The sequence below is a fragment of the Cupriavidus sp. IDO genome (assembly GCF_000812465.1).
Taxonomy (GTDB): Bacteria; Pseudomonadota; Gammaproteobacteria; order Burkholderiales; family Burkholderiaceae; genus Cupriavidus.
The window spans coordinates 1-44,658 of sequence record NZ_JWMA01000177.1; the positions used below are offsets into that span (position 1 = coordinate 1).

The 44,658-nt window shown below is 60.8% G+C and carries 41 protein-coding genes and 6 pseudogenes; 14 read left to right on the forward strand and 33 right to left on the reverse strand.

Annotation, left to right across the window (positions count from 1 at the left end):
- Positions 1-27 precede the first annotated feature (27 nt).
- Entirely contained in the window at positions 28-435 is a 408-nt protein-coding gene (locus tag RM96_RS31850; RefSeq protein ID WP_039015738.1) for a hypothetical protein, read from the reverse strand.
- A gap of 420 nt (positions 436-855) precedes the next feature.
- Between RM96_RS31850 and RM96_RS31855 the strand changes: the two genes are divergently transcribed.
- Positions 856-2,106, forward strand: a complete 1,251-nt coding sequence (locus RM96_RS31855) for a cyanophycinase (protein ID WP_039015739.1) — start codon at positions 856-858, stop codon at positions 2,104-2,106.
- A gap of 431 nt (positions 2,107-2,537) precedes the next feature.
- Here RM96_RS31855 and RM96_RS31860 read toward each other — a convergent pair.
- Positions 2,538-3,195 (reverse strand): annotated as a pseudogene (locus RM96_RS31860) (DsbA family oxidoreductase).
- A gap of 408 nt (positions 3,196-3,603) precedes the next feature.
- On the opposite strand from RM96_RS31860, the gene RM96_RS31865 reads away from it, so the two are divergent.
- Positions 3,604-5,592 (forward strand): thioredoxin domain-containing protein, encoded by a 1,989-nt coding sequence (locus tag RM96_RS31865; RefSeq protein ID WP_052279868.1) that lies wholly within the window; start codon positions 3,604-3,606, stop codon positions 5,590-5,592.
- A 256-nt stretch (positions 5,593-5,848) separates the two neighbouring features.
- Here RM96_RS31865 and RM96_RS40745 read toward each other — a convergent pair whose 3' ends face one another.
- From RM96_RS40745 to RM96_RS41025, 10 genes and pseudogenes are all read right to left on the reverse strand, one after another.
- Positions 5,849-6,259, reverse strand: a complete 411-nt coding sequence (locus RM96_RS40745) for an aminotransferase class I/II-fold pyridoxal phosphate-dependent enzyme (protein WP_443112292.1) — start codon at positions 6,257-6,259, stop codon at positions 5,849-5,851.
- A 281-nt stretch (positions 6,260-6,540) separates the two neighbouring features.
- Positions 6,541-8,043 carry an L-piperidine-6-carboxylate dehydrogenase gene (gene amaB / locus RM96_RS31875; protein WP_039015741.1) on the reverse strand — a complete coding sequence of 501 codons (1,503 nt, stop codon included), beginning with the start codon at positions 8,041-8,043 and terminating at the stop codon, positions 6,541-6,543.
- A gap of 30 nt (positions 8,044-8,073) precedes the next feature.
- Entirely contained in the window at positions 8,074-9,150 is a 1,077-nt protein-coding gene (locus RM96_RS31880) for a saccharopine dehydrogenase family protein (protein WP_039015742.1), read from the reverse strand.
- Positions 9,151-9,311: 161 nt separating this feature from the next.
- Entirely contained in the window at positions 9,312-9,776 is a 465-nt protein-coding gene (locus RM96_RS31885; protein WP_039015743.1) for an Lrp/AsnC family transcriptional regulator, read from the reverse strand.
- Between the two features lie 431 nt (positions 9,777-10,207).
- The gene (locus tag RM96_RS31890) at positions 10,208-10,957 is read right to left on the reverse strand and encodes an amino acid ABC transporter ATP-binding protein (protein WP_039015744.1); all 750 of its coding nucleotides are present in this window, start codon (positions 10,955-10,957) and stop codon (positions 10,208-10,210) included.
- A 3-nt stretch (positions 10,958-10,960) separates the two neighbouring features.
- Positions 10,961-11,653, reverse strand: coding sequence for an amino acid ABC transporter permease (locus RM96_RS31895; protein WP_039015745.1), 693 nt, complete (start codon positions 11,651-11,653; stop codon positions 10,961-10,963).
- Positions 11,654-11,655: 2 nt separating this feature from the next.
- Entirely contained in the window at positions 11,656-12,351 is a 696-nt protein-coding gene (locus RM96_RS31900; protein WP_039015746.1) for an amino acid ABC transporter permease, read from the reverse strand.
- A gap of 54 nt (positions 12,352-12,405) precedes the next feature.
- Positions 12,406-13,257 (reverse strand): ABC transporter substrate-binding protein, encoded by an 852-nt coding sequence (locus RM96_RS31905; protein ID WP_039015747.1) that lies wholly within the window; start codon positions 13,255-13,257, stop codon positions 12,406-12,408.
- A gap of 97 nt (positions 13,258-13,354) precedes the next feature.
- Positions 13,355-13,863 (reverse strand): annotated as a pseudogene (locus RM96_RS41020) (aminotransferase class I/II-fold pyridoxal phosphate-dependent enzyme).
- Between the two features lie 611 nt (positions 13,864-14,474).
- Positions 14,475-14,663 carry a putative Ig domain-containing protein gene (locus RM96_RS41025; RefSeq protein WP_443112293.1) on the reverse strand — a complete coding sequence of 63 codons (189 nt, stop codon included), beginning with the start codon at positions 14,661-14,663 and terminating at the stop codon, positions 14,475-14,477.
- Here RM96_RS41025 and RM96_RS39605 point away from each other — a divergent pair.
- On the forward strand, positions 14,596-14,868 hold the full coding sequence (locus RM96_RS39605) for a hypothetical protein (protein WP_193752564.1): 273 nt from the start codon (positions 14,596-14,598) through the stop codon (positions 14,866-14,868). The genes RM96_RS41025 and RM96_RS39605 overlap by 68 nt on opposite strands.
- Before the next feature lie 485 nt (positions 14,869-15,353).
- On the opposite strand, the pseudogene trbL reads toward RM96_RS39605, so the two are convergent.
- The 10 genes and pseudogenes from trbL to RM96_RS31955 form a co-directional block, all read right to left on the reverse strand.
- Positions 15,354-16,127 (reverse strand): annotated as a pseudogene (gene trbL / locus RM96_RS31910) (P-type conjugative transfer protein TrbL); the annotation flags it as partial.
- Positions 16,128-16,187: 60 nt separating this feature from the next.
- Complete coding sequence (gene trbJ / locus RM96_RS31915) at positions 16,188-16,925, reverse strand: P-type conjugative transfer protein TrbJ (RefSeq protein ID WP_039015748.1); 738 nt, start codon at positions 16,923-16,925, stop codon at positions 16,188-16,190.
- Positions 16,922-19,372 (reverse strand): conjugal transfer protein TrbE, encoded by a 2,451-nt coding sequence (gene trbE / locus RM96_RS31920; protein ID WP_039015749.1) that lies wholly within the window; start codon positions 19,370-19,372, stop codon positions 16,922-16,924. Before trbE ends, trbJ begins: the two co-directional genes overlap by 4 nt.
- 16 nt (positions 19,373-19,388) lie before the next feature.
- The gene (locus RM96_RS31925; RefSeq protein ID WP_039015750.1) at positions 19,389-19,673 is read right to left on the reverse strand and encodes a VirB3 family type IV secretion system protein; all 285 of its coding nucleotides are present in this window, start codon (positions 19,671-19,673) and stop codon (positions 19,389-19,391) included.
- On the reverse strand, positions 19,670-20,047 hold the full coding sequence (locus RM96_RS31930) for a TrbC/VirB2 family protein (protein ID WP_039015751.1): 378 nt from the start codon (positions 20,045-20,047) through the stop codon (positions 19,670-19,672). Before RM96_RS31930 ends, RM96_RS31925 begins: the two co-directional genes overlap by 4 nt.
- On the reverse strand, positions 20,044-21,030 hold the full coding sequence (trbB, locus tag RM96_RS31935) for a P-type conjugative transfer ATPase TrbB (protein WP_238587489.1): 987 nt from the start codon (positions 21,028-21,030) through the stop codon (positions 20,044-20,046). The genes RM96_RS31930 and trbB overlap by 4 nt, the downstream gene beginning before the upstream one ends.
- Before the next feature lie 50 nt (positions 21,031-21,080).
- Positions 21,081-21,545, reverse strand: coding sequence for a CopG family transcriptional regulator (locus RM96_RS31940; protein WP_039015753.1), 465 nt, complete (start codon positions 21,543-21,545; stop codon positions 21,081-21,083).
- A complete protein-coding gene (locus RM96_RS31945; RefSeq protein ID WP_039015771.1) occupies positions 21,542-23,545 on the reverse strand; it encodes a conjugal transfer protein TraG in 2,004 nt (667 codons plus the stop codon). Before RM96_RS31945 ends, RM96_RS31940 begins: the two co-directional genes overlap by 4 nt.
- 232 nt (positions 23,546-23,777) lie before the next feature.
- Complete coding sequence (locus RM96_RS31950; protein ID WP_039015754.1) at positions 23,778-24,026, reverse strand: EexN family lipoprotein; 249 nt, start codon at positions 24,024-24,026, stop codon at positions 23,778-23,780.
- A complete protein-coding gene (locus tag RM96_RS31955) occupies positions 24,023-24,967 on the reverse strand; it encodes a LysR family transcriptional regulator (RefSeq protein ID WP_052279870.1) in 945 nt (314 codons plus the stop codon). The genes RM96_RS31950 and RM96_RS31955 overlap by 4 nt, the downstream gene beginning before the upstream one ends.
- 775 nt (positions 24,968-25,742) lie before the next feature.
- On the opposite strand from RM96_RS31955, the gene RM96_RS39610 reads away from it, so the two are divergent.
- The 10 genes from RM96_RS39610 (at position 25,743) to RM96_RS31995 (ending at position 36,670) form a co-directional block, all read left to right on the forward strand.
- The gene (locus RM96_RS39610) at positions 25,743-26,204 is read left to right on the forward strand and encodes a hypothetical protein (protein ID WP_193752563.1); all 462 of its coding nucleotides are present in this window, start codon (positions 25,743-25,745) and stop codon (positions 26,202-26,204) included.
- Between the two features lie 805 nt (positions 26,205-27,009).
- Positions 27,010-27,132 (forward strand): hypothetical protein, encoded by a 123-nt coding sequence (locus RM96_RS40645; protein WP_274520257.1) that lies wholly within the window; start codon positions 27,010-27,012, stop codon positions 27,130-27,132.
- A 469-nt stretch (positions 27,133-27,601) separates the two neighbouring features.
- A complete protein-coding gene (locus RM96_RS31965) occupies positions 27,602-28,780 on the forward strand; it encodes an efflux RND transporter periplasmic adaptor subunit (RefSeq protein WP_039015756.1) in 1,179 nt (392 codons plus the stop codon).
- 2 nt (positions 28,781-28,782) lie between these two features.
- Complete coding sequence (locus RM96_RS31970) at positions 28,783-30,777, forward strand: MacB family efflux pump subunit (protein WP_039015757.1); 1,995 nt, start codon at positions 28,783-28,785, stop codon at positions 30,775-30,777.
- A 9-nt stretch (positions 30,778-30,786) separates the two neighbouring features.
- Positions 30,787-32,223, forward strand: coding sequence for an efflux transporter outer membrane subunit (locus RM96_RS31975; RefSeq protein ID WP_152624256.1), 1,437 nt, complete (start codon positions 30,787-30,789; stop codon positions 32,221-32,223).
- Between the two features lie 149 nt (positions 32,224-32,372).
- A complete protein-coding gene (locus tag RM96_RS40415; protein ID WP_238587488.1) occupies positions 32,373-32,774 on the forward strand; it encodes a hypothetical protein in 402 nt (133 codons plus the stop codon).
- Between the two features lie 320 nt (positions 32,775-33,094).
- On the forward strand, positions 33,095-33,712 hold the full coding sequence (locus RM96_RS31985) for a YdcF family protein (protein WP_082016813.1): 618 nt from the start codon (positions 33,095-33,097) through the stop codon (positions 33,710-33,712).
- 106 nt (positions 33,713-33,818) lie between these two features.
- On the forward strand, positions 33,819-34,592 hold the full coding sequence (locus RM96_RS38165) for a phytanoyl-CoA dioxygenase family protein (protein WP_082016816.1): 774 nt from the start codon (positions 33,819-33,821) through the stop codon (positions 34,590-34,592).
- A gap of 6 nt (positions 34,593-34,598) precedes the next feature.
- A complete protein-coding gene (locus RM96_RS36635; protein ID WP_063926031.1) occupies positions 34,599-35,831 on the forward strand; it encodes a methyltransferase domain-containing protein in 1,233 nt (410 codons plus the stop codon).
- A complete protein-coding gene (locus RM96_RS31995; protein ID WP_052279871.1) occupies positions 35,828-36,670 on the forward strand; it encodes a hypothetical protein in 843 nt (280 codons plus the stop codon). The genes RM96_RS36635 and RM96_RS31995 overlap by 4 nt, the downstream gene beginning before the upstream one ends.
- Positions 36,671-36,816: 146 nt before the next feature.
- Here RM96_RS31995 and RM96_RS32000 read toward each other — a convergent pair.
- From RM96_RS32000 to RM96_RS32035, 8 genes and pseudogenes are all read right to left on the reverse strand, one after another.
- Positions 36,817-38,209, reverse strand: a pseudogene (locus RM96_RS32000) (DUF3363 domain-containing protein); the annotation flags it as partial.
- Between the two features lie 157 nt (positions 38,210-38,366).
- Positions 38,367-38,945, reverse strand: coding sequence for a S26 family signal peptidase (locus RM96_RS32005; protein ID WP_039015760.1), 579 nt, complete (start codon positions 38,943-38,945; stop codon positions 38,367-38,369).
- Positions 38,942-39,475 carry a DUF2840 domain-containing protein gene (locus RM96_RS32010; protein WP_039015761.1) on the reverse strand — a complete coding sequence of 178 codons (534 nt, stop codon included), beginning with the start codon at positions 39,473-39,475 and terminating at the stop codon, positions 38,942-38,944. The genes RM96_RS32005 and RM96_RS32010 overlap by 4 nt, the downstream gene beginning before the upstream one ends.
- Positions 39,472-39,723, reverse strand: a complete 252-nt coding sequence (locus RM96_RS32015; protein ID WP_039015762.1) for a hypothetical protein — start codon at positions 39,721-39,723, stop codon at positions 39,472-39,474. The genes RM96_RS32010 and RM96_RS32015 overlap by 4 nt, the downstream gene beginning before the upstream one ends.
- Complete coding sequence (locus RM96_RS32020) at positions 39,720-40,244, reverse strand: AAA family ATPase (RefSeq protein ID WP_039015763.1); 525 nt, start codon at positions 40,242-40,244, stop codon at positions 39,720-39,722. Before RM96_RS32020 ends, RM96_RS32015 begins: the two co-directional genes overlap by 4 nt.
- Positions 40,245-40,491: 247 nt before the next feature.
- Entirely contained in the window at positions 40,492-41,343 is an 852-nt protein-coding gene (locus RM96_RS32025; protein ID WP_039015764.1) for a replication initiator protein A, read from the reverse strand.
- Between the two features lie 26 nt (positions 41,344-41,369).
- Positions 41,370-41,651: a helix-turn-helix domain-containing protein gene (locus RM96_RS32030; protein WP_039015765.1), complete on the reverse strand. Its 282-nt coding sequence runs from the start codon at positions 41,649-41,651 to the stop codon at positions 41,370-41,372.
- A 125-nt stretch (positions 41,652-41,776) separates the two neighbouring features.
- The gene (locus RM96_RS32035; RefSeq protein WP_039015766.1) at positions 41,777-42,529 is read right to left on the reverse strand and encodes a DUF7011 domain-containing protein; all 753 of its coding nucleotides are present in this window, start codon (positions 42,527-42,529) and stop codon (positions 41,777-41,779) included.
- Positions 42,530-43,012: 483 nt separating this feature from the next.
- Here RM96_RS32035 and RM96_RS32040 point away from each other — a divergent pair, with 483 nt between their 5' ends.
- Entirely contained in the window at positions 43,013-43,207 is a 195-nt protein-coding gene (locus RM96_RS32040; RefSeq protein WP_039015767.1) for a hypothetical protein, read from the forward strand.
- A 119-nt stretch (positions 43,208-43,326) separates the two neighbouring features.
- Here RM96_RS32040 and RM96_RS38175 read toward each other — a convergent pair.
- The 3 genes and pseudogenes from RM96_RS38175 to RM96_RS32050 form a co-directional block, all read right to left on the reverse strand.
- Positions 43,327-43,464: pseudogene (locus tag RM96_RS38175) on the reverse strand (DUF3158 family protein); the annotation flags it as partial.
- Between the two features lie 210 nt (positions 43,465-43,674).
- The gene (locus tag RM96_RS32045; RefSeq protein ID WP_039015768.1) at positions 43,675-44,367 is read right to left on the reverse strand and encodes a helix-turn-helix domain-containing protein; all 693 of its coding nucleotides are present in this window, start codon (positions 44,365-44,367) and stop codon (positions 43,675-43,677) included.
- A 15-nt stretch (positions 44,368-44,382) separates the two neighbouring features.
- Positions 44,383-44,658, reverse strand: a pseudogene (locus tag RM96_RS32050) (MFS transporter); the annotation flags it as partial.

Below are 44,658 nucleotides of genomic sequence, written 5' to 3' on the forward strand. Positions count from 1 at the left end.
CGTACCCATCCCCTTGGTTCCGGTTGTTCAGACGACCAAGGTTAACAGCTTGCCGGAAAGGTTAACAGCCCCCTCTGGGTCTTTTTGAAACGGTCTCTTAGTCGCCGGCAACGGGGCCGCACTTACGACGTCATACGCGCCGGGCGGAAGGTTGCCCACGTTGAGGGTCGGATTGCGTGCATTGCGGCAGGCTGGCAATGGCTCACCCATAGGGCCGAGTACCGTGCGCCAATAGCGCGCATTGCGGCCGACCACAACCACCGCCCCGCGCTCGACCGCCGCGCGAACTAGATCGACCTGCCCTGCCATTGACGGCAATCGCAGGCGGTCATCGAATGCCGCCGATGCCCACGGGTGAATCTGCACCAGCGCGACCCGCTGCACGCCAAACTCGGCGACGAGGTCTCGTACTTTCGGCACGCACCAACTGCGCATTCCCGGCGTCGCCTCATGAGCAGCGAAGAGAACGGCCAGCCGTCGCGTGCGAACGTATGGCCGGCCGCGCTGCTGGTCTCATCAAACCCCGGATTTGAGAGAAGGAGGATGACGCGGGCGGTCCGGGGGTCACCGTCGAACGAATGTGGACCTATCTCGGTCCCCGTCGCCCGCGACCAACGCATGGTCACTCTTGTTTGCGATCAATGTTAAAAGTCTGTGACAGCGTAAGCGCTGCACCCACGCTTCAGTTCATCGACGCTTCAGTTTGACCATTACCCGACCAGACTATAGACTTCCGAACTGCGTTTGGTGCGTGCACAAGAAACGGGGCTTACGCTTAAGTCGGCATCGCTGGGACAGGGCCGTCCACGGTGTGCGGCGAGCTTGGGCTCGCTAACGAACACCAGGGGGAGTGCCATGGGACTTCTTGCTAAATTCGCATGCAGGGCTGGTTTGCGCCGCGCAGCCGCCTCTGTTGGGCTTGTCATAGCCTTTGGGGCCTTGCCCTCGACTTTTTCTCTTGCCCAAAGCACCTCAACTTCCCCCGCCCCTACCCCTCCCTACAGTTATTTCGTCACCGGTGCGCAGTATTTCATGGCCCCGTCCCCAACGCCGGTGCAAGCGCTTCCTGCACCTCGCCCACAGGCCTTGCAGCCCGTGGTTCTGATGGGTGGGGGGCCCGACGTTGACGAGGCATACCGGTGGATGATTCAGCAGGCAGGCATCACAAGATCTACCGGCGGGCGGTTTGTCGTGATTCGAGCCAGTGGCACGGATGCCTACGACCCCTATTTCTATTACAGCGATAAGCAAAACTCCACCAATGTCCCTGCGGTGGATGGCTTTGTCGGCGGTGCCTATCTTGGGCTAACTTCGGCTGAAACCCTCATCATTTCCAGCGTTGAGGGTGCCAATGACCCATTTGTTAATGCCGTGGTCGGCTCAGCAAACGCTTTGTGGATCGCAGGCGGTGACCAAAGTAATTACATCAAGCTTTGGAAAGGCACCAAACTCGAGGCGACGATCGCGTCGCTCCTGGAAAACCAAATCCCCGTAGGTGGCACCAGCGCAGGAGCCAATGTGCTCAGCGAGTTCATTTTTTCCGCCCTGAACGGAACGGTCACGTCGGCACAGGCATTGAGCGACCCATACAACAACCTCATGACCTTCGATCCGACCCCTTTTTCGGGATCTAGTTTCTTGAACATTCCTGCTTTACAGAATACTTTTGTTGACCCGCATTTCGACTCTCGGGATCGCATGGGTCGACTAGTCACGTTCGTCTCCAGAACCATCGCCCCGGGGTCTAACAACACAGGCTGCCCCCAGGGGATTCTGAAGCCTTCAAATGCCAGGGGTATTGGTATCGATGTCGAAACTGCACTCGAAATCCAAAAGGTTTCAGGGCGTTACCTCGCGCAGCGGGTAACCAATCTTTCAACGAATTCAAGCAGCGCCATCCACTTCCTGAGGCCGCTGACACTGCCCAGCGTCTGCGCACCTGGCACGCCATTGACAATGCCTGACGTCTTTATCGAGAAGCTGGGCGACTCGAACATCGTTTTCGACATAACTAACTGGTGGAACGGCGGCAACGATCTCAGGCTTCCCAGCTACACAGTTCGTGAAGATGCCGGTGTCGAGAGTCCGAAGAAAATCCCATATTGAGATGAGATTCCAACTCGGCGTAATCGGCGACCAGATTTCGCGCTTCCGGCGTCTGGCCTTCAATTTGTAGCTCAGAGCGCGTGGCAGGAACAGAACATCATTACGATCAATCAGCCGACATTCACTAGTTGACTGACCCTAACCGGAGCCAGTCTTTCATTTCTCTATGTCTCTACGGACGGATGTCGCTTCATCGGCCGACTCGGCCATCCTTCCCTGCATCGGTGGACGTCCGTACCGGCCGATGATCGGTCCGCGCCGCCAACAGGCGAATGACCGCTGTACCTCAGGAAGAGACGTAAGGCCGGCCGAGTGTTGAAGGGCCATAAAGGGTCGGGAAGAGACGGTTGCCAATAGTCGGCGATGGCTGCCTGCTGGCCAGTCTTTAGCCCTCCATCCCACCGTCGCATCGCGCAGGTAACGGGCTTTGCCTAGCCCCTCGTCGATGGCTGCGCTTCGGCAAGAATTTCCCGGATGGCTTGCTCAAAGGCTTCCACAGGCTGTCCGCCAGTGACGAGATAGCGGTTGTTGAAGATGACGGACGGGACCGACTGGATACCCATGCCATGGTACTCCCGCTCTTCTGCACGAACCTCGGCATAGTCATCGCTTTCCAACACCTTGCGCGCCGCCACTACATCTAACCCTGCCAATTCCGCAGCTTCGACAAGCACGTCGCGCTTGCCAGGATCTTTGCCGTCCATATGGTAGGCGCGCAGCAGCGCCAACTTGAGCATTAGCTGCCTGCCCTTGATGCTAGCCCAATGCAGCAGCCGATGGGCATCAAACGTGTTGTAGACGCGCGCGCGTGCGCCGAAGACAAAGCCCACGCTCGCGCCACGCTCACGAATCATGGCCTGGCTCTCGGCAATCTGTGCCGGCGTGCGCCCGTACTTCTTCCCAAGGTAGTCGACGATGGGCCTCTCCCTCCGTTCCCATTTGCGGATTCAGCTCAAAAGGGTGGACGATAATCCGGGCGTCCACAGCATCGCCAAGACGCGTTAGCGCCAACCGTAGTGAAGACAATCCGATCGCGCACCATGGACATGCGATATCGGAGACAAAATCGATTCTAAGCGGTTGAGTCATGGCTCTCCTGGCGGGTCAGAGTGGCCGTCGGCACTCGTATGAGTGGAGCAGTCGGCGACGGGGTAGCCCGAATTGCCAACCTATGCAGGAATGCACTGCAGGCATGTCGGGCTTAAGAGGCGACTGCGAGGTCTGTCGCGTGATTCTGCTCCGGAAGCGCATCGCGCAAGTCCGGGCAGATAGGGTTGACCGGCAAGCTGTCGTTTAGGCACGCATCTTCTTTCCTTAAGGTTCAGGTTTGTCGTGTAGGCGCACAGATTTCGCTATGTTTGTCGTTTAACCACGCTCGTGTCGCTTTAGCCACTCGCCGGTCGGCAGGTAATAAAGATTGGCCCTTTGGGCGCCTGCGCTTGCAGGGCGCCTTGTTCTGCGCCACAGTTGCCCTACCGGACCAAGCTGGAGACTGTGATGGGAAACCGGCTCGCCTCAGAAGCGTCGCCTTACCTCCGACAACACACAGAGAATCCAGTCGACTGGTATCCCTGGTGCGAAGAGGCCTTTCGCCGCGCGCGCGACGACGACAAACCGGTTCTGCTTTCCGTCGGCTACGCCGCCTGCCATTGGTGCCATGTCATGGCGCACGAATCGTTCGAGAATCCCCGGATCGCCGACCTGATGAACGAGCGCTTTGTCTGCATCAAGGTCGATCGGCAGGAGCGTCCCGACCTCGACGACATTTACCAGAAAGTCCCCCAGATGATGGGACAGGGTGGCGGCTGGCCGCTGACGGTGTTCCTGACGCCGCAAGGAGAACCGTTCTTCGGTGGCACCTACTTTCCGCCGGATGACCGCTATGGCCGCCCCGGGTTCGAGCGTGTGCTGCTGAGCCTGAGCGAAGCCTGGACACATCGCCGCCAGGAGCTGCGTGACACCATCGGGCAATTTCAGCATGGGTTCCGGCAGCTCGACGAAGCGGACCTGGGCCATGAAGCCGCCGAGGTCGAGGACCTGCCCGCACAGGCAGCCCGTGCCCTCGCGCGAAATACTGATCCGACCCACGGTGGGTTGGGCGGAGCACCCAAGTTTCCCAACGCAAGCGCCTATGACCTCGTGCTGCGCATCTATCAACGAACGGGTGAACCCGCACTGCTTGAAGCGCTGGAGCGCACGCTCGACGGCATGGCGGCCGGCGGCATCCATGACCAGCTCGGCGGTGGGTTCGCCCGCTACAGTGTCGACGAACGTTGGGCCGTGCCCCACTTCGAAAAGATGCTTTACGACAACGGCCAGCTCGTCTCACTGTACGCGGACGCCTATCGCCTGACCGGCAAGCAAGCCTGGCGCCGTGTATTCGACGGAACTATCGCGTACATTCTGCGGGACATGACGCACCCCGATGGCTGCTTTTATGCTGGCGAAGATGCCGATAGCGAAGGCGAGGAAGGCCGCTTTTATGTCTGGACACCGGCCGAGGTGAAGGCTGTCCTGGGCGAATCCGAGGGCGCCCTGGCGTGTCGCGCCTACGGCGTGACCGACAGCGGGAACTTTGAACCCGGCAGATCAGTGCTCCACCGTGCGGTCATGCTGCCCCCCTTGGAGGAGGCGCGACGCGAAGGCTGGCGCGAGCTGCTATTTGCAGTACGCGCCCAACGCGTGCGCCCCGGCCGTGACGACAATATTCTCACCGGCTGGAACGGCCTCATGATCCAGGGACTCTGTGCGGCTTACCAGGCGACGGGCAACCCCGTGCACCTCGCCGCCGCAAGGCGTGCCGCCAACTTTATCCAGGACAGACTCACCATGCCGGACGGCGGCGTGTACCGCTCCTGGAAAGACGGCACCGTCAAGGTGCCAGGGTTCCTTGAAGACTATGCCTTCCTGGCCAATGCTCTGATCGACCTCTATGAATCCTGCTTCGACAGGCGATACCTTGATCGCGCAGTCGAACTCGTGGCGCTCATCCTCGATAAGTTCTGGGAAGACGGGCTGTATTTCACGTCCCACGATGGCGAGCCATTGGTGCACAGGCCTCGCGCGCCGTACGACAACGCCTGGCCGTCGGGCATTTCAGCCACCGTGTTCTCCTTCTCGCGCTTGCATGAACTCACCGGGCAAGATCGCTACCACGACCTCGCCGAGCACGAATTCCAGCGATACCGGGCTGCTGCCACCGCGGCCCCGGCCGGCTTCGTGCACCTCCTGGCCGCCAGAGACTTCACGCAGCGCGGCCCGTTCGGGATCATCCTTGCCGGCGATAAGTCGGATGCCGCCGCCCTTGTGGAAAGCGTTCACCGCTTGTACCTCCCGGCACGCGTCCTGGCATTTGCCGAAGACGTTCCGATCGGCCAGGGGCTGCACCCAGTCAACGGCCGGCCGGCGGCCTATGTGTGCCGGCATCGCACCTGTGCCGCACCTGTAACCAGCAGCCAGGCGCTCCTTGAACGCTGCGTGGCGTAACTGTCACGATGCTATTCGACCATTGTCCGTGACCCCTGAGGGTCCGCAAAGGCCGCCGAATTGCAGCGAGCTATTTGTGCAAGCCTAGACTTCCGCTCCTCGCCGATTGCGTTGAATTACTCGGTGGACTCTGTGTGTCGGTCATGCGGGCAGACCGACTGTTCTCGGCTGCGAATTGCCGTTCGAACTATCCTGCACCCACCCATGACTAATCGTGCTGACCCTCCGGTTTTGGGTGCCAATCCGGCCGTTCGCCCTAATCCTTTCGCACGTCCAAGGGTCGGGAAGCGACGATCGCCCCCTCGGCCAGAAACAGCCAGGCGCACCGTATAGAGAAGCTTCGGACGGTCCGCCGCCGGGCTTTCACGCAGCATTGACGCCAGCCTGTCGACGTCCGTGCCGTAGCATCAACGGGCACCTGGACGGTCCTCGCCTTTGCGAGCTTGAGTGCCTGGAGCGTTGCGGGATAAGCCGGCGTCTCCACGTACGCGACGTCGCCGGCGTCCATGAAGATGCGAACCAGGATGTCGAAGGCTTGCTGAGACCCGGTTGTCACAAGCACACGCTCAGGCGGACAGGTGACGTCGCGCGACAGCATTAGTGCCGACAATACCTCGCAGTTCGGCAAAGCCCTCAGTCGAACCGTACTGGAGCACGCCCCCCGCATGCAACGCAGGCTCGGCTGCCGCCTACAATCCTTCGATGTCGAAGAGACCAGGAGATGGGTGTCCCCCGGCAAAGGAGATCATCCCGGGGCGACTCAGGTATGGGAACAGCTCGCGAATCGGCGAGCCGGCTGGATCAGCAAAGCCATGTGAGAAAGGGATGGGCAGCGCCATCGGAGCATAGTTGGGCGATCGTACTCAGGAACCTGGCGCCGGCGGCAAACTGCTGCATGGATGCAACTCAGACTGAGCAAGTTCCTGACACCGTCCGGGTATCGCCAGGTCAGATTCCGAATTCAATGCCCTGGGCAAGCGGGAGATCGTTCCCAAAGTTGATCGTGTTCGTCGCACGGCGCATATAAGCCTTCCACGAATCACTTCCGGACTCTCGCCCGCCGCCTGTCTCCTTCTCACCACCGAAGGCGCCACCAATCTCCGCGCCGCTGGGGCCAATGTTCACATTTGCGATACCGCAATCGCTTCCGGAGGCGGAGAGAAACTCCTCCATCTCGCGCATGTCCGTGGTGAAGATGCTGGACGATAGTCCCTGAGGCACGGCGTTGTTCAGGGCGATCGCTTCGTCGAGCGTTTCATAGCGCAGCACATACAGGATCGGTGCGAATGTCTCATGGTAGACAATGCCGGTTTGCCTGGGCATCTCGACAATAGTCGGCTGAACGTAGTATGCATCAGTGATTTCCTCGAAGACGCGCTCCCCGCCGAAGACTTTTCCACCATCCTCGACTGCCGCAGCCAATGCCTTGTTCATCGCAAAATATGCCTGCTTGTCAATCAGCGGTCCGATCATCGATGCAGAATCGAGCGGATTTCCAATACGCACCTGCCGATAGACCTTCTTCACTTCGTCGACGACCTTGTCATAAATCGACGCGTGCACGATCAGTCGACGCAAAGTCGTACATCGCTGACCGGCCGTGCCCATGGCTGCGAACGCGACGGCTCGCACGACTAGGCTGAGATCCGCCGACGGACAGACGATGCCGGCATTGTTACCACCAAGTTCCAGGATCGTGCGCGCGAATCGCTCGGAAGCGACCTTGGCAATTTCCCGACCCATGCGCGTGCTGCCGGTGGCACTGATCAGCGGAATGCGCGGATCGCGTACCAAGCGCTCGCCAAGCTCGCGTCTGCCTTGAACCAACTGGCTGAGGTGTGTCGGCGCTGCCCCGAACTTCGCACAGACCTTGTCAAAGATCACCTGGACAGCAGCGGCGGACAAAGGCGTCTTTTCCGATGGTTTCCAGATGACAGCATTACCGCAAACAAGTGCCAGTGCGGCATTCCATGCCCATACAGCAACCGGGAAGTTGAATGCCGTCACCACGAGACAGGGCCCCACCGGATGCCAGGCCTCCATCATCCGGTGATTCGGTCGTTCGGAAGCAATCGTCAAGCCGTACAGTTGCCGCGACAATCCGACGGCGAAGTCGCAGATGTCGATCATCTCCTGCACTTCCCCGAGCCCTTCCTGCAGAATCTTGCCTGTCTCGAGGCTTACCAGCCGACCCAGCGCGTCCTTGCGTGCACGCAATTCCTCGCCTAACAGCCGGACAAGCTCCCCGCGCCGAGGCGCCGGAACCTTGCGCCACACCTCGAACGCCCGGACGCTGTCCGCGATCACAGCCTCGGCATCGCCTGCGGTCGCGACGTCCAGGCTGGCCAGCAATCGGCCGTCAATGGGGGAATGCACCTTCATGGAGCCATCTTGCCTGGAGATGGCTTCCAGGCCGTTGTCCATGAGAATCTGCTTAGCGTCGATGTTCATCCTGCCTCTCCTCAGCCCCGTGGGGGTCCTTCACTCGGCTGACCCGTAGACTTTGCCGAACCGGTTGTCCAGGAAATCGTGAAGGCAAATGGCTTCCTGGCGAATGAAGCCCTTGCCTGGGAGCTTCCCCTGACGAAAGAGATCAACTGCGGTACAGACGCCCGAAGCGGTTGTGCTCTGGATCGCGCTCTCGTAGAGACCGTTCTCGTGGGTTGCGAAGATCTTGCGCGAAAAGACCTCCTGCACAAGCTTGCCGTCGCGCAGCCCGCTTACCGTCACGAAAACCAGCACCACGTCCTGCCTCGTCGTCGGAACGCTCTTGCGCAGGATCGACTTCAGCAGCTCCTGGTCGCGCTTCAATCCGAGGTCATGCAGAAGAAATTTCATGCGCTGCTGGTGACCGGGGTAGCGAACCGATTTGTAGTCAAGATTGCGGATCTTGCCTTCGAGCGTCTCACAAAGCGTGCCAAGGCCTCCCGAAGTGTTGAAGGCCTCATACTCGACGCCATCCAGCGAGAAATGCTCGATGCCTTCCAGGGGTTCGACAGAGATTCGCTCCCCTTCGCGCAATGCCTCACAGGGATGGCAATACTCATTCACGAGGCCGTCGACGCTCCAGGTCAGGTTGTACTTGAGTTCGTTCGTCGGAAATTCGGGCAGCGCACCCACCCGCATCTTCACGTCGTGGACGACATCGAACGACCGAGCCAGCGAGTTCGCAGCGATTCCGATGAACCCCGGAGCGAGCCCGCACTGGGGCATGAATGCAACGTTTGCACCTGCTGCAAGTTGCGAGATGGCCTTGGTGGCCTGTACATCTTCTGTAAGATCGAAGTAATTCGTTTCGGCGTTCCTGGCAGCGTGAGCCGCCTTTGTCGCCATGTGGTAGGGAAGTGCATTGATCACCAGATCGGCCGGCGCCAGCAGTTTCTCCAGTGCGCCTTGATCGTTGGAATCGACGACAACGCGCTCGACGTTGAGGTGCCCCACCGACTTCAGCGCAGATGCTTCGCGATCCGCGACCGTCACAGCGTAGTCGCCACTGTTCGATAGGAGCCGCGCGATAGTCTGACCAATATGACCCGAACCCAACAGAACCGTCTGCATTTTTTCTTCCCTGAAGAATGAACTAAAGTGAGACCATTCTAGGGAAGCTGCGAGTCCAAATAAATTGACAAATCGTCATAAAGTATCGCCATTGCAGACAATATGACGACCGAAGAAGTCAATCTGTAGCGCTCATATTCTAATTGGCTTCGCGCCAACACTCAGGCCGCGTCCGGCATGTCTCCGCGATTGATCTTTCGGGCCAGAACAATGGATGTAGTCGTCTTGATGACACCGTCCATCTCGCCAATTTCATCAAGGATGCGATCGAGTTGATCTGGCGTGGTAACACGCAGCCAGGCGACATAGTCAAACTCCCCACTTACAGCGCACAGCATGTGCACCTCCGGCATACGGGCAAATCGCTTTACAACATCGCGCCCAGACTTTGGTTGCAGCGTGATTCCTACATAGGCATGCAGGCTCGGGTCGACCACATCCTGGCCAAGCTTAATGGTGTAGCCAGCAATTACACCGCTCTTTTCCAACCGCTCGATTCTGGCAATTACCGTTGTCCTCGCAAGATCAAGGCGGCGTGAAATCTCCGACACGGGCGCACGTGCGTCCATTTGCAGCAAAGAAATCAGATGACGGTCGATGTCATCCAGTAAATCCATTCGAATCATGGCGACTCCCAGCTAATCTGAGCCCAGACTATATAAATTCGTTGAAACGGCCAACGACTTCGACGAAGACTTCAGGGTCAGGGACGACTCGGGGGGCGGTCACAACACTTCTCGAAGATTCGAGAACAGATGACCGCGCAAGTGAAGGTGAGCGGGGCTGCGCGAGTGTCCAGGCGGGTTCGATGCGGATGCGCAGCCTGCTGAAGCCTGAAAACAGGCGTGGGTAGGCTGGGAATGTCGCTAGGATCCGGTCCCGCCTTGCAGCGCTGCGTCGTGCTCGCACGGTACGACGCGCATTTATGCCAACGCCGGTGCGACGCCCGCCCTGCCTTGCGGGTGACAGCGAGCTTGCCGGCTGGCTGCGGGGGTTCTTGGCCGAGCCAGGTGACTTCTCTGCCTGGCTCAAAAGCAGGGACCAGCAGTCCGCGCCATCAAGCGGTGACAGCGGATTCCCAGGGGGAGCGGATGTCGGACAGGAATCGCTGCGCCCGCGGATGTTCCGGTCTGTGGAAGAATCGCTCGGGCTTGGCGCGTTCAAGCACCTTGCCCTGATCCATGAAGATCACGCGATCGGCCACTTCGCGCGCGAAGCCCATTTCATGCGTGACACAGACCATGGTCATCCCGTCGCGTGCCAGCCCCTTCATCACCTGCAGTACTTCATTGACCATCTCCGGGTCCAGTGCAGAGGTCGGTTCGTCGAACAGCATGACAGGCGGCTTCATGGCGAGGGCCCGGGCGATCGCCACGCGCTGCTGCTGGCCGCCCGACAACTGCCCCGGGTAGGCTTGCGCCTTGTGCGGCAGCCCGACGCGATCCAGCAGACTCATCGCGAGCTCCTTTGCCTCCTGTCGCGGCATCTGCTTGAGCCGCACCGGCGCGAGCGTGCAGTTATCCAGCACCGTCAGGTGCGGAAACAGGTTGAACTGCTGGAACACGAAGCCGATGCCGCTGCGCAGCACATTGACGTCCACGCTGCGCGCGTGAACGTCCTGGCCGTTCACGACGATGCTGCCCTTCTGGATGGCTTCCAGACGGTTCAGCGTCCGGATCAGCGTCGACTTGCCGGAGCCCGACGGCCCGCACACAACCACGACTTCGCCTTTCGCGACCGTTTCGTTGATATCCACCAGCGCCTGATAGTCACCATACCACTTGCTGACATTTTCAATGGTAATCATGATTCACACCTTCATCGGGGCATGCGAAGCGAGCCGGCGCTCGAGCAGATAGGCAAAACGGGTCAGCCCGAAGCACATTACAAAGTAGCTGAGTGCGAGCAGCAGGTAGACCTGGGCCGCCTGCGCGAGCATCTGCGTGCTGATCTGCCCCGAAATGAACGAGGCTTCCGGCAGGCTGATGATGTAGCCCAGCGACGTCTCCTTGATCGTCGAAACGAGTTGGTTCACCAGCGAGGGCAGCATGTTGCGCAGCGCCTGCGGAAGAATGACCAGGGTCATTGCCTGGATATGTGACAAGCCGAGGGAGCGCGCACTTTCCATCTGGCCGCGCGGCAGCCCCTGAATCCCCGCGCGTACGATCTCGGCCAGGTAGGCACCATCGAAGATCACCAGTGCGGTCAGCATGGTGGTGAACTGGGCCGTGCGATGCCCCGTCACGGCCGGCAACAGGAAGTACGCCCAGAACACCACCATCAGCAAGGGCGTTCCCCGCACGACGTAGACCAGGACGGTGGCTGGCCAGCGCAACACACCGAGCGAGCTGACCCGGCACAGTCCCAACAGGATCCCGACGGGCAAGGCCAGCACCAGTCCGGCCGAGGCCAGCAGGAACGTCAGCGCCAGGCCGCCAAGCGGACCATTCGGATATTGGCCGACGAGAAAGTAGACGCCAAACGTCTGGATGACATCAAGCATGGTTATGCGCTCCTGACCGGATACCGGCGCTGATACCACACGGAGAACAAGGTGATCGTCATGGAGATGGTGACGTACGCCAGCGTGGCAAACGCGAACGATTCGAAGCCCCGGAAGGTGGCACTCTCCACCTGCTGCGCCTGGTACATCAGTTCCGCCACGCCGATCACCATGGCGATGCTCGAGTTCTTCCAGAGATTCAGAGTCTGGCTCACCAGCGGCGGCACGGTAATGCGCAAGGACTGCGGCAGCACGACCAGTCGCATCGCAGCCAGGAAGCTGAAGCCCAGCGCACGGCCGGCTTCCAACTGCTCCTTGGCGATCGAGCGGATGCCGCTGCGAATGTCCTCGGCCATGTAGGCCACCGTGTACAGCACCAGGGCGATTAGCGCGCTGACGGCTTCATAGTTATGCTCGTACAGCCAGCTCCTGACCGCGAAGGGCAGCAATTGCGGCGCACCGAAGTACCAGAACAGCATATGCGCAAGCAGCGGCACATTGCGGATGCCTTCCACGTAAGCTTGCCCAAGGGCCCGTACGGGTGCCAGGGGCGCCAGGCGCAGGAGGGCCACCACGATGGCGAGCGGCAGGGAGATCACGAACGTGAGTGCCGAGAGCTTCAGCGACATCACGAATCCGCTGACCAGCCACTCGTGATACTGCCCGGAGAGCAGCATCGACAGATTGAAATTGGGCATGGCGTGCGGCTGCCCGGTGTAACCGGGCAGCACTTCGGGAACGTCGGCAGGGACTCAGTCGATCTTGTCGGTGGAGATCTTGAACGAGCGCGGCGGGAAGTTCATCTTCGTCGTCGGCCCGAACCATTTGTTATACAGCTTCTGTGCGTCGCCATCGGCTTCCATGCCAACCAGCACCTTGTTGACCTGGGCACGGAATGCGGGCTCGTTCTTCCTGAGACCCAGCGCGAGGTGCTCGGAGGAGAGGTACTGCGGCACCAGCGTGTAGTCCTTGGCAGCCGGGCCGAGCTTGGTGAAGTTGCTCACCAGCGAGGTTTCGTCGTTGATATAGGCGACACCCTTGCCCTGTTCGAGCGCCAGCAGCGCCTGCGGGCTATTGTCGAACGAGACGACCGAGGCATTCTTGATCCTGGCGGCGATGTTGGTTTCCATCGTCGAGCCCTTGACGGTCAGCAGCTTTTTGCCATCAAGCTGCGCAAGCGTCGTGATGTCGCTGTCCTTCCTCACCATGGCCTTCTGCCCGGTGATGAAGGTCGACAGCGAGAAGTCGATCTGGGACTCGCGCTCCTTGTTGTGCGTGAGCGATGCCGCGAGCAGGTCGACATGCCCCTGCTGCAGTTCCGGGATGCGCGCGGCCACGGCGATCTGCTTGAGCACCGGCTTGACGCCGATGCTCCTGGCAACCGCATTGCACAGATCGACGTCGTAGCCGACGATCTCACGGCTGGCCGGGTCTTTGATAAAGCTGAACGGTTCATCCGTACCGAGCACGCCGCACACCAGTTCGCCCTTGGCCTTGATATCCGTGACCTGGTCCGCATGGGCCTGTACCGCCGTCAGCGCAAGCACCGACAACGCCGCCACGCGGGCAAATCGAACCACATCCTTCTTGTCGTCTACTTTCATGTCTCCTCCTTGGAAAAATAGTTACGGCAAATCTGGCAATATTTAATTTGCCTCGCTGCATGTTGAATAACAGGATTAATCCCGTCATTCCAACAATTCAAACGGTTCGATCAGCACAGTCTCCACTTCCGTGTGTTGGACTCGCTGTTGCCGAATGGTACGGCTTGAAGAACAGCGGAGTGGCCCTGGTGTTGTCGACGACGACGACCGCGCCATGCCGATGCGCCGCATTGGCAATGGCTCGAATGTCCTGGACCTCAAACGTGTTCGATCCCGGCGACTCCGCGTACACGAGAGTCGTATTGGGCCGGAACATCGCGGCATATCCGCTCCCAGCATGGGATCGTAGAATGAAGCGGAGACATTGAAACGCGCGAGCACCGTTTCGATGTAATGACGCGTGGGACCATAGACGCTGTCGCTGACCAGAATGTGGTCGCCGGCCTTGGCGAACGCGATGATTGCACTGGTGCAGGCGGCCAGGCCGGAAGAGACCAACAATGAGCGGTATCCGCCTTCGAGTTGCGCCAAGGCATTTTGCAATGCGAAGGTGGTCTGCGTGCCCTTTCGGCCATACCACAGGACATCGCTTTCGGCGTCCGACATGGCTCCCCCCCCCGCGCTTCCATGTCGTCGAGATTGCGGAACGTCACGGTCGACGCGTGAAAGACCGGCGGGTTGACTTCACCGCCGAACTCTTCCGGATCAAACATGCCGTGTGAGAGGAAAGTTTCAGGGGACATGTGCATAACTGTTATTTGATCCTTTCTCCGATGTGCCGGATACATCTCGGCAGGAAACGAGAAGTGCGGGCAAGGCGCAAGCGCGGTTTGCCATTTCTGACCAGCGCCCGTGTTGCATTCATTCGCGGGCTGAGATCATAAGGTCAATGCCCCCGCTACCAAATAGCGCTCCTATTTCCTTGGCGGCGAAAGGTATCACTTGAGCGGAGGGAGGGATTTAACAATGCGGGACATTTAGTTTTCAATTCGGGACACTAAGGGAAAATCCCCGGCCGCGAACCTAAGTGCATATATTGCCGGTTTTGCAGGAATCGCAGCCTGAAATATAAGTGCTTGTGCGACTTTGCGGAATTTTGCTTCAAAACGCCCATGAAAGGCCGCATGAATTTCCATGTTATTTTATAGGCACATTGTTTCTATAACCTCTCTGGAATGGCCGTGGGTGCCTAAAAACTAATTATGCTGTTTAGGTCACTACCGATCATAGGTTCTTGACCTCGAACTCAAGTCAGATGGAGGCGCTCCCCGCACCATTAATGCAGGTGATCGTGTAGACCGCGTCGTTGGTAACGGCGCGATGGGCGTACCGGAGATCGTGCCAATCGCCGAGTCCATCGTCAGCCCAGCAGGAAGCACAGGCGACACGCTGCATTCCGTGATCATTCCGCCGCCGCTGGTAAACGTGTCGGGCACGATTTCATTGACCACCGTCTACACCACTGTCGCATCGTGTTCGGTCAACCCGGCGGGCGGCGCCAACGTCGTGCTCCCCGTTCGCCAGCAGCACCGGAATGTCCATTGCCACACTTTTTCTCGGCATGGCCATGGCTCCTCCCCAAATAGTCAAGATCCAAGTCAAGGAGAGTGACAGGTCGCCCGACGGCCGAAATGTCGCCCAGCGACTGGCGGGCCTCGACGGCCATTGCGGCGACGGCGGGCTCGGCCAGCCGGCGCGGCGATTGGGAAATCACAGCACCAGCCGAACGCCGCTGAAGTGTGCATCCTGTCGACTCACTTGATGGCCGTATTACTTGTGATCGACGTTGGAGCAGTGTTGGGCCGAACGGCAGAGTCACGGGTCGGTAGCCGCCCCTGAACAGCAGCCGGCAACTCCCTTCAAGCGCGGACTCGCGAAAATGCGGTCGTAATGGCGTTGAAGGCGGCAACGAACTCATGGGTCAAGCCAAGATCGTGAAGGACGGATGCAAGGTAAACGACCTCCCGGTCGTACTTCAATTGCCGCTTCTGCCCAAGGAACTCGGCGAACCACCAAGCCCGGTGGACGTGGTTCAGCATCGTTTTCGAGTGCACGCTCTCGACAAGTGATGCGGCCTTTCGAGACAATTCCGAATTGCCCGGCCCAAAGATCCCGAGCGCCAGCATGGCGAGCGAGGCCAGCACGATGACCAACGCGTTGTCGATGGAAGGCTCGTTGGGCGCAAGCTGGAACTGCGCGAACAAGCCGGTGCCAATGCCCACGATGACGGCGAGCACCAGCACCTTGACGCCACAGGACACCACGTTGCCAAGCACCTTCTCGGCGAGGAACGCTGTCTTGTTCCAGAGCGCAAACGGCACCAGCACGAAGCCTGCGAGCGTGGTCAGCTTGAACTCGATCAGCGTGATGAAGAGCTGGACCGCGAGGACGAAAAAGCAGAGGATTACTGCCAGCCAGGCGAGGAGCATCACGACGATGGGCGTGATGTTGGAGAGGACTTCCGGAAAGCCGGCCAGCTTACTAAGCTGCCCCAGAATAGGCGCACCGGCGTCAATACCGGTCTTGGCCAGTCGCCCTGGATGCAGAAGAGTCTCCATGCTGAGCGAGCTGGTCGAAGTCAAGCCCAATCCCGCGAACGAACGGAAGACGATGCCAGCCAACCAGTTGAAGTTGCCGATGATGTAGGCAAAGGCACCGACGTACAGCACCTTGCGGATGAGCTTCGTCATCACGTCCTCGCCCTGCCCCGCGGCATGCGCCAGCGCCCAATAGAGCCCGGCCAGCGTCATGTCGATCGCCACCAGCGTGGCACTCAGAAACGCGACCTCGCCTCGCAACAGGCCGAAGCCCGAGTCGATGTACGTGGAAAAGGTGTCGAGGAAGCGGTCAATGATAGCGACGTCGTTCATGACCATCCTCTCCGCATATGCGGGCAAGCAGCATGGGCGCACGCTTCATGCTCGTCCCTCTCAGCGGTTGTAGAAGCTCACCGGCCGCTGCGTGTACCGCGTCCCAGTACCCAGAAAACGCCGCGTTACCTCACGCCCGCGTTCGGCCGCAGCGGCCTGCCGCGCCAGCTCCAGCGAGACCGCACGCTCCTGCGTCAGCTGCAGTTGCTGCGCCTGGATCGCCTGCTTGGCCTGCAAGGCCAGCAGTTGGTTTGTTGCCTGCGTCGCCTGCAGCGCACCGGTCGCGGACTGGCTCTGCCTGACCAGGTCGGCAATCGCACTTTCATCCTGAGCGAGATTGCGCGACGCCTGTGCCTGCATCCGCATCGCGGTGTGCAACCCATTGAGGGTGTTCTGCCAGCGTTCTTGCGCGTCCCGATGCATCTGGTCGCCGCTGACGGTCGCCGCATATCGCTCCGGATACAGGCGTGCAAAGGTGGCGTCCATGTTCCGCACGTCATAGGCCAGTCCCCGGGCCTCGGCGATCAGCCGATCGGTGTTCGCCAATGTGGACCGCAGGCGGTTGACAATGTTGAAGTCCAGGCTTGCCAGATTGCGCGCCTGGTTCCTCAACACCTGCTCCTCGTTCTGCAGCTGTTTGATCTGGTTATTGATCTGCTCCAGCGTGCGAACAGCGGTCAGCTTGTTCTGTACGAAGTTCGTCGGGTCGAACACGGTAATGGCCAACGCCGGCCGGGCGAACACGAGGGAGGCGGCTAGCGCGGCGGCAAGCGCCGCAAGAAGCACACGAGTTTTCATGGCAGATTCTCCTGTTGGCGGGAAGCGAGGAAGGACGCAGCCGACGGCGCAGAGGGCAGCAAGTCGGCCGCCCAATCGAGGCCGCGGTGGCGCAGCCAGGCACCGGCAAAGCCGAGCACCCCGGCGTCGCGCAGCAGACCGTCGATGGCACGCTGGTCCTGAGGTGCCCCGGCGCCCGCGAACGCCAGCGCAACTGGCGCCAGGTCGAGGTCGAACAGCCGATTGCCGGCACGGGACTGGTAGTAGTAATCGCGCTTGGGCTGCGCGGTGGCCACGATCTCGATTTGCCGGCTGTTGAGGCCAAAACCATCGTAAATCGTCCGAATCTGCGGCTCGGTTGCCTGTGGGTTGGGCAGGAAGATGCGGCTGGCGCAGCTCTCGATGATTGCGGGCGCGATGGTCGAATCCTTGATGTCGGCGAGCGACTGCGTCGCGAAGATGACGCTGACGTTCTTCTTGCGCAGCGTCTTGAGCCACTGGCGGATGCGTGCGGCGAACACCGGGTCGTCGAGGAACAGCCAGGATTCGTCAAGCATCAGCAGCGTCGGCGCGCCGTCGAAACGCTCCTCGAAGCGCGCAAACAGGTATCCCAGCACCGCGATCACCGCGGCACGGCTGGGCATCAGTTCCTCCATCTCGAAGCACTGCACGTCCGCCGCGCCCACCCGGTCGTGATCGGCATCCAGCAACTTGCCGTGGGCACCGCCCAACACGTATGGTGCGAGTGCCTGGCGCAATGCGTTGGACTGCAGCAGCACCGACAGCCCGGTAAGCGTGCGCTGCTCAACCGGCGCGCCGGCGAGGCTGACTAGCGCCGACCAGATGGCCGCCCTTTCTTCGGGGCCGACAGCGACGCCTTCATGCCGCAGCCGGCCCTCGATCCAGTCGGCGGCCCAGGTGCGATGGCCGTCGCCATCAATGCGCGCCAGCGGCTGGAACGCGATCGCGCCATCGCTACCGAGGTCATAGTGCTGGCCACCCAAGCCCAGTACGGTGGCCCGCATGGATCGCCCCATGTCGAACACGAAGATGCGCGAACCCGGATACCGACGGAACTGCATCGCCAACGTGGCGAGCAGAACCGACTTGCCCATGCCGGTGGGCCCGACGACGAGCGTGTGGCCGACATCGCCGACATGCGTCACCAGCCGGAACGGGGTCGCGCCATCCGTGCGCGTGACGATCAGCGGCGGGCCATCGAGGTGGGTGTTCTTCTCCGGTCCGGCCCATACTGCCGACACCGGCATCAGGTGAGCCAGGTTCAGCGTCGAGACGATCGGCTGACGCACGTTGGCGTAGGCGTTTCCGGGTACCGAAGACAGCCACGCCTCCACAGCATTCAGCGTCTCCGGCATCGTTACGAAACCGCGGCCCTGGATGGCGCGCTCGACCATGCGCAGCTTCTCATCGGCCACGTCGGCGTCGGCATCGAGCACCGTCACGGTCGCGGTGACGTAGCCGAAGGCGACCTGATCGCTGCCGAGCTCCTGCAAGGCGGCGTCCGCGTCAGCGGCCTTGTTGCTGGCGTCGGTATCGACCAGTGGGCTTTCCTGCTGGAAGATGGTTTCGCGAAGCAGCGCCAGGACATTCTTGCGCTTGACGAACCACTGTCGGCGCAGGCGGCCCAATTCCCTCTCCGCCTCGGCCTTGTCCAGGCACAGGAAACGCGTGCTCCAGCGGTAAGCGAAACCCAGGCGGTTGAGATCCTCCAGGATTCCCGGCCAGGTCGAAGTAGGAAACCCGCGCACCGTCACCACACGCAGGTGCCGGTCGCCCAGCATGGGCGTCAGGCCGCCGAGCAACGGTGCATCAGCCAGTAGAGCGTCGAGGTGAAAGGGCACCTCCGGGACGCCAATCGGATAATGCCGTGTCGAGACGGTAGCGTGCAGGTAGGTCAGCGTTTCGCTGTCATCGAGCCAAGCGATTTCCGGCATCACCCCGTCGAGCAAGTCACAAATGCGGTCAGTTTCAACGACAAAGGCGCTCAGGCGCTCGCGCCAGTCCACGCCGATGATCCGACTGTTCTCGTAGAGCAGCTTGGCTGCCCTGGCTCGGGATTCCTCCGGTGGCAGATATTGCAACGTGAGGTGATAGCCGCTCTCGAAGTGACTGCCCGATTCCTCAAATGCGGCCCGCCGTTCCTCATCGACCAGCCACGAGAGGGGTTCGGGGAAATCCGAGCGCGGATAGTCCGCCGCCGGCCGACGCGCGGCCTCGATAAACAGTGCCCAACCCGACCCCAGCCGGCGTAGCGCGTTGTTGAGCCGCGCCGTCGTGGCAATCAACTCACCCTGGGTCGCACTGTCCAGGTCTGGTCCGCGAAAACGCGCTGTGCGCAGGAACGACCCATCCTTGTTCAACACCACGCCGGGCGCGACCAGGCCGGCCCATGGCAGCCAGTCGGCCAGCAAGGCCGGGCGCTGGCGGTATTCAGCGAGGTTTAGCATCGCGGTGCCCTCCCCTTCAAACGTCCAGCAGCGGCTTGTGCTTGATGTGCCGCGCGAACACCTGCATGAACTGCTTGTCCACCCGCGCGCCCCATACCGCCAGTGCATGACCGACGATCCACAGCGCGATGCCGGGGATCCACTGCTGCAGGCCCAGGCCAACCGCGGCGGCCAGCGTGCCGTTGGCGATCGCCACGGTACGGGGGGCGCCGCCCAACAGGATCGGCTCGGTGAGAGACCGATGCAGCGGAATCTCGAAACCGGGAGCGAGACCCGGCATGCTTTCGTTCACGGCGCTCATACGACGGCCCCGCCGGAGAAGCTGAAGAACGACAGGAAGAACGAGGACGCCGCGAAGGCGATGGACAGGCCGAAAACGATCTGTAACAGCTTGCGGAAGCCGCCCGAGGTGTCACCGAAGGCCAGGGCCAGGCCAGTGGAAATGATGATGATGACCGCGATGATGCGCGCCACTGGCCCCTGAATTGAGTCGAGAATGGCTTGCAGCGGCCGCTCCCAGGGCATCGACGAGCCGGCCGCCTTCGCCGTGCCGGCCGTCATCAGCATAGCGGCCGCCAGCAGCAGGCCGTGATGAATCGGTCCGGTCAACCGCCGCAGGCGGGCGAGGCAGGAAACCGGAGGTACGGAAACGTGGAAAGCGCGAGAGTACGTCATGACGGTTCTCCAGGAGGATCGGCCGACGGCAGAGCAGCGGCGCAGGCAGACAGCGGTGGTTCCGGAAGCGGCGCCTCCAGCGCACCCACCAGGCGATAACCGGCACCGTCGAAACCAACGACGCGGGCGATGCTCTCGATGCGGCGCCGGCGGCCACGACCGGCGATGTAGATCACGACATTCACCGCCTCGGCGATCAGTGCGCGTGGCGGATTCATGGCGACTTCGAGAACCAGTTGCTCGAGGCGCAGCAGCGCGCCTTGTGCCGATCCCGCATGGATGGTGGCGATGCCGCCCGGGTGGCCAGTGCCCCAGACCTTGACGAGATCCAGCGCCTCGCCGCCCCGGACCTCGCCGACGATCACGCGGTCGGGGCGCAGTCGCATCGAGGAACGTACGAGTTCGGTCATGGAAACCACACCGGCTCGCGTGCGCAGCGGAACATGGTCGTGTGCCGCGCATTGCAGCTCGACAGTGTCTTCGAGCACCAGCACGCGGTCGCCAGTGGCGGCGATCTCCGCGAGCAAGGCGTTGGCGAGCGTGGTCTTGCCGGTACTGGTGCCGCCAGCGATCAGGATGTTCTGCCGCTCACGGACCGCGCCTCGCAGGAACTCCGCCTGATCGGCATTCATCATCCCGTCGCCGACATAGCGATCCAGTGGGATGACGCCGACGGCGCGCTTACGCAAGGCGAACGCCGGTCCTGGCGCGGCTGGCGGCAGGATGCCCTCGAAGCGTTCGCCAGTCTCCGGCAGTTCGGCGGTCAAAAGCGGCTTACCCCGATGGACTTCCGCGCCGACATGCGCGGCCACCACGCGGATGATGCGTTCACCCTCCCCATCGGAGAGGGTCGCGCCCAATGGCGCGCGCCCGCTGGACAGCCGATCGACCCACAACGTGCCATCAGGATTGAGCAGGATTTCGACCACGTCCGGGTCTTCCAGCGCGGCCGCAATCAGCGGCCCCATTGCGGTGCGCAGCATGCGGATGCGCCGGTCCAGAGAGGCAGTCGCAAAAGGATGCTGTTGCGCGCTCACAATGCCCGCTCCTGGGCCTCGTTCAGCGCCGCCGCCTCGTCGAGTTGCACCGTTTCCGGGTGCAAATCCTCCACCACATCGCGCACCAGACTGTGCCCGCGCTGTAGTTGCCGGCCAAGCTGTTCGACGAACTGCTCAAAGCGCGCCTTGCCCTGCGCGCGGGCCGCCTGTTGATGCGCTTCGGGAACGGGGGTGCTCACGGTCAGGTAGTAGCGGACATAGAGCGCCAACGTTTCGATCAGGATGTTCTGGTCCCGCTCCAGCCTCTCGAACTGACGGGATAATCGATCCAGTCGCTTGGCGATGGCGGCCTCCCGCTGGTCGCCCGCGTCCGGCGACAGCCAGGAAGCCAACGCCGCGGCGACGATGGATGACTTCGACACGTCCTTCTTGATAGACAATTCGTCCAGGCGTTTGGCATGTTCCGGGGGAATGAACAGATTCAGGCGGTATTGGCTCATAGGTCGATTCCGTCGTTGGGATCCAGGCTGGCAAGCCGTGCTGTGCGTCGCATAGCCGGATCGAAGGCACCTGTAAGGGGTAGCGGCTCGTCGTCATCCAGCAGTGCCAGGTCGTTGGCCGATGTCTGTCGCTCCGGGCTGTAGAACGGCGCCTCGGACAACTCCGACTGTCGACACTGACCACCCTCCTCAGCAATGACGGCGTCGCTGGTTGCTGCCCCCATGGCGGCCGACACAACCGATACGGCGGGGATCGCTAAACGGCTCCAGTCGTCGGGCCGAGCCGGTGGCGCGTCAGCGTAGCGACCTGCCGCGGGCGTTGGCGGCGGCAGCACCCGCCCCTTGAAATTGGCATCGGTGTAATAGCGCAGCTTCTTCGCCTTGATCGGCGGGCAGCCCCCGACCATCACCACAGCATCGTCCGGCGGAAGCTGCATCACCTCACCGGGCGTCAACAGCGGCCGGGCCATCTCCTGCCGCGACACCATCAGATGCCCGAGCCACGGCGCAAGCCGATGGCCGGCGTAATTGCGCTGCGCGCGCAGTTCGGTGGCCGTGCCCAGCGTCTCGGAAATGCGCTTGGCCGTGCGCTCATCGTTGGTCGCGAACGTCACCCGGACGTGGCAGTTATCGAGAATCGAATGGTTCTGGCCGTAGGCCTTGTCAATCTGGTTGAGCGATTGGGCGATCAGGAAACTGCGAATACCGTAGCCAGCCATGAAGGCGAGCGCCGTCTCAAAAAAGTCGAGCCGACCCAGCGCCGGGAACTCGTCGAGCATCAGCAGCAGCCGGTGACGGCGCGTGATGCCGTCGCTGCCGTCAAGCGATTCGGTGAGCCGCCGCCCAATCTGATTGAGGATCAGCCGCACCAGCGGCTTGGTGCGGCTGATGTCCGATGGCGGCACCACCAGGTACAGCGATACCGGGCACTCGGCTGCAATCAGGTCGGCGATGCGCCAGTCGCAACGCGAGGTGACTTCCGCCACCGTGGGGTCCCGGTACAAGCCGAGGAAGCTCATTGCGGTAGACAGGACGCCCGAGCGTTCGTTCTCGCTCTTGTTCAGCACCTCGCGCGCGGCCGAGGCGACGACCGGATGCGGTGCATCGCCAAGATGCGGCGTCGTCATCATCCGATGCAACGTCAGCTCGAAGGGGGACCGGGGATCGGACAGGAAACCGGCGACGCCGCGCAGCGTCTTGTCCTCGCCAGCGTAAAGCACATGCAGGATGGCTCCAACCAACAGTGCATGGCTGGTCTTCTCCCAGTGGTTGCGCCGCTCCAGCGCGCCTTCGGGATCGACCAGGATGTCGGCAATGTTCTGCACATCTCGCACCTCATGCGTGCCACGTCGGACTTCGAGCAGGGGGTTATAAGCCGCGGACCGCGGATCCGTCGGATTGAACAGAAGACAGTGCGAAGAGCGCGAGCGCCAGCCGGCGGTGAGGTGCCAGTTCTCGCCCTTGATGTCATGGATCACGGCGGACTCGGGCCAGCTCAACAATGTCGGCACCACCAGGCCGACGCCCTTGCCGGAGCGTGTCGGCGCAAAAAAGGCCAGGATGTGCTCCGGCCCTTCGTGGCGAAGGTACAGGTTGTCATACCGACCAAGAAAGACGCCCACTGGCTCGTTGAGTCGAGCCTTGCGGATGTCGACGGCCGTCGCCCAGCGCGCGGAGCCGTAGGTCGTCACCAGCGTTGATTGCCGTGAGCGCCAGACCGACATACCGATAGCGACCAGGACAGCGAGCAGCCCGCTGCCGCCTGCAATCGCACCGCCGGTGTCGAACACGGGCGCCGCGTAAGCATCGTAGAAGAACCACCACTCGAACAGACGCCACGGGCGGTAGACCGGCGTGCCGAAGAGATCAAACCAGGGCACGCCAAGGCGTACTTGATAGCCCAGGGCGGCGGCCGTCCATTGTGTGGCCGTCCACACGCCGGCGATCACGATGCCGAGCACAACGGCAATCTGGCCAAGCAGCACGCCTTGACCTTGGATCTTTGCCTCCGCCCTCTTCTGCACAGACACCTCGCGAAATCCGCACAACATTGTGCGTCACGCACGAGGTTGGGGTCAGCGCAAGGGGCGGGTCAAAGACCGTTATCGGAACAATGGTCCAGGAAAATGCAAGAATTCCTGCCGAAGACAACGCGGAAGTAGCGCCGCAAGCGATAGCGCGTGGCGGCGTACCGGCAAGAAACTCACGGGAATCGTGGCGATGTGCCGACGCTTAGAACCTCGGCGCATGCTTCGGCGGCGTATAGGGCGTGTTGCCATCGCCAAAGAAGCGCCGATTCGTTGCCTCGGCCACCCGATTGCAAAGCGCATCGCCGAGCTTGGCCCGATCCAACCTGCACTGCCCGCGAAGTTCCTCCAACCGTTTGGGATTGGCAACCAACGATTCCACCGTCTCGGGCGGTTCAGCGCGGCCGCATGCCACCAACATCAGAGCAAACAAGATCGACGTGGTTCTCTTCATGGCTCAACATTCTCCTCAAGGTCATATCGGGATTCATGGACAGGTTCGACACATGCAGGAGACTCGACGGCGCTTGCCCGCTCGATAAAGCGAGCCAAAGCCTCTGATGGCTCCGCATCCAGGTACAGCAGGTAGGTTATGACCCTGGGCACCTGCCCCGTCATCGGACGCGCCACGACCCCGGACTCTCTGCTCGCGAGAACTTGCGACACCCCGGTAAGGCCCAATGCAAGGCCTGCAGATACCAATGTCATCATCAAGTCGAGCGATGAAACCCGGTCCGCGACCAGCGGCTCCTGATTCAGCCCGCGCAGTAAACGATCGACCAGACGAGCATGCCCCTCGTACGCTTGTGGGTCGAAGAGCACCAACGGATAGCGCAGTAGTTCCTCCTGCGGAATATATCTATAAGCAAGCAACGGATGGCGCGGCGGTACCGCTACCACGAGAGGCTCGTTCCAAAGAGGATGTGCAATGAGGCCATCGCCGACGTCGTCGGTCAGGGAAAAGCCCACGTCGTATAGACCGTCGTGTAGCCCCCTGATCTGCTGCGACAACGGCGCTTCGTATAGTCGAACTTCGACCTCCGGGTCTTCCTGCCGCCACAGCGCAAGCAAAGCTGGTAGACGTGATCGAGCGCTAGAGTCTGACAAGACGATGCGCAACTGGTCGTCAAATCCATTAGCGACTGCCTGTACGCTGTCGCGCGCCTGCTCCACAGCGGCGAAGACACGCCGTACGTGCTTTAGGAACAGCTGACCCGCTCGAGTCAGGCGTGTACTACGGGTGGTGCGCACAAACAGCCGCACCCCGAGGTCTTCTTCCAGCTCCCTGATGGCACGAGATAACGGCGACTGCTCGATGTGCAATCTCTCGGCCGCCCTCGTGAAATGAAGCTCTTCTGCGACGGCCAGGAAGCACTGCAAATGACGCAACTCCATCCTGGCTCTGACTGGTCTGCTACGCATGCACTCTCCCGCCAGGTGAGGCATTCGGGCAGAAGCAATTCACCAGCGGCCAATAGTACCGATCTTCATACATGGAACATCTCCTAAACGAGTGAAGGCGGCTGCCGGATACGCAGCCTACCGCGACATAGTCCTGAGGAAGGACGAGCCGATCTCAGCCCTCTGTTTCGATCTACCTCATCGTGCCTCAAGGAAGCGCCATGACTTGAGCCTTGGTCGGTCCGCCATATGGCGCTGCAAACGTCAGAGGTCCTGATCGATCTTGAAAATACTTCTCGTTAGCGCGAAGTCAGGCTCTCAAGTGGGAACTTGAATCTCTGTACAGTCCACGGTGACAGAATCCTGCGATAGGCATAGCTGTACCGTCACCTGAGCACGCCTTGCAAGCGCGCATCAACGATCCGCAAGTCGAACGTACGATCCAATTCAGACATAAATGCTCGACGTTGGATGTAGATCGATGTCCGCCAAAGTCAAGGGAGCTGGGCGCTAACGTTACTCCCACCCTCATCAAGACTAATTCCTTTGATTGCCTATTTGCGTTTTGATTTGCAATATTTCATCACATGAAAAATACAGATCGAAATCGAGATCATTTAGCCACAACGGGAATAAATATCTCGACGCATTGGGAGATCATTCCATCAGCTCGCAGGATTCAAGTACCAAAATCAATGCCGTATCCCAAAGGAAAGATGGCGTCAGCTTTAAGGACTTATGTTTGTCTTCTCCGAATAGAAAGCACGGTATGAAATCAAGCACGTCACGCAGGATCGTGGCGGTTGCATCTTTGGCAGCCTGCTTCGCGTCGCCACAAACGGCTTCGGCCTTCGGTGTGACGGACGCCGACCGTCGTTCCACTTACCTTGCAGTCACCCATTGGGCGGCGGAAGTTGGCTACGCAGTCATCTGGCAGCCACGAACCACTGCCGGTACGGTACTGGACTTCCCCGCTCCGTCTCGCGAAGTGCATGAGGATTTCTGGTTTGCGGTGGCGGCGCTGGTGACCGGCGCCGCGTATGGACGCGTCAACATGTATTGCATTCCACCTTACGAGTTCCAAATCGAGGCGATCATCGACGATCGCATGCGTCTGGTCTACGTGATCGGGCGCCCTACCTTGCGACGCTGTGTTGTTCCACACCCGTTAACTCGAGAAACCCAAGAACGCTTGATCCGTGATTTTTCATCACATGAAACGCACGATTGATATTAGAACCATTCACGTAGACATGAATAAATATCAACCGAACTCGTGCGACAAGTGGTCGTCAATACATAGCTATGATGCCTTCAAAAGCGTTAAACGGAATTACCGCGTACAGTCGCCCTCCTCTGTAAGAAAAGGCAAAGTCAGCGCCTCACGACATCGAGCATCACCACATCTTCGGGAAACTTCTGTGGGCAGCGTCGATGACGGGTTCGTGATGTCCTGTGTTCGCGTCGCGGCGGTGAGCGACTTGCACTTCCATGCAGGCATGTGCGGAACGTTTGCTGAGCGCTGGAGCGGTTGAGCGACGAAGCGGGCTTCTTCGTGCTATGCGGTGACTTGGCCCTGAAAGGCCCTTGCTCGAGGGGCAGCATCTCACAGCCGAGCTCGTCCTATGTTCGCCCGGGCGGGCCAACAGAAGCCCCAGTCCGCCTCCGGTCCAAGCTGGTGCAAAGCATCGTCGGTTCCTCATTGACCAACGAGCGGCCCAGTCAATCTGCTGCCCAGCTTCGCCATACAGCCCTCGGTTCCAGGGCGCCGCTAGATCTGGGAATTTTCGTAAGGAGCGCGCCGAGGCTGCATTCAGCCGTCGACTGCAAATAGTACAGACCGAATCCGGAAGTAGGACCTGCAAAGGCTTTAGGCTGATTGACTACATATCCCCTGAAACGGAGATTTGCGGATGCAAGTTTGCTCTCATATTTGGGTTGTCGGCATGCCCAAGGCGAGCTGAGCGAAGCCACGCTGTGACCGAAGATTCAGATTGTGAGCGCTAGCCTTGGAAATGCTCAATGGAGGAACTGCGATGAAAGTTGGAATCATCGGAGCTGGCCGTGCCGGAATCGCGCTCGCCGCCCTGCTGCTTGGAGGACTCAACACCTTTCGATCCGTAATTTTTGATGACATGAAAAATCCAGATCGAAATTGAAATCATTCAGGCAGAACAGGAATGAATATCTTCCGAACATGGAGGATCATTCCATCAATTCGTAGGCGGGCCAAAGTATCCCAAAGCAGAAATGACCCCAATTTGAAGAACTTGTGTTTCTCGCAACCGAACAGACAGCAGAATATGAAATCGAGAAAATCACCATGCGCCATCTTGGTCGCCGCATCCATTGGAGGCGGCCTCCTGTTGCCTCCAACAGCGCTAGCCTAAGGCGTTACGGGACCCAACGGTCGGTCAATCTTCAATGCTGTGACCCAATGGGCCGCGGAAGTTGGCTACGCGGTCATCTGGCAGCCACGGACCGCATGCGCCTGGCTTACGTCGTCGGGCGTCCCATCGGGCGACGCTGCAGATCCCCTTCCCATATCCACAAGGTGAGCAATCGTCTTGAGGACAATTGTCCCGATAGCGTTCATTGCTCAAAGATGGCCCTATACACGCCGCTTCGATGAAGATTCTCTCCCACCGCTGGCGCTACCCGGCCATTGGTTTCGTTGCCAGCGCCATGCTGGCCGCGCTAGCTTGGCATTGGTCTCCGAGCAAGGCTCCGCAGTACGTGACGACGCAAGTCGAGCGCAGGGACCTGGAGAGCGTCGTGCTCGCGACGGGGACGTTGCAGGCATGTAGCCAAGTCGACGTCGGCGCACAGGTCAGCGGGCAAATCAAGTCGATGAATGTCAAGCTTGGGGACAAGATCAAGAAGGGGCAATGGCTCGCTGAGATTGACCCTGTGGTCTTACAGAACGACTTGCGCGAGAAGTTGGCCAACGAGCAGGAGCTCGTCGCACAGAGACGCGCAACGGCCGCACGGCTCGGGGAGGCCGAACTCGCATTCCGTCGTCAGCAAGAGATGCTGCTGGACGATGCCACCTCGCGGCAAGCTTACGAAGCGGCACAGGCAAGACTCGACGAGCAGCGAGGAACTCTCGCCTCGCTCAACGCCAAGATCAAAGCGGCCCATTTTCAGGTCGAGATAGCGCGAGCCGAGCTTAGCTACACCCATATTGTTGCGCCGCAAGATGGTGAGGTCGTCGCTCTCGTCGCGCAAGAAGGACAAACCGTGAGCGCCAAACAGCAAGCGCCCGTCATTCTGAAGCTAGCCGATCTCGACACGATGACCGTGAAAGCGCAGATTTCGGAAGCGGACGTGGTTCGGGTGCGCCCTGGCCAGACCGTGTATTTCACCATCCTCGGAGACCCGGACAGGCGGTACTACGGCAAGTTGCGCGCGATCGAGCCCGCCCCCCCGAACTTCCACGACGCGCAGAGCCCGCCTGGGGCCACTAACAGCGGCGCCTCCAAGGCGAATTCCGCGGTGTTCTACAACGCTCTGTTCGAAGTCCCGAATCCCGGCCGTGACCTGCGCATCTCGATGACCGCACAAGTCAGCGTCCTGCTGGATGTCGCGCGCCAGGCGCTCAGCATTCCGGTCGCCGCGCTGGGCGAAAAAGCACCGAAGGGACGCTACATAGTTCGTGTACTTGGCCCGGATGACAAGGTTTTTACGCGCGAGATCCACACCGGCCTAAACAACAACGTAATGGTCGAGGTGCGCGAGGGGCTGGCTGAGGGCGAGCGCGTCGTGGTCGGTGAAGCGGCCGACATTTCCTCCGACTCGACCAGCTGACAATGACCCGTCCACTGCTCCAGCTTACCGACGTCACGCGTCGCTTTCCCGCGGGCGACCAGGAAGTGATCGCTCTCAAGAACGTCAATCTCTCAATCGGGGCAGGCGAGTTCGTCGCGATCATCGGTGCGTCGGGATCCGGCAAGTCGACGCTGATGAATATCCTGGGTTGCTTGGACCACCCGAGCGCTGGCAGTTATCGGGTGGGCGGTCGCGAAACTCGCGACCTCGACGAGGACGCGCTCGCGCAACTGCGGAGAGAGCGCTTCGGCTTCGTCTTCCAACGCTACCATCTCCTGTCGCACCTGAACTCCGTGGCGAACGTTGAACTGCCGGCCATCTACGCAGACGGCTTGGAGGCCGAAAGACGCACGCGCGCCCGGCAAATCCTCTCCCGCCTTGGGCTCGCGGACCGCGCCGAACACTGGCCGGGTCAGCTGTCTGGCGGCCAGCAGCAGCGCGTCTGCATCGCGCGCGCCTTGATGAATGGTGGCGAAGTGATACTCGCAGACGAGCCAACGGGTGCGCTCGACTCGAAAAGCGGCGAGAGCGTGATCCAGATCCTGCACGAGCTGAACGCAAACGGCCATACCATCATCATCGTCACGCATGACGAGCATATCGCAGCGCATGCATGCCGCATCATCGAGATCCGCGACGGCGTGATCGTCGCGGACCGACCAAACACGCCGGCGGTGCACCCGGCGGCGGCCTGTGCAACTGCACAAGCAAGAACACCGACCGGCCACACCGATCACGCCGCCCCGCATCAAGCCGGCGCGCAGCGCTGGTCGGCAAGTGTTATCCGCTTCGTCGAGGCGATGCGCATGGCATGGCTCGCGCTCGCATCGCATCGCCTGCGCACGATCCTGACGATGCTCGGCGTTACCATCGGCGTCATGTCGGTGGTGTCGTTGGTCGCCATCGGCGACGGCGCCAAGCGGCATCTGCTCGAGTTGTTTGGCAGCATCGGTACGAACACGATCAGCATCCATCCCGGACGCGACTGGGGCGACAGCCAAGCGGAAGCGATCCAGACACTCGTACCCGCCGACGTGGCCGCACTCGCCGAGCAGCACTACGTCGACAGCGCGACGCCAGAAATTTCGCACAGCCTGCTGCTACGCTACCGGAATATCGGCGTCAACGCGTTCGTGAGCGGCGTCGGTGAACAATATTTCCGAGTGCGTGGGATAAAGCTCGCCCAGGGTATCGGGTTCGGACGCGACGAACTGGGCCGCCAGGCGCAGGTGGCCGTGATCGATCAGAACACGCGGCGCAAGCTGTTCGGTTCGAATCCCAACGCGCTTGGCGCAGTCATCCTTCTCGACAGTGTGCCGTTCATTGTGATTGGCGTGACAACGGACTCGAAGCGGACATCCGGCGACACGAAGAACCTGAACCTGTGGGTTCCCTACTCCACCGCGAGTGCCCGGCTATTTGGCCAGCATCACCTTGATAGCATCACCTTGCGGATTCCCGACGGCCAATCCAGCAAGGCCGTCGAGAACAGCGTCGAAAGACTGATGACGCTGCGCCACGGCCGCAAGGACTTCTTTACGTACAACCAGGACAGTGTCGCCAAAGCGACCAAGAAGGCCAGCCAATCTATGGCGCTGTTCCTATTGCTGATCGGAGCGATCACGCTTGTCGTTGGCGGAATCGGGGTCATGAACATCATGCTCGTGTCGGTCACCGAGCGTACAGGTGAAATCGGTATCCGGATGGCGGTCGGCGCGCGGCAGAGCGACATCATGCTGCAGTTCCTTGTCGAGGCCGTGATGATGTGCCTGGTCGGCGGCATCATCGGGATCATGCTGTCATTTGGTACACGCTTCATTTTCTCGATGTTCGTCACCACATGGAGCATGGTCTTCTCGGTCGAATCGATCATCGTTGCATTCTTGTGTTCGACGTTGATCGGGATCCTGTTCGGCATCGTCCCCGCGCGCCACGCCGCACGGCTTAATCCGATCGATGCGCTCGCGCGAGAGTGAGGTGATACCGTGCTGACCCTACCCGCTACCGTACTCTACCGCCTGCTTGCGCTGTCATTCACAGCTGCGCTACTCGCCAGCTGTGCGAACCCGCGTAGTCGCCAACTGCTCGCCGTGGAGTTTCCCGCACCGGGGACTCGGTCCGCGGTAGCAAATGCGCCAACGCTTGCGGCCTCTTCAGCCGCCGCATCGGCCGCTGCGCAAGGTCCAACTGCGCCCGATTGGTGGCACGCCTTCCACGATCCTGCACTCGACCGGCTAATTGCTGACGCGCTAATCGTCAACAACGACCTCGCCAAGGCTGCGATTCGCGTCTATCGTGCGCAACTACAGGCAGGCATTGCCGCGACCGACCTAACGCCGAATGTAGCAGCCAACGGCAGCATCCGACCTAGACGCCAAGCCGAGCATCTGCGCGCTGTGAGCTCTCTCCACCTCTCACTGAACTACGAGCTCGACCTGTGGGGAAGCCTCGCTGCGCAACGCGATGCGGCGCGCTGGACAGCAGAAGCAACGCAAGCGGAGCGCGAGGGGATGCGCCTCAAGATCATCGGCGACACCGCGACGCTGTACTGGCAAATCGGGTACCGAAACGACCAACTCGCGTTCAACAACGCAAACATTGCTGACGCTGAACGCACGCTTGTGCTGGTGCGCGCGCGGCACGCAGCGGGCGCGGTGTCGCGCATCGATGTCTTGAAGGCCGAACAAACGCTGATATCTCTGCGTGCTGCGCACACGGAGACTATCCAACAGCGAACTGAGGACAGAAATGCGTTGTCGATCCTATTCAATCGACCACCCGATGTGCTGACGGCCGAACCAAAGACCTTACCCGTTCTGCCACTACCAGTGGTCCCGGCGTACATGCCGGCCGACATGCTCAGTCGGCGGCCGGATGTCCGCGAGGCCGAATCCCGGCTGCGTGCTTCACTGGCGAATATCGACCAGAAGCGTACCAGCTTTTACCCTACTTTCACATTGACAGGTTCCACGGGCGGGTCAAACATAAGCCTCACGCGCCTATTATCGAACCCGCTTGCATCCATCGGACTCGAAATCGCGTTGCCTTTTCTCCAATGGAACAAGATGCAACTGGAAATCAAGGTCTCGAAAACGGAGTACGAGGAAGCCGTCATCAAGTTCAGAGAGACGTTGTATGGTGCGCTCGTCGAGGTCGATAACGCGTTGGCGAAGCGTGAGCAGCTCGAACGCCAAGCTGAAGAACTCACACAGTCGCTAGCCCTGGCACGGCATGCGGAAGCGCTCGCACGAGCTCGCTATCTATCTGGATTCACCGATCTGCAGCCGTGGCTCGATCAGAAAAGGCAGCTGCGCGATGCACTGAACGCCGATGCGACAAACCGGCTGGCGCAACTCGAAAACCGAATGACGCTCTACCAATCGCTGGGTGGCGGCGACTCCCAAGACGGGCCACAAGGCTGAAGCCGAGCATCGATTGCGAGGTTCGGCATTGCTGCCTCCTCCTAGGCAGCGATGCGTGCTCACTACAGCGCTCACAAATTTCCGTGCGGATGGAACGATTCTGCAATCGACCACGCTTGAAACGCACCCCATCACAAGAACAGCACAAGATGAAATTCGCTCAAACTCACCGCCCATTCCTAGCTGCCGCGTCTTTGACGGGTCTTATGTTGGCGCCGGCCATAGCATTTGCCTTCAGTGTCACTGGCGCAAACGGTCGTTCAACATTCAACGCGGTCAAGCAGTGGGCGGCCGACGTCGGCTACAGCGTCATGTGGGAGCCGCGAACCGCTGGCGGCATCGTGGATTTCGCCGCGCCCCAACGCGACGTGCACGAAGACTTCCATGACGCAGTCGAGGCACTGGTCAGCGGCGAAGCGTATGGGCGAGCCAACGAGTATTGCATCCCGCCGTCCGTCTACCAGGCCCAAGCAGTCATCGATGACCAACTGCGCATGGTCTACGTGTTCGGGCGTCCCACTGGAAAGCGCTGCGTGTTTCCATATCCATAGCTTCATCGGAGAGCGAACGCATCGCACCCAGAAGGAATCACTTCCACATGCCGATCGATTGCAGGACGACCCAAGACGTTTCGATCCGTGAACTTTAATCCCATGAAAAGCCTAGATCGATATTGAAACTATTCAGACCGAAAGGACATAGATGTCTGCGGCTCGAACGTCTACCATTTCGTGAAATTGTAAGACTCACCAGACCGCTCGGATCTTGGCTGCCCATGCAATTGGCAGGTCGCATTTTTCTGATGCGGCGTGTATCGGTGTTTCTCCCACTTAGAAGTGGCCGATGTTGAACAAGGATGAAGTAGTCCAAGATGATTCCTACCGAAAATCGCAGTCCTGTGCACGCCGAGAATGAATTCAGCAGGCGCATCGATCTAATGGATTACATATCCCCTGAAACTGAGATTTGCAGATCCCAGTTTGCGCTCATGTTTGGTAGTCGGCACGCCCAGCACGAGATGATCGACGCCGCACTCGCTCTCTTTCGTGCTGGATACTACGAAACCCTCGTCATAGCTGGGGGAATGACACGAGGCAGCAAAATCAGCGGGGCAACCGAAATCGCCGATAAGTTGGTCTCCTCAGGCTTGAGTTGGGCGAGCATTGTGCTGGAAGAAGAATCATCCAACACCGGTGAGAACATTCGAAATACACGCCACATGATGAATCATTTCGGCCTTCATGAACTGTTGCTGATCGGACAGATATACGCCAAGCGCCGGTATGTCATGACGATCAAAAGGCAATGGCCTGAAATCGAACGTGTTTCTTGTGCGACAGTCAACTATTTCGGCGTCGACCGTCTTCAATGGTGGAAGTCACTCACCCTGAGGTCCCACATTCTCGGAGAGAGGAGAAAGATCAAGGAATATCTCCAGCGTGGCTATCTCTTGGAAGTCGAAGTCATTGACCGTCAGTTCAGATTGTGAAAACCAGCGTCTACTACAAAGTGCATGTTTCCGAATCCATAGATCCAGTCCGCGTGTACGTGTACCGGAACGTATAACGCCCAAATTGAACGTTAGAGTGACGAAGATGAACCTTGAAAAAGTTTACGAATTTGATCTCAACGGGTATCTCATCATTCCTGCGGCAATCGCACGCCCCCACCTTCTGAGCCTGCAGGAGTATTGGTCAAAACATCTCACTACTCACTTTCTGCACGACATTAACTTCGATTGGGGTGAAGAATGGCGCGCCCTGATTGATCTTGATCCCATCTATCGCTTCCTGGAGATCATTTATCGGTCAAGATTTCGGCTCGATCATATGTTCTGTGCCGACGAGCGGTTCGTCAGTAGTGGTGGCAATTTGCACCATGAGGCCGATATGTTCGATGAGGGTATATATTACTGGGTACGGAACCATCGTATTCACAGCGGTCTTGTCGCGGTCCAGTATGCCATTTCAGATGTGAGCAATACCGAAAATCACTTCTGCTGTATTCCAGGTTCGCATCGCGCCAACTTTCCGGTTCCGGACCGATACCGGATCGTCGTAAACAATCCCCTGTTGCAACATGTCTACCTGCAGGCAGGGGATGCCTTGGTCTTCTCGGAGGTGCTTGTCCACGGAACCTGCAAGGTGGCAGACTCCGGGCAACGACGCTCGGTGTTTTCACGTTACACGAACAACCATTCCTATTTCAGGAAGCCTCCTTCACATCAGAATATTACGGCGCTACCGGCCACGCCAAACCATTCGGCCTTAGGCATCCAGTCTTTCTCCGCGGATCCCCTGACACCACGGCAGCGCCAGTTGGCAACTGTACCTGCCTACGCAAGAAACCACCCACCCATACGGAGCTAGACAGCAATGGAACCTGTTAGCGTAAAGGCCATTATGTTTGGACCTCGAGGCATTCTGTTCGTCAAGAATCCGCGGGATGATTTGGAGTTGCCCGGGGGCAGACCTGAAGCTGGCGAAGGGTTGGAGGCAGCGCTGGTACGCGAGGTCAGCGAAGAGTGCGGACTGGATATCACCACGACGAGTTATCTCGGCAGCAGATCCTGCGAGATTATTCCGGGCAGACGTGTGTTGCTTGTGTTCTTTCTGTGCGAGTTCACCGGACAAGGCCTGACTTTGAGTGAAGAACATTCGGCCTATGAATGGATAGACGTCGCCACAGAGAAACCGGAGAATCTTCCCTCTTTTTACTGGGAATTCTGCCAGAACTTGGACTGCGTTCGCGTGAGGCGTTTACATGCCGCGGCGGACATATCGCAACAAACTGCAGCGACGTACCCCTTGCAGACCGGTGAATCAGATCGACAACGTCTTCAGATCATGTCGTCGATCTACGATCCAGCTACGAAGGACTTCTTGCGTCGATATCTGCCAACAGAGGGACGCATCTTAGAAGTCGGCTCCGGCCACGGCCAGATAGCATGCTGGATGGCCACCGGTAGTCCGCGGTCAACGGTAATGGGGCTCGATATCTGTCCGAACCAGATCGATTTGGCCACGTCTGCCGCGCAGCAACTGGGGTTGACCAACCTCACATTTCGCGTCGGGGATGCAATCCGGTTCCCTGATGCACTTCGGTCGGAAGGTGCGTTTGATCTCATCACTTGCCGATTCACCCTGTTGCATATCAATGAGCGCACCGAGGCCATCCAGGCGCTCCTCACCCAGCTCAGCCCGTCGGGAACGCTTGTCATGGAGGAACCATCACTGGCGAGCCTGTTCTCAGTGCCGGCAGTCGCGGGATTCGAACAGGCCAATGCACTCATGATGGCCTACGGCTGGATAAATGGCATCGATTACGACTGCGTCGAGGACATTTGGTCCATCGTTACCGGGCTGGATGTCAACGTCAAGGAAGCGCGGTTCAGTCAACCTACGGTCTGGAGGAAAGAACACAAGGAAGTTGTCTACCTGTCTTTCCAGCAGTTCCGCCCTCAGCTCATCAAGCGAGGGCTGATTGACGACGAACGTGCCGAGACTATTGCTCAATCGCTCGCCAGAGAATTCATGGATGACACCGTAATCTCCGGAGGGTTGCGCACGCTGCAGATTGCCATTTCTCCACGCGGAGAAAGACCATGATGCAGGCGACGGTCTCACAAGTGTCCCAAGGCATCTACGAGTACATTCCGACGGAGGACGTCGTGGGATATCTCCTGCGCGAGCGCTCCATGCTAGCTTGGGCGATTGATGGTGCCTCCTCCCTGACAGCTGCGCCGTTTATGACCTACGAAGACATCACTGACGCCGGATGGTTCGCCCGACGGCTCGGCCAGCTGCTGGAGAAACAGTTTCAAGACGTTCCCTTCAGCAAGGCCCAGTTGCACCACGGTCTCCAGATCCTCCGAGCTGAATATCGCCACGACGGAGGCGATGCCCAGCCGATATGGGCCTGGCCTGTGGCTGCCGCGACGGTCGTGGAGATTGATCGAACGACTGAACAGGCGCACATATCCATCTATCGATATGCAGATTGCTTCGTGGAAGTCTTCCAAGGCACCCCGCCTAGCGTGAATCACTCCGCTAGGCCTGCGCAGTTGCCATCGATCTATGATGTCTGGAAGCCGTACTCCGGATTCCAGGGGCATAAGCTGGTCGACCTACGGCAACGCCGTATGCAACAGCAGAAGGGCGAGTGCAGCACCGCCCTTACCCTGAACCCTGCCAGTGCGATGAACGCTGTCGAGGAGCAGCGAGGCATCGCGACGCCAGCCCATATCGTTCTGGGCAGCGACGGTCTATCCCGTGTTTGGGATACCTACCAATTGATGACCAACGAGCAAGCAATGGACCTGATCGTACAGCAAGGACTACCATCGCTGTTGCAGGTGCTCAGGTACTTCGAAGCAATAGCCCTTACCGGGAGCGCTGACCTCAAGAGACGGGATGATGCCAGCGGGATCCACATCTTTCTGGCGTAGCACGCTCGGGTCATGATTGCCGCTATTCTTGCGTAAAAGCGATTCATCATTTGAGGCATACCCAAAGAAGCAACGAACATTGTTGGAGTTCCCGTTCCCTTGGGGCGGCGTCTGACAATCCTTCTTTCCGGAGGATCAAGCCACTATTAGATCCCAGGGCCACGCTGTCGACCAGTCTCCCATGAAACGTGGCCACCACGCACTGTCGCGGCGAGCTGTTGTCCCAGCCGCTGTTCGATCACCGGCTTCCACGGCACCAGACTGAATCCCATGCCGTCGTCCAGCATCGCGTAACGCCCGCTGGCCAGCATGACACCGCGCCGGTAGATGCCGGTCACGCGCTGGCCGTCAGCCCCGGGCCGATGCTTGAGACCGGTTTCTGCGGCGATGTCCTGCGCCGCTTGCGCGAGCTCTCGCCCGCGTAGCGTCGTGAGCAAATCCCGCGCCAGGACAACATGCTGCCCTCTGCGCTCCGCCAGTCCCCATTCTGCGAGAAGGTTGGCGCGCTGCTGTAGCGCGTCCTTGACGGCGCCGCCAAAGCCCAAGTCGCCCAGACCCTTACCCCCACCAATCAGTTGCTGGTCCAGCCACGTCGCGCCGATGACCCGAGCCTGCCGCTCGATGGGCAGGCGCGATTTCAAGTGGACCGCCACGACGCCGCCCAGGCGCTGTAGGTCGTACTGGCGGCCGCGTTCGGGCAGGTCGTCAGGTACGCGCCAGACGCCCTCGGCGATACGTTTTACGATGCCAGCTCGGCGCAGGGCTTCGAGCCGGCGCACGTGTGCGGCAACCAGTTCGCGCCGGTCGCGCTCCCGCGTAGCGTGCCCCTGGGCGACTGCAAGGTGATGGTCGGTGCGATACACGCCTTCGACGGCCAGCGCCGTGATGTTGCGGTCGGCCGCGCGCGTTTCGGGCGAGCCTTTCACTTCCACGATGGCGCCGGTCGGGTACTGCTCCAGGTTCGATCGCGGCGGCAACGCGACGTAGTGGGCCTTGCCGTCGATTCCGTCGATCACCAGGTAGCCCTTGTCGTACAACTCATCGGCCAGCCCCTTGCCGACCACCCGGCCGACAATGGCGCGCTTGTCCTCGCCGGGCTGGAAGACGACAAGTTCGCGTTCCTGGCCGCTCATGGCTCGCTGCATGGTACGGATGATGTCGCCGCGCTCACCCATCGCACGCAGGATCGGCTCGGCGTCGGCATGGATCGCCCACACGCCAGGCTGCCGTTCGGTCGTCAAGCCCATGCGTTGCAAGCGTTGCAGGCGCCCTATCAATAGTTGCCTCTGCCGTTGCAGCCGGGGTTCGGCAAAGCGTTCGACATGCACCAGACCGTCGTCGGCCGCTTCGCGCTGCAAGGTGCGATCCAGCCCCGCCCACCGTTCCTGATCAACTTCGCGCTGCGTGACGCGCTGGATCTCCAGCTCGGTGCTGGGGGCCCAGCCACTCGGTCGCCAGTTCCGAGGCTCGCCGGCGCACTCCCTCGGCGATGTAGTCGCGGGCGATGATGAGATCCCTTCGAGTATCGCTGCAGCCACGGCCACAGGCCGACCGCGTTCAAGGCAAGACGCCTGCACATATGAGCGCAGCGCCGAAGGCGGCGCGAGTGCGTCCGCGCTGCAGGTGCCACGACGCGGGGACGCCCGGGCGAACGACAGGCCGGATCGCACGACGAAGCGCAGCGAGTGGGCGGCCATCATCGACCTATCGCCGGCCAAACCAGATGCGCGACGCCAATCACGGCGGATGCGGCAATCGGCCCGAAATACCGGCTGTCAAATGACGCCGGATCTGTCGTGCTCAACAAGAACAACTCGCCTGAAACCAGGCGCCGGCACTGCTGCCAGGATGGCAGCGGCCGGCCCCTGCGGTCAGCAACCAGCGCGGCGGCCACCGGCACGCCGTCGATGTGCACGCTGCGCCCGACAATGCAAACTTGCTGCGGCGCCACCGCACCCACGCGCTTGAGCAGGGGAACGTCCGCCGGCAGGTAGCCGCGCTGCGCGGCCAGTGCAGCCGCCTCGACCGGCAACCGGATCAGCATGATGTTGCCCACATGCAGGGGCAAGTCGGCCCGATTGTCCGTCGGGTCGACGCGATACCAGCCAACCGGCATGCTGTCGGACGGGTTGTACGTCAGGCGCGGTAGCGGAGACACGAAAGCTGCCCAGGCGAGCGCAGTGAGGCCGAGAGTAGACAAGCCCGCCAGCACGATACGGGGGCGCAGGCGCGAGCCAGGATCCGGCGCGGAGCCGGTAGTCGCAGCAGCCATCATGACAGCGACCTCCCAGCCAGCCAGGCGGCGTGCCGCTCGGCGGTATACCCCGGTAGCGGCAGGCGCGCGCTGAGCCGATTGCCCAGCGTGCGCCAGTACGCGGGTGACACGGCGACCGGGGCAATGCCCAGCGCCTCGATGGCGTCGATTCGTTCCAGCACGGCGCGCACGGCCGGTTCTCCCTCGGCGTGCAGCAGCAATCGCGCCCCGGGCAGCACACCCGGGATGCGCTGCGCCGCGTCCAGAGACGTGCAGGTCTGTATCACCATGAGCTGCCAGCGCACCGTACCGTAATCGTTTGCTTGCCAACGGATACGGCAGAACACCGCGCCCGGCAGGAACACTGCGACACGACGCGAGCGGTCGTGTCGGATGGTATGCGCCGGCTGCCCGAAGCGCAGGTAGATGTCGATGCGCTGCTCAATGTAGGCGAGCGAGACGCGAGTCAGCGGCGCGGAGCCGTCAAGGCCGGCGAGCACCGCAAGTGCAGGCGGGGGCGTAGCTGCGGCCGCCGAAGGTTGCGCGTTCATTGGCGTGACTCCGCGAATTCGCGTTCCAGCAGCGCGCGCAGCAGTTCGGCGACGGTCACGCCTTGCGTGAACGCCGACACTTTGATGCGTGCGCGCATCGCCGGTGTGATATCGAGTGCCAGGCGTGCGGTGTACAGGTCGCCCTTCTTGAGGCCGTCTGCGTCGCCCTGGCGAACCCACGCCTGAGCGTGCGGGTTCGCCGGCGGACGCGCGCCGATAGCGATACGTTTGCCACGGGTGATCGTCATGCCGGCCGCCGCAGCAGTTCATCGACCGGCGCCGTGATTTCGTGCGCGGCGGCACTGTCGGGCGCCGTTTCGCCGGCGAGCCGTCCCGCAGCCACACTGTCAGCGAACACGATGCGCTGACGCACTTCCGAGCGCAGCGCCGGTAGCGGTTGTTCGGCCAATGCATGGCGGGCTTCGCGGCCGATGACCGTGTTACTGACGCGGCGGTTGATGATGAAGTCAGCGCGTAGTGCCGGCCGAAAGACTTGCGCCTCACGGATCAGCGCGATCATCTCGGCAGACGCCCACAAGTCGTAGGGGCTGGGCTGCACCGGAACCAGGACGCGCTCGGCGGCCAACAGTGTCGAGCGCGCCAAGGCGGCGATGCGTGGCGGGCCGTCGATGACGACGTGGTCGCAGTGTCGCGCCAAGTCCGGTGCTTCCTGGTGCAGCGTTTCGCGTAGCGCGAACTCGCCAGCGATATGCGTGGCGAGCGTGGTCTTGCCCACGCCACCCTTCTGGTTGAGTAAGGCAACGATCATGACACCGCCTCCCGGACTGAAACACCGGCCTTCGCTGCCATTGCGAAGCGGTGCTTCCCGTGCCGTTCGACGGTTATCCCTCGGTGCGGCGCACTCCTACTACTAGTTAGTCTTTTTAAGTTAGATAAGTTAACGGGGCCGAAAACCCGCGCCGTTATTGGCTTTGCGGGTGTTTCGTACTCCTGATAGCACGATAGGCGTACTCCTGATAGCACGATACCCCTTACTCCTGATAGCACGAGCCTGTTCACAAGTTGTCCCCGAGTTGTCCCCGTGCCGCGGACGGCACGGGCCTGAAGGTCAGCACTTCGGTGGCATCGCCCGGCACCCGTTCGATGTCGAGGACGTAGCCGGGCAAGGGTTGCCGCGCCACCAGTGCGCGCAGGTCGTAGGCGAAATCCGAGAAGCGCGTGGCGCTGCCCGATTTCCGGTACAGGTGCCGGAAGTCGAATCGCCAGCCATCCGGCTGCTTGCCGCCGTGCTTGCGCACGAGGCGGTACAACCACCGCTCAATGCCGCCGGTGAGCCGGAAGTACGCCGGATCGATGGTCAGCGCCAGGGCAGCGTCGACCACGCCGGCATAGAACCAGTCCGGCAGGATCAGCTCGATGCCCAGCGGCGTGCCGCGGGCATCGGCCAGCTCCTTCCACTCGTTGATCCACGAGAAGCGATGCAGGCGCCGCCCGCTCGTCTCTCGGATCGAGGTTGCCACGGTGGTCGATTGCAGCCGGTCGAGCGCGGCCTTGAGGCGCTGGTAGTCGCGCAGCGACACCCCGCGTCCTGCGAATCGAAGGATTTCGTATGGCGTGGCGTGCATCAGCCGCGATGGGCGCAGCCCCGCGTCGCGCGCTTCCACGATCTGGCTGGCGGCCCAGATCAAAATATCCGCGTCCCAGATCGTGGCGATGCCATGTTCCTGCGTGCCTTCCACGCGGATGATGACGTTCCCGCTGCGAAAATCAATCGGCGCAGTGCGCCGCGACTTCGCTAGCGAAAAGAACGGGTACGCCATCAAGTCCTGGGCATCGCGCGGCGCCATGTCGCCCGGCAAGGCGCGAAAGAGCTTGAGTTGCTCCCGCTCCCCTGATCGACTTGACATGGCAATGGCCACCGGCGGCCCAGCGATCAGCGCGCACGGCTGTCCGCCGCATGACGTTCGGCGTATTCGGGATCGGAGGTGGCCTCATAGCTGCGCTGGTCGGCCCAAGTGTCGAGGTCGGCCACGGCGTACATGACGCGCCGGCCGAACTTGCGGAACTTCGGCCCGCCGCCGATCACGCCTTGCTTCTCGAGCGTACGCGGCGACAACCGCAGGAAGTCGGCGGCTTCGTCGTTGGTCAGGTAACGTTGGGGTTGTGGCGTCGTAGCGACGGCAGCGGCTGCAGGCCGCAAGGGAGCGGGACGCATCGGATGATCCTCCATCGATCAAGATCGTCGGCCGCACAACGCGACCGGATGGAGACCAGTCTGAAGAAAGGAATGCTGAGCGCGGAGGGTCGTCTTGCAGCGAAGGCAAAACGACCCTACCGGGATCACTCGAGTTGCGCCAGATGGCGATAGCCGCCGTGCATCAGTGATCGGCCGCGGCGTACCAGGCGGCGCACGCGCGAGCGCAGGCCGCCGTCGGCATGCCAGCCACTTGCCACAGCATCAGCACCGAACAGCCCCTCCCCGACCTCGCGCAGGGACGCACCTGCCTGAATCGCATCGAGCGCTTGCAAGGTGTGCAATTCCAGCAATGTGGCGGGTGCCGGCCGGAACCGGACCGCCACCGTGGGAGAAACTTCGGCAACCTCCGCCAACTTGTCCCACTCGGCCCCGAGCGTGCGGTAGCGCGCGCTCGCGGCGCTGGCGCGGACGGCATAGACATAGGCCATGCCATCCTCCAGCCCGGACGCCAACGCCAACCGTACGCAGTCGCCGGGCCAGCGAGCCATCAGTATCAGGCGTTTGCCGTCATGAACCAGGTATTTCTGGCCGGGAATGCGCCAAAACTCGAAAGCGCTGGCATTAGGCGGTGGGTCGGCATCCGGGTAGAGTTGGAGCACCGTGTCATGGTCAGGGAACCAGGCCGGATGCGCATCGCGCGCATCCAAAGACGGGTCTTCCCACAGGCGAAGGCCCCAGCGGTGCGCCGCCTGCGGCCGGCGCCGACGACGCAGCCAGTCGCGCCGGTAGTCGGGATGGCGGCGCAGGTATTCCCAAGCCAATGCGGGCCCGTCCAGGTGTAGAGCGTAGAGATACGCTGCGGTCGGAAGCCAAGAATCGGCACTTCGATCGGCCATGACGCAACCTTCTGTCGAACAGGAACGTCGCGATGGACATCGGGCGCAAGAAAAGGCATCACAAGGTCATTGACTCCAAAGCCTTGCGCAGATCGTCCGAGTGCGACCGCCGCGCAGCTCGGAAATCGTGCGCGACACAGCAAACCATGCCGCAAGCTGCGCAGGGCATCATGTCTCTTTAGGTCAAGGCCACATCGTCTTGGCGCAAGAATCTCGATCTAGACCGCTTGCGTCTTGCTTCAGACCGAAATAGCCACAATGTGCCGCAATGGCTTGTGTCTGGATGGCCCGCCGTACTGACGGCCATGAGTTGGGGCGATGAGTCAAGATCAGTCTTCGATCGAACCATCAAGGTGCGCAGCGCGCGTCTCCCTTCTTCATCATGTGCCATGCCTAGGGCGATTCGGCGGGCCGACTGAGAACGGTGCTGGCGAGCGTGGATCTTGACCCTTCAAACTACAGACGGATATCTAGCGCAAACGGATGCCGCCGCAACTTCGGCGGCCCGTCGCCCGTCAGGCGCAGCCACGCGGGCAGTCCGGGCGCATCGGCGGGCAGGACGTGGCATTACACGCGCCGGTGCAGCTTGCCGATGGTATCGACGATGTGTGGCAGGCAGTTCGCGTCAAAGCGGGCGAAAAGGTCATGGTATGGGTGGTCAAGGTGGGGGCGTCCTGACGTGGCGGGAGGGGGCGATGGCACGCATTGCCTGCGCCATCGTGCCAGCCACTATACGCCAGCCGGCGTCAGGCCGGCCGGTACACCCAGAAGCCAGTTGCGTGGCTCCAGATCGCCCTAGTAGCACTGGTGACCCAGCACTCCATATTCCCCTTACCTTTAAAAGGTTGTAAAAGGCCTTTTAGGTAGCCTGCATGTTCCAGCCGTTGGAAGCCCGCCTGTTCCAGCGCCGTGAAGCGCGTCGACAGAGCGGGCATAGAAGGCCGGGTGTGCCAGCTATCCCCTGGGGATAGCACGGCAGTGTTCGGCGAGTTCATGCGGCTGCGGGCGCTGTACCTCTCGTGCTCTATACCAAACGACCGGTTTGGCAGTGCGCATCCCCCTTCTTCATCATGTGCCCTGCCTAGGGCGATTCGCACGGTTGGGCTTAGAGCGGCGCTGGCAAGCGTGAATCTTCGCCCTTCAGGCTACAGACGGATATCAACGGAAGTTGGCGTGGCGAACAGCTTGGGTTCCTTGCCGAGCGGAAACCCGATCACGTAGAGGACGTTAGCTGGCATTGGCCTGTCCGGATCCGAGCCCCCCTTCAGCAGCACGTTGCGCTCGGCATAGCGTAGCGAAACGCCAAGGGTCTTGAGCACATCGATGTTGGCTTGCATCGTGTCAGCCGCCTCGCGCTTCTGCGCTTCGGTGTAGGCGTTCAGGCCATCCCGGTAGTCGCGGAAATATTCCATCAGCGCGGCGAAGCATTTATCCGCTTCGCGGCCCATCTCGAAGGCCAGCTGCGACATGTCCATCGTGCTGGTCTGCGCCAGCTCGGCCAACTGCTTACCCGTAGTCAGCGGAATCGCCGCGAAGGTGGCGTGTTCGAGGTCGAACTGTTCCTGCGCAGCCTTGAGTTCGTCTTCCGGTGGAATCGCGAATGGCTTGTTGAGCGCGTCGATGTCCAGGAAATCGAACGCGCTGGCCAGCGCCCGGCAGGTGTCGGGGTCGGCCGGCCAGCCTAGCTCGACGCGCTGAACGGTTCGCACGTTGAGCCCGGCGATCACGGCCAACTGCTCCTGAGTCCATTGCCGGGCGTCGCGGAACACCTTGATGCAGACAGCCAGCTCGGCGGGGGTCAGCAGGCGTACTGGTGGCGTGTTTTCCGTCGCATTCATTGCGTTGTTCCTTCGTTATCGACCGACGTGGCCAGCCGTGCTGGCCACGTCATTGCGCATGGCATGCCCGCACCTGGCGAGCGGCCAGAACGCAAGCAAAAGCCCGACAGCGGCCAGCACTGCCACATAGTGAGCAGCCGCCATGGTGTCGTGCTGCAGCCACAGCGTGAGAATCATCGGCGTGAGGCCGCCGAAGACTGCGTAAGACATGTTGTAGGCAAACGAGAGACCGGTGAACCGCACCGGTGCCGGAAAGGCGCGCACGCCGGCAATCGGCACGGTGGCGATGGT

Excerpts from the sequence above, each read along its gene's own strand:
- RM96_RS31930 (WP_039015751.1), bottom strand. The coding sequence starts at position 20,047 with ATGACGTACTCTCGCGCTTTCCACGTTTCCGTACCTCCGGTTTCCTGC.
- RM96_RS31855 (WP_039015739.1), top strand. The coding sequence starts at position 856 with ATGGGACTTCTTGCTAAATTCGCATGCAGGGCTGGTTTGCGCCGCGCA.
- trbE (WP_039015749.1), bottom strand. The coding sequence starts at position 19,372 with ATGCTAAACCTCGCTGAATACCGCCAGCGCCCGGCCTTGCTGGCCGAC.
- trbB (WP_238587489.1), bottom strand. The coding sequence starts at position 21,030 with ATGCTGCGCACCGCAATGGGGCCGCTGATTGCGGCCGCGCTGGAAGAC.
- RM96_RS32040 (WP_039015767.1), top strand. The coding sequence starts at position 43,013 with ATGCCGCCGCAACTTCGGCGGCCCGTCGCCCGTCAGGCGCAGCCACGC.
- RM96_RS32010 (WP_039015761.1), bottom strand. The coding sequence starts at position 39,475 with ATGAACGCGCAACCTTCGGCGGCCGCAGCTACGCCCCCGCCTGCACTT.
- RM96_RS31970 (WP_039015757.1), top strand. The coding sequence starts at position 28,783 with ATGACCCGTCCACTGCTCCAGCTTACCGACGTCACGCGTCGCTTTCCC.
- RM96_RS31940 (WP_039015753.1), bottom strand. The coding sequence starts at position 21,545 with ATGAGCCAATACCGCCTGAATCTGTTCATTCCCCCGGAACATGCCAAA.
- RM96_RS32025 (WP_039015764.1), bottom strand. The coding sequence starts at position 41,343 with ATGTCAAGTCGATCAGGGGAGCGGGAGCAACTCAAGCTCTTTCGCGCC.
- RM96_RS32020 (WP_039015763.1), bottom strand. The coding sequence starts at position 40,244 with ATGATCGTTGCCTTACTCAACCAGAAGGGTGGCGTGGGCAAGACCACG.
- RM96_RS32045 (WP_039015768.1), bottom strand. The coding sequence starts at position 44,367 with ATGAATGCGACGGAAAACACGCCACCAGTACGCCTGCTGACCCCCGCC.
- RM96_RS31950 (WP_039015754.1), bottom strand. The coding sequence starts at position 24,026 with ATGAAGAGAACCACGTCGATCTTGTTTGCTCTGATGTTGGTGGCATGC.
- RM96_RS31985 (WP_082016813.1), top strand. The coding sequence starts at position 33,095 with ATGATTCCTACCGAAAATCGCAGTCCTGTGCACGCCGAGAATGAATTC.
- RM96_RS31850 (WP_039015738.1), bottom strand. The coding sequence starts at position 435 with ATGCGCAGTTGGTGCGTGCCGAAAGTACGAGACCTCGTCGCCGAGTTT.
- RM96_RS31880 (WP_039015742.1), bottom strand. The coding sequence starts at position 9,150 with ATGCAGACGGTTCTGTTGGGTTCGGGTCATATTGGTCAGACTATCGCG.
- RM96_RS32015 (WP_039015762.1), bottom strand. The coding sequence starts at position 39,723 with ATGACGATCACCCGTGGCAAACGTATCGCTATCGGCGCGCGTCCGCCG.
- RM96_RS38165 (WP_082016816.1), top strand. The coding sequence starts at position 33,819 with ATGAACCTTGAAAAAGTTTACGAATTTGATCTCAACGGGTATCTCATC.
- trbJ (WP_039015748.1), bottom strand. The coding sequence starts at position 16,925 with ATGAAAACTCGTGTGCTTCTTGCGGCGCTTGCCGCCGCGCTAGCCGCC.
- RM96_RS41025 (WP_443112293.1), bottom strand. The coding sequence starts at position 14,663 with ATGATCACGGAATGCAGCGTGTCGCCTGTGCTTCCTGCTGGGCTGACG.
- RM96_RS31955 (WP_052279870.1), bottom strand. The coding sequence starts at position 24,967 with ATGGAGTTGCGTCATTTGCAGTGCTTCCTGGCCGTCGCAGAAGAGCTT.
- RM96_RS31965 (WP_039015756.1), top strand. The coding sequence starts at position 27,602 with ATGAAGATTCTCTCCCACCGCTGGCGCTACCCGGCCATTGGTTTCGTT.
- RM96_RS36635 (WP_063926031.1), top strand. The coding sequence starts at position 34,599 with ATGGAACCTGTTAGCGTAAAGGCCATTATGTTTGGACCTCGAGGCATT.
- RM96_RS40645 (WP_274520257.1), top strand. The coding sequence starts at position 27,010 with ATGAAAGTTGGAATCATCGGAGCTGGCCGTGCCGGAATCGCGCTCGCC.
- RM96_RS31900 (WP_039015746.1), bottom strand. The coding sequence starts at position 12,351 with ATGCCCAATTTCAATCTGTCGATGCTGCTCTCCGGGCAGTATCACGAG.
- RM96_RS31925 (WP_039015750.1), bottom strand. The coding sequence starts at position 19,673 with ATGAGCGCCGTGAACGAAAGCATGCCGGGTCTCGCTCCCGGTTTCGAG.
- RM96_RS40745 (WP_443112292.1), bottom strand. The coding sequence starts at position 6,259 with ATGCGGGGGGCGTGCTCCAGTACGGTTCGACTGAGGGCTTTGCCGAAC.
- amaB (WP_039015741.1), bottom strand. The coding sequence starts at position 8,043 with ATGAACATCGACGCTAAGCAGATTCTCATGGACAACGGCCTGGAAGCC.
- RM96_RS31865 (WP_052279868.1), top strand. The coding sequence starts at position 3,604 with ATGGGAAACCGGCTCGCCTCAGAAGCGTCGCCTTACCTCCGACAACAC.
- RM96_RS32035 (WP_039015766.1), bottom strand. The coding sequence starts at position 42,529 with ATGGCCGATCGAAGTGCCGATTCTTGGCTTCCGACCGCAGCGTATCTC.
- RM96_RS31895 (WP_039015745.1), bottom strand. The coding sequence starts at position 11,653 with ATGCTTGATGTCATCCAGACGTTTGGCGTCTACTTTCTCGTCGGCCAA.
- RM96_RS32030 (WP_039015765.1), bottom strand. The coding sequence starts at position 41,651 with ATGCGTCCCGCTCCCTTGCGGCCTGCAGCCGCTGCCGTCGCTACGACG.
- RM96_RS31890 (WP_039015744.1), bottom strand. The coding sequence starts at position 10,957 with ATGATTACCATTGAAAATGTCAGCAAGTGGTATGGTGACTATCAGGCG.
- RM96_RS39610 (WP_193752563.1), top strand. The coding sequence starts at position 25,743 with ATGAAATCAAGCACGTCACGCAGGATCGTGGCGGTTGCATCTTTGGCA.
- RM96_RS31905 (WP_039015747.1), bottom strand. The coding sequence starts at position 13,257 with ATGAAAGTAGACGACAAGAAGGATGTGGTTCGATTTGCCCGCGTGGCG.
- RM96_RS40415 (WP_238587488.1), top strand. The coding sequence starts at position 32,373 with ATGAAATTCGCTCAAACTCACCGCCCATTCCTAGCTGCCGCGTCTTTG.
- RM96_RS31995 (WP_052279871.1), top strand. The coding sequence starts at position 35,828 with ATGATGCAGGCGACGGTCTCACAAGTGTCCCAAGGCATCTACGAGTAC.
- RM96_RS32005 (WP_039015760.1), bottom strand. The coding sequence starts at position 38,945 with ATGATGGCTGCTGCGACTACCGGCTCCGCGCCGGATCCTGGCTCGCGC.
- RM96_RS31885 (WP_039015743.1), bottom strand. The coding sequence starts at position 9,776 with ATGATTCGAATGGATTTACTGGATGACATCGACCGTCATCTGATTTCT.